Genomic DNA, 57,671 nt, shown 5'->3' on the forward strand with positions numbered 1-57,671 from the left:
TGTTATCGTCATTAGTTTGGCCTTTTTAACGCCTATACTGTTGCATCGGTTTAAACTCAACATTATACCTGTAGTCGTAGCTGAAATTATTATGGGATTAATTATAGGGAAAAGTGGTTTTGACCTTGTGGAGCAGGATATGTGGCTTGAAACACTTTCCACTCTAGGCTTTATCTTTTTGATGTTTTTAAGTGGTTTAGAAATTGATTTTTCTGCTTTTGCTGGAGGAAATTCAAAAGACAAAAAGGCATCAGGAGCGAAGGTGCCAAATGCTTTTTCCATTTCTATACTAGTGTTTGCAGCTATCTTTGCGGTTTCACTATTTTTGTCCTATATTTTTGTATGGACCGGTTTTATTGATAATGCTTTTTTGATGACGCTTATTATTTCTACCATTTCACTAGGAGTAGTAGTGCCGACCTTAAAAGATGCACAGATTATGAAAAAGCCGATTGGACAAACCATTTTATTGATTGCGGTTATTGCGGACTTAGTCACGATGATTTTACTAGCCGTATTTGCTTCTGTCTATGATAAATCAGGAAATAGCAATACATGGTTGATTTTAATTTTATTTGGAGTAGGAGTGATTTTATACTTCATAGGGAAGCAGTTTAAAAACCGATCGTTTCTTGAGACAATGTCCAAAGGTACAATTCAAATCGACACGCGCGCGGTATTTGCACTCATTATTATTCTGGTGGGTCTTTCGGAGTCAATTGGTGTTGAAAACATTTTAGGCGCTTTTTTAGCGGGGTCACTCGTTTCTCTTCTAGCTCCTAACAAAAACTTAGTTCATAAATTAGATTCGTTTGGCTATGGATTTTTAATTCCTATCTTTTTTGTGATGGTAGGAGTGAAGCTTGACGTTTGGTCATTGTTCAGTGATAAAAAAGTGCTGATTTTAATGCCTTTATTATTCATTGCATTATTAATATCCAAGCTAGTCCCAGCGTTAATCTTAAGAAAATGGTATGATATGAAAACCGTTTTAGCATCGGGTTTTCTTTTAACATCGACTCTATCACTTGTTATTGCAGCAGCAACGGTTGGTGAAAATATTGGTGTTATTGATTCACAAATGTCCGGTGCGCTGATTTTGGTGGCGATTATTACATGTATTATTACACCTATTATCTTTAGAAAGCTGTTTCCAAAGCCAGAAATCAGTGACAGAAAGCTGAAGGTTAATATGCTCGGTGCAAATCAATTTACACTCCCGGTTATTCGAGAAATGGATCTTGATTTATATGATGTTACGATTTATCATCCTACTCAGGACAAAATTGAAAACCGTACGTCGGATTCCATTTTTAATATCGTCGACATCGATGGATATAGTAAGGAAACTTTAATACGTATGGGGATTTTAGATGCGGATGTATTAGTTGTAACAACAGGGGAAGAAGAAAGAAATAGCGATATTGCTCTATTTGCAAAAGAATACGGTACAGAACGGGTTATTGCCCGCGTAGAAAGTCCTGTATTAGATGAAAAGATGAAAGAAAATAACATTGAAGTTTTTTCTGTGCTGTTATCTACGACTGCATTGCTAAAAGCTTTAATCGAATCGCCAAATATTTTAAATATCTTAACGAATCAAGAAACAGCACTTTATCAAATTAATATGCGTAACCCTAAATACGAGGGGGTAGAGCTTCGTAAGTTTCCATTTACAGGAGATGTGATTTTTGTTCGAATCTTTAGAGGCAAAGATTCTATTGTACCTCATGGCGATACAGAGCTTGAATTTGATGATCGTTTAATTGTAACGGGATCTCGCTCGTATGTGAATGAATTGCGTATGCTTCTTGAGTATAAAATTAGATAAAGGTATCTAGATAGGTTTAGTTTTCTATCTTATTGAATGAGAGAAAGAGGCTGGAACAAAAGTATTTTAGCTCAAGTAAAAAACGAACCACTGATCAAAATGTTTGATTAGTGGTTCGTTTTTTTTTTGTTGTTTTGAAAATAAGTTTCATCTGTTTAGCTCTTTCTAGCAGTTGATTGGAGGGCAAGACGAAGACTCCTGCGGGAAAAGCGGAACAGATGAGACCCCGCAGGAGCGCAAGCGACGAGGAGGCTCATTGGCCGCCCGCGGAAAGCGAAGTCTTGCACGGAAATCAACTGCGGTGTAACAAGCGGTTCAGCTCATGTGTCCCATTTGTGCGTCTTTAGATTGAATTAATTTCGTTATGTCTCAACCTCTTTTATTGTGTTTTCTCAAATGCTGGAAATAAAAGTACAGCGCTGCTTTTGGTGTTAAAAAGGCTACAGCAAAAAAATAAACAAGTTTTTCCGTGTTCAAGCATACATTTTTAAAAGAACGATAACAAGCAATTGGAGGTATGCTTCATGACTAACTCAAAATCTAAGTCAGAAGAAAACGAGCCGCTAATGTACATTGTCCAGCCAAACGCTACGCAAAATCAGCGTTCTATGCAATATTATTTTAGTTCAAAACACCAAGACAATAAAGGAATAGAGAAAGAGCACGTGTTAAAAGAAGAGCCCAGCTTTTCTTCCATTCAAGAAGTCAGAGAGCCTGACGTAGAAAAAGTGGAAGAGATTAAGCAAGAAAAAGAGGAAGAGCGTTCAATTGTTCCCGTAGATATACCACAATCAGAGACTAAAAAGCCAAATAAAATGTTTCAGTCTATGACGATTAAAGAAAAAGTTGAATTTCTATGCAGCTTCCCGCCTCATATGTCTCAGCCAATTTGTGAAATTACGTGTCAAAACCAAAAATATATAGGGACAATTTTAGAATTAAAAGAAGGAAGTTTATACGTAAGCGTTCCTCCTAATAAAGAGAAAACAGTATTGACATTTCATGATATTCAGACTATATCTATCGTTAAAATTTAAGTAACTCTAAAAGCTAACAGTGAAGAAGCACGTTAGCTTTTATTTTCATAAGTTTGTGAATGCACGGAGGAATGAAGATGACATGGATTTACCTAACATTATTTGTCTTTGCGACGTTTCGACTTACTCGTCTAATTGTTTTTGATAAAATTACAGCGTTTATTCGTAAACCGTTTCATAAAATCGTAGAGGATCAAGATGAACAAGGAAATACCGTAACTTATTTAGAGATAAAAGGGAAGGGACTGCAAAAATGGATTGGAGAGCTGCTCAGCTGTTATTGGTGTACGGGCATATGGTGTGCGGTAGGGATTTATTTTAGTTATGTAGCGTTCCCGCATATTGCTATTCCTATCATTACAATCTTAGCTATTGCAGGATGTGCAGGAATTATAGAATCGTTTATGAAATAAATGGACGAGTTAAAAGACATATTGAACATCAATATGTCTTTTAATAATTAAGGGAAATTTAGCACTACTTTATTAAAAAAAGGAATGCCTTCTTGCCACTCTTCGCTATAAAAAAAGCCTTCTAGAATAAATGAACTCGTATCGGAGGACAGCGGAATGACTACTTGAAAAGAGTCAAATAGTAATTTTTCTTTCGGCTTTAATACGGTTTGCTTAATAGGTTTGATCCAATATTCACCGTCATTTTGAATTTTTTCGTTCCATTTTGGATGAGCATAGCGCCATTCTAAAGAAGAAGAGGGGATACTGGAAACTTCAATGTCTTTTTCATCAATGATCTTCCCGCTTAATATAGCCGAAGCAGTGGGTTTCATTTTTAAGCAAAGCACCGGAGAGCGTAAAGTACTGCTCGTTTGATTTTGAATAATTACGTTGCCGAATATCATCAGCTCGCTTTCATCTTGTTCCGGCAGCAGTATAGAATGTTGAAAGAAACAGAGGATATCACTCTTTTCGAACCTTTCCACAGGTTTTTCCACAATTTTTTCGATTACTTTTTCCACAATCTTTTCTTCAATAACGGGCTGTTTTCTCGAGGCTTTTTCCCGAAATGCTTCTGCAATAATTTTTTGTTCAGAAAGCTCGTTTCTTAGTAAATCCAGCTCTTTTTCTAATCCTTCAATTTCTACTTCTTTTTCAGATGTAGAAAGCGTCTCAGCGTGTTTTTTCTTCCAAAACGATGTATTTTCTTTTTCTCGTTCTAAAGCTCGTTCATAGCTTTTTAATTGGTTTTGTACGTGCCGAATTTCCGATTTATAGTGAATGAGCTTTTGTTTTAATTGAGTTAAATCATCTTTAGGGGAAGGGGAGTTACGACTCATCTAGTAGTCTCCTTTCCTGCTGAGCTATGAATTAAGTTTGTAAACCTGAGCTGCCCACAGCAGTTTTATTTATATGTATGCACAAAGCTTGTAAACGATGAAAAAAGAGGAGAAATATTCTCCTCTGATAGAGTATTTAATTAATCGAAATCTGTTTCAAAGGAACTTTCATAGCTTCTTTCATCACATTCATCGTGATGATGTTTTCCAGGGAAGATAGCTTCACATTGAGGTGGATATTCGACAGGTAAGCAACCAACGTTGGATGGATCGATGATTTCAGGTCGAGGGTAGCAGAAGCTGCCTTCCACTTCAATTTTCACGTCTTTTTCAATTTGTACACTTAAACATAATACGATGTCGAAGCTTAGCAGTTGTAAACGTCCGTGTGATAATCTTATAGAACCGCTTGTTCCTTCAAAAGAATCTAGGTGTACAACTGGGTCAGTGCCTTCAGGAGCACAAAGATAAAACGTTTGATGTGTTTTCCATGGAATATTGCAAGAAGTAAATTCATGATGTTTTTGATGGTTACCTAAATCAATTAACTTAATCTTGTAAAAGCCACTGATTGATAATTTAACTTCATGAAGAACAACACTTTCTCCATCGGGTAAAATAATTGTTCGAGGGCGGCGACCTCCGTGCGGCACAAGTTCAATTACTTTATCCAGTGCGTTTTCATCTGAAGGATCCACAGGATTACCATGGCAATCTGTTAAAATGATTTCAACTTCTACGTCATCTCCTAAACCTTTAAGCACATGTTCATTAAATAACGAAGTGTCATGGGTAAAAATTTGTGGTAAAACGACTTGACGTCTAACCCAGTCGTACACTTTAGGTACGCGGATACACAATGATTCAAAAAGTTCTCCCATTTTTAAACCTCCTAATTGTAATTGTCCTTCCTTTACGCTTTTCGTTACTAGGTATCGGACTACTATAGTGTATGAATGACCTGCTTTTATGTTCCTTAGTAAAAGCGGAATTTATCGGAATAAATTCTAGGTGAAGCGAGCATAAAAAATGAAGGAAATAATAAACTCAATTACAGCATATTCATGTTAATAAAAAGTGTTATTCATCTTTAACTGATTTTTTAGAAGTAGTGGGTTATTTATAATGGAGGAGTGAAGGGCATGAGTGAGGAAAAAACAAAACAATATATTGCTTCATTGAAGTCAGAACTGGCTTTTTATAAAGAAGAATATCAAAAATTCAAGCATCAAGAATTTGAATATGAAGATATTAAGGAAGAGTTAGCGGAATTAAAGCAAAAGCATGAAGAAGAAAAAAAGAAGCTAGAGGAAAAAATAGATTGGCTTAAAGCATGCGTCAATGAACAAAAACCAAAAATCGAACAGTCCATTGTACAGTACAATCATGAAGCACAAGGAACCATTCAAGAGCTGCAAAAACGGCTGCGTGAAGTGACAGAGCAAAAGGGAGGAGAAAGATCAAGAGTAAGAAAGCCAAAAAACAGCACGGATTTATTTTTGTCCATGCAGCGCAAAATGGACAAATAAGATAGAACGTCTTTCTTTAGTCCTGAATATAATGTTATAGATAGGATGCTGTGAAAAGGAGGGAAAACATGATGTATTATCATTATAATTATAATCCTAATCAATACCCTCAGCCCCTGCCTTATCATCCACAACCAATGACAAAACAATCGGTAAAGAAAGGGCAGTCTATTCCTAAGCCAGTCCAGTACCCTTCTCCAAAACAAGGTGGTTGCGGCTGTGGTTCAAAGTTACCAAAGCGATAAGCAATAGAAGCATTGTCACTCGGACAATGCTTTTTTACATAGAGTGGAGAGAGGTGTAGAGATGCCGGATTTTTTCGATGAATTTGAACGTTTTTTTGAACAGCATATGATGGGAGAACATCGAAAGAGAATGAAAGAAGTAGAAAACGAAGAAAAGCAGATGGAACAGCAAGAGAGGAAACTGCAGCAAAATGTAAAAAGACTTGATGAGCAAGATGCTGAAGATCCGTTTGGACAATGAAATTTAATGTACACAGTTGAAAAGCCCATACAAAATCATTTGAGTGAACATACAGTATAGAGAGTAAAACAGAGGGGGTGTAATATTATGGGCTGCGGATTTGGCTACGGTGGTTGTGGTTACGGTGGTGGCTACGGCGGTGGTTTTGCGTTAATCGTTGTATTATTCATTCTATTAATTATTGTTGGTTGTGTTTGTTTTTACAATTAATCCCTTCTATGAATAAGGCACCGAAAAGTGCGGGTGAAGTTTCACTCGCACTTTATTTTTTTATTAAATGTAAAGGGCACCATCTAGGCACATGGTGCATACGATGAAGTATAAATAAAGGAGGTCATGCAAAATGGATAATAATATGTTTAAAAATATAGAAAAGAAAACAGGCGTTAATATGAAGGATATTTTTGAACTTGCGAATTCTGTACAAAATGCTAATTTTAAAGATGAGCAAACGGTGCGTAATATTGTGAAGCGAGTAGCACAAATTGCGAATAAACCAATTTCAAAACAAAAAGAAGAACAAATTGTTAAGGCGATTGCAAACAATAATCAATCCATTGATTTTGCGACCATCGCTAAAATGCTAAATGAGAAAAAATAATTTAATGTTTTTATATAAAGCCCTGACGTGTCAGGGCTTTTTTCTATTTATGCAATTTCATTTGTTTGAAATGCGTTAGAATCAAGATCAAACAGTTCCGGATGCTGTGCTAAGTAATTAATTTCTTTAATACGATGAGCGAGAGGGGGATGAGTTGAAGTAGCTTGAGTCAACCACATAAAAAAACCTTTTTCCTGTGAGTGCGTATGAACAAATTCCTCCTGATTTACTTTTTTATTTAGACAATGACCAACCGCAAGTATAGTGAGTGCTTGAGTGGCAGCTTTTGCATCACCAATCGCAACGGAAGCTATGCGATCACACGTATATTCACAGGCCCTAGAGTAAGCTTTTCCTAAAAAAGGAACCCAAAGAGCAGGTAGAATAAGTGAGTGGTAGAATGTATGCTTACGTTTGATATGAACTAATTCGTGGGCAATAATAAAAGAAAGTTCTTTTTCTTGATTATCTTCAATCATTTCAACAATGTCGGAGTATAAAACGACAAAGTGACGTCCAAAAAAACGTGTAGCAAACGCGTTTAACAAGCCGCCTGATTGAACAATATAAATATCGGGCAGCTCTAAATCCAGCTCTGAAGATAAATGTTTTGCCTGATGATAAGTGTGCGGGAACTGCTTCTCTGTCAATCTAACTCCATTATTGCGAATTTGAGCAATAGAGAAACCGTGGAGTATAAATGTAATTAAAAAACCGATTACAAGATAAATAATACCAACGAGTGAAATAATTAAAAAGAAATAGGTTAATAAGCTGATAACCATACACAGAATGAAAAAAATCTTTTCATTTTCATGAATAAGCTTTGCGTTCAATAATGGAGCCCCCTAAAATATAGTAGTACAGTACATAACGTAGTGTAACGCATCCACTTATGAATATCTACCTCTTAGTGGAATATTTGGTTAATAATAGATGGTGAGAATATTAGTTATGGACGCTAGCATGAAGTAAGAAAAAGAGGTTGAAACATAACTACAGGAATCCAATTTAAAGACGAACAATCTGGATACATGATCTGGACTGCTTGCTCGACCGCTGTTGCTTTTCGTGCAAGGCTTCGCTTTCCGCGGGCGGCAGATAAACCTCCTCGTCGCTTGCGGTCTGCAGGGTCTCATCTGTCCCGCTGTTCCCGCAGGAGTCTTCGCCTTGCCCTCCAACCAACAGCTAGAAGCACCTGCGTTCACCATGATTATAAAAAAACGAACTATTTATCCGTTTTTGATAGATAGTTCGTTTTTCATTTTAATGAAACTACTTTTGTCCCAGCTTCTTCCTTCAACTCAAATATTTTTGTTTCAGCCTGTTTTTCCTTTACACTTTTTTTATAAATGACTTCAGGAATCTTGAAGGATAAGCGGTTTTACCTCTTCTAGTTTGCGGAACAGATAAATAAAGTGAATTCTGTGCACGCGTCATTGCTACATATAAAAGACGGCGTTCTTCTTGAAGCGGCACATCATCTCCCCCTCGATAAGCTTCGAGTGCATAATCATGAGGCAAACCGCCATCTACGCTGCTCAGTACGTATACATGCTTATATTCAAGACCCTTTGCTCGGTGAATTGTGGTTAGCTGAATACTTTCATTAAATTGCTTGCTTAAAGCTTTCATCTCTGTGTTCATGGCAATCATATGATCCACATGCTCTAAGAGTTCAGGTACGGTTTTAAATTTACGTGCTACAACTTTTAAATCCCGCACGTCATCTGAACCTTTTTCCATCGTATTTCCTTCATTTCCGCGTTTTTTGACAAAATCATCGAATCCCATATCTTTAGAAATTGTCTCAAGTGCCAAAGAAGGAGACATTGATTTTAGCGATTTGAATAAAGGAATTACTTTCTTGAGCTTTTTTTGCTGAAACGGTTTTAAATCTTGAAGATATTCAAGCGCATCAATAAATGTACCATCATGAAGAATACTTGCTGCTTTTAAGTCATTGACTGCTGTTTTCTTTAAAAAGAGTGCGTTTACTAAATCTTGCAGCGAACTTGCGTCATTTGGATTCACGCTCAAGCGTAGAAATGAAAGTAAACTTCGAACCATGCGTCTTTTATAAAACGAATCCGCATCTTGTTCGATTGAAAATGGCAGGTTTGACTGCGATAAACGTTCAAAGATGGCGCGTGAAGAAGCGTGAGTTCGGTACAAAACCGCAAATTCAGTTGGAGAAGCCCCTTGCTTAATCTTTTCTTTCATATCCGTTACAATCATTGTTGCTTCTTCTTCTTCGTCGTATGGAAAGAAGAAGGTAGGTCGCAACTCATTATCAAACTGGGCAGCCATTTCTTTTTGTCGGCGCGCTGTATTTCGTGCAATGACTTTATTAGCGGAAGAAACGATGGCGTGAGCTGAACGATAATTTTGGTTTAACGTAATAACAGTTGTATTAGCAAAATCTTTTTCAAAGTTTAAAATGAACGAAGGGTCGCTTCCGCGGAAAGCGTAAATTGATTGATCATCATCTCCTACGACACACAAGTTTTTAGAGTCTTCACTTAGCATTTTCATAATTTTATATTGAACTTTATTGATATCTTGAAATTCGTCAATTAAAAAATAGCGAAACCTTTTTTGATAACGAGTTAGTAAATCGGGATTTTGCTTTAGCATTTCATAACATCCATACAGCATATCATCAAAATCGAATAGCTGTTTTTGCTTTTTGACTTCTTCATAGCGACGATATAAAAAGTGCACATCTTGTTCCCATTTGTCTTTTGGGCGAACATCTTGCACCCCAACAAGTGTGTTTTTCCAATAGCCGATTTGCTGAAGTGCCTGGTCAAAAGGAAAATCTTTTTCATCCACGTGGAGCTCTCTTGCTGCTTCTTTCACAATCTGTTCTTTTTGCCAATCCCATTTTAGCAGGCGATCCATTTGCCACGCTTGAGGATTGTGATGAACAATCATACGTAAGAAAATGCTGTGAAAAGTTCCAACTAGCATTTGACGAAGATGTAAGCCGGACATCTTTGGATATGTAGCCAATCGTTCTTTCATTTCTTTAGCTGATTTAGCCGTGAAAGTCACCAGCATAATGGATTTTGGATCAATTTGTTTTTCTTGTATCATATATGCGGTGCGAGCTGTTAACACACGCGTTTTTCCGCTTCCCGCACCGGCTAGAATAAGAAGAGGTCCTTCTGAATGTGTAACAGCTTTCCATTGGTTCGAATCTAATTCAATACCGCTCTCTTTAAATTCATTTAAATAAGGAGAGTCAGAGTGTTTAGGAACAGGTAGTTTTGAGCGAAAAGCAGGAACACTTGAAAAAGGTACGGAAGACCTCCATGTCGCTTTCTCTTTTACAGTTGAATTTTTCTCCCCAATAGCTCGTCCTTTAGGAATACGAAATCCATTGGTTTCTCTGTATTCAGCCGGAGTTTCTTTTATTTGTTGTACAGCTGTTGTTTCTGATAGTGTGTCTGAACACTCTTCTCTTTCATGGGGAACTTGAGCATGATAAAAGTAAGGAGAATGCTCAATCCCCAGATATAATTTAACTGGTTCTCCGCAGTGAGCACACGTCATTTCTCCTCTGAGACTAGCTTCATATAAATATTGAAATCGGTCTCTAGCCGTTATAGCAAGATTAAGTATCTGATTTTGATAAAGTGCACGTTGCAAAAAACATGGCCTCCTTTGTAAAACATGAACAATCAATAGTAAATAAGAGGGAGTTAAAGCAAGAAGCCGCTCTCGTTCTACATCGATATAGATGTGTATATACGCACAGTTTTTATTTTATAATCAAAGTCTATCATATCAAAATCATCTTTTTTTAAAAAGAGCACGGATATTTTTGAAGGGATAGGATGTAAAAAAGGGTATATATTGAGTAAGAGATCACATATGTTCAAAAAAAGGCGGTATAGATACAAAGTGCCATCTGTTTTGAACAAGTCTAGAAGAGGGCGTAAGTGAGCTGTTTCAATGTGGATACTTCTTGCGAAAAATACTGAGGTCTGGGAGTAGAAGGTATCTTGAAAAAGAGGAGGGTTCATATGGGATATATCCTGCCCGTCACACCTTATCAATCTATTCAATATGCAAATCGCCTTCAAAAAAATAATGCTTCTTTTTCAAATCGTATTTGGCCTATTGAGAAAAAAAGCTTTGACGAAGGGTTTGAATCGCGTTCTCACTCACTGGAATTGACGCCAAGTTCAGTACAAAAGCGAAAAAAACCTCAAGCAGCAGAGCGTGTATACAGCAAGCTAACAAATAAGGGCCTAGTGATTAATACACGTGTCTAATAGTAAAAATCGTGAACGCAGCAGAATGAATGCGCTCACGATTTTTTAATAAAAGTAATGAACACGTAAAAAACATTTTAGTAAGATTCAATAAAAAGAGTACTGCCCTGCTGCCATTCAGCATAAAGCACCTGTTTATAATCGGTAAATCCCTGTTTTTTCAATTGTGTCTTTAACCATTCTTCATCAAAGCCTGACTGAATTAAGTTTTTCAAAAGCAAACGTCCATCACTGACGAAGGCGATAGATAAAACAGGCTCAGAAGGAGGCAGCTGTAGATCGCTTCTTGTTGGCTTAGCATAATCAGATTTTGGCAATACGCTTAGTGATCCATCTGTTTCTAAAATCGCATATTCAACTTCACGAATGGAAAATATGTCTTTTGAACGAAGCATATGAAGAAGCTGATCGATATCCAATCGATTTTTGCTAAGTTCTTTGTACGAAATTTTCCCTTTTCGAATAATAATAGATGGCCGTCCTTCTAAAAACAAGCGCAGGCGAATATTTTTTTGAGTAATAACTTCGGTGACATAAATAAGCGCTCCCCAAAAGATAACAGCAAATAAAATTTTTCCTATTCCTACTTCTGAGTCATATAGTGCATTTCCTACTAACTCTCCTAATACAAGAGCAGAGATAAAATCAAAAGTGGTAAGCTGAGTGATCGTCGCTCTGCCTAAAAATTTAGTTAAAATAAACAAGCAGATAAATCCGATAAAGAGTTCTAATGCGATTCCGATAAGTTCATCCATATTTTCACCTAATTCACATGATTAGGTATTAGTATAAGCAAAGCGAAGGTTCTTATCCTTTAAAAAAGCAAAAACACTAGGTTCAATTCCTAGTGTTTTTTACTTAGTTTCTTTACCATCTCTACATGTGGAATTCCAGCATCCATAAATTCACCTGAAACCGTTACGTAGCCTAGCTTTTTATAAAATCCTTCCGCATGCGTTTGAGCATGCAGCTTAATCTTTTCAATCTCATGCTCTGCTGCGAGCTCTTCTAACTTATCCATCAAAAGCTTTCCTACACCGTCTTTTCGATAAGAAGAAAGAACGCAGATTCGTTCAGCTTTTCCATAGTCCTCTACCATACGGAAGCGCCCTGCCCCAATTGGCGCAGTTCCTTTGTATACAACTAAATGCAGGGCTTCGGAATCGTATTCATCGATTTCTTGCTCTACATCAACCTGCTGTTCTTCTACAAATACTTTTTGACGTACGAAGTAAGCATCAGAATGATCTTGTTTGTTCGTTAGTACTTTGATGTTCACGTATCTTATCCCTTTCCAAGACGAAATGTTTCAAACACAGTCCATGTTTCATTTTCAAGCTGGTACATTAAATGAAAGCGATCCACTGTTTCTTCATGAGCGACATCTACAAGCTTCAACTGGCTATACACATCTAAGTGCTCATCATCTGAAAGGCGTTGACCAATTGTAATATGCGGAATAAATGAATACTCAGTTGGCTGTTCGAGATTGCCTTCATGAAGTTTATTGTAAAGTGACGTTAGTTCTGGCTTTTGTTCCACTTTTAAGTAAATAACGTTATTGGCTGGTGAAAATGAGCTTACTTTCGTTACATTTAATGTAAATGGATTTGTTTCTTCGGCAATTTTACGCAAGTTAGCCGCAATTTCATCAATTTGGTCTTCTGTAGCTTCAAAGACTTCTTTTAATGTAAGATGAGGCGGAATTAATGAATAGTGAGAATCATAGCGCTTTCGATAAGAATTCGCTACATCTTGCAATTTTTTAGATGGAAAAAGTACAACGCCAAATTTCATAAAAAATCCCTCCAAAGTAAGATCATAAAATATGTATAAAGCGAGCTTATTATAACAAATTTTCAAAAAATATGATATCTTTCTACTTCAACATATATTGAAGCGACCGCTTTACGTCTTTTTGCCAGTATTTCCACGTATGATTTCCATTAAATTCTTCGTAGAAAACAGAATATCCACGCTGCTTCATTTGTTCGTGCAACAGGCGGTTAGGCTCAATAAAGTTCAATATACCGTCTTGTGTTGTTTTGACATCCGTTTCTTCCGTTCCAATAACATGATACAAATCAAGAAGTGAAGGAGAAGCAAATGAGTTGACCGTTTGTAATACAGCATCGTTCACGAAAGGAGAATGCATAATTACTTTCCCGAACGTGTGAGGGTACGCAATGGCCGTCAGCAGTGAAACTGTAGCAGCAAGTGAATCACCAATTAGAACACGTGATTTTCCCATTTGATATGTAGGATATGTTTTATCCAAAAATGGCACAAGTTCATGTGCTAAAAAGCGAATGTAAGCATCTACCTGCTTTCCTTCTGGATGATACTTATCGCGTCTGTCTTCCACGCTTTTATATGGAATTCCAACAAAAATAGTACGATCGATTTCTGACTCGTTCATTAAATCATCGATTAAACGAGGTGTACGTCCGTACATAACATAATCTTTTCCGTCTTGGGCAATAAGTAAGGAATACTTATAGAGCGTAGAATAGTTTGACGGCAAATAGACTAGTAACGTGACATCTTCTTGCAGTGCGTCACTATAAAAAGAAATTTCTTCTAACTTCCGCTTACTTTCTGACATGAATAATCGACTCCTATGCATTTGAATGAAAGCGTTACCTTTATTGTAACACATTTTCTAATAACCGTTCTTTATTTTATTGTAACGAATTTTTTAGCGAATGACGAGAAAGAGGCATACGTTGCTAAAAAAGAAGCTGGGACATAACGAAATGACTTTCATCTAAACACGAACAATCTGGATATAGAATCTGGACAGCTTGCTCGACCGCAGTTGATTTCCGTGCAAGACTCCGCTTTCCGCGGGCGGCCGGTGAGCCTCCTCGTCGCTTGCGCTCCTGCGGGGTCTCACCTGTTCCGCTGTTTCCGCAGGAGTCTTCGCCTTGCCCTCCAATCAACTGCTAGAAGGAACGAAAGAGATAAAATCTGCGTCTACTTTAACAAAAAAACGAACCACTAATCAAACAGTTTGATTAATGATTCGTTTTTCACTTCGGCTCCACTACTTTTGTCCAAGCCTCTTTTCGTTAATCTAATTTTTTCATTTTTTTAAACATAGCTTTTTCTGCTTGGCTGGCTTTTTTTAGCGGCTTCTTCGTATATTCTTCTTCTTTTTCATCAATGGAAACCAATTCTGTGTCATTTTTTACATAACTTCGGATATTGCGAGCACCGAAATAGCCGTTTACATCTTCTAAAATAGGCTTGTTTTCTTTTTGATCATAAAGAGTATATGAATTCTCTTCCTTAACGATAGCGTAGTGATTCCCCGCTAGAAGAGCTACGGCTTCTTTTTCGCTTTTTCCAAACGTAGACATAAGGAACAGAACGATTAAGACGATAAAGAAAAGGGCTGTTGCGCCAATGAAAAATAATAATAAGCCTCTGCTAAATTTACTTTGTTTTTCTTCCACAGTAGACAAACCTCCTGATTCGATAATTTTATTATAGCAAGTAAATGTAATGAGCGCCTAAAGAGATATGTGACGAGTTTATGAATTCAGGTGGATGAAACAAAAAAGGTTTTTAGCGCCTTTCATCGAATTTAATATAAAGAGAGACAACAACTTGAAAAGGAGAGAGAGACATGACAGCGAAAAAAATCCCAACGAGCAAAGAAGTAGCAAAGGCAACATTTGATTTGCTGGAAGAGCGTGGCGTAACAGTTTTGGATATTGCTGAAATTGTGTATGATTTACAGCTTCCTTATCATCCGGCTCTAACCATTCAGGAATGCGCTGAAAGCGTAGAAAGAGTACTGCAAAAAAGAGAAATTCAGCATGCGCTTCTAGTTGGAATCGAACTTGATAAGTTAGCTGAGCAAAATAAATTATCAGAACCTCTTCAAAGCATTGTAGAACAAGACGAAGGGTTGTTTGGTGTTGACGAAACGATTGCTTTAGGTGCCGTTTTAACCTATGGCAGTATCGCTGTTACGACCTTTGGCTATTTAGATAAAGTAAAAGTAGGCATTATTGAAAAGCTGGACTGTAAAAAAGAAAAAGGAGTTAATACCTTTTTAGATGATTTAGTAGCGAGCGTAGCTTCTAGTGCGGCAAGTCGTTTAGCTCACCGTCAGCGTGATGAACAAGAACAGCTGCAAGAAGGCAATCCGGCTACGTAATGAACTTCTTTTAGTATGTATATAAGCTGCGTAAATTAACACGTCGAAATGATTTAGTCTTTTATTTGAATAACGGAGACTAGGCACGTATCACCTGCGTGTCTAGTCTCCGTTAATGGAACGATTTATGGCTGTAGTGAAGTAGTCATAAGGTAGCTTAAGTTTTTCAGCCCAAGACTTTCATAGAAAGCACGTGCTTTCTCGTTAAATGCCCATACGGTAAGCTGGAGGTCATTTGCTCCTTTTTGTACAGCCCACTGTTTCGTAGCAGAAAAAAGACTTTTTCCTACACCATAATTTTGAAAGCCTTTCTTAACGCCAAAATATTGGATGTACGCTGTGTAGGAAAGAGGAGCTAATGTAGTGGGAGGGTTATATTTTAATTCAACAACAGACGCCCCAATAATTTGATTTCGATATTGAGCTACAAGAATATCAATGGTTGCATAATAAAGAGTAGCTTGATATTGTTCCGGAGATAAAACAGCCATCTGATTATCAAACATAGAAGGAAGCGCATTTGCGTGGAGTTCTAGTGATTCCCCTAATATTTTATTTACTTCTGTATAATCATCGAGTTTTGCAGTGCGATAGATAATCTCCATACACACTTCACCTACTTTTTAAAAGTTGTGCTTTATCATATGTAGCAACTTAGAAAATGTTAAATGAGAATTAAAACTCGAAAATTTTAAGCGAAGAACTGCACTAAACAGAGCATATATTCTATGCTCTGTTTGGTGTTATAGTTGAGGAATATATAAGAGCGAAACGTTAAATTCTAGTTTCAGCAATGGCATCGCGTACTTTTTCAAGCGAGTGTTTAGAGGCATCTTTATTCGCAATCATTACATTAACGTACAAAGCATCAATGAGGCTTAGCTGTCCAATTCTCGAGGCAAGAGCTTCAGATCGATATTCTGTTTCTTCTGAACTCGTATAAAGAGAAACGTCGACATTTTGGCTTAATGGAGATTTTGGAAAACCCGTAATACCGATCGTTTTGGCACCGTTCGCTTTTGCTGTATTTAAAATGTTCATCGTGTCTTTATTTGTTCCAGAATGAGAAATCACTACCGCTACATCCTGTTTTGTTAATTGAGAAGCGGACATAAGCTGGAAGTGGGAATCAATAAATGCAAACGTTTTAATTCCTGTTCGAACAAATTTATGAAAAGCATCCATAGCCACTACGGAAGAACCACCCGTGCCATAAAACTGAACTTTATCCGCCTTCATAAGAAGTTTGACAGCTTTTTCAATAGCGTTGCTTTCTAGTATTTGTAATGTATTTTCAAGCGTTCGCACATTGGAGCGAAAGATTTTTTCAGCAATCGTTTTTTCATTATCCGTTTCAGCAATTTCCTCGTGAATCTGCTGAATAGGCGTCATAATTTCAGCAGCCAGCGCTATTTTCATCGCTTGATAGCCCTTGAAGCCAATTCGTTTACAAAAGCGAAAGACTGTTGCATCAGCTACATTTAAATCGTCTGCCACTTCGTTAATGGTACTGTGAATAATTTGTTCCGGCTGTTCTAAAATATAATTTGCTATTTTTTTCTCTTTTTCACTGAATCTAGCATAGTGAGAACGAATTTTTCCTAAGCAATTTTGCGTCATAACTGATGTTCCTTTCCACGAATTTAGTAGTAAAAAGAGTATAGCACAAAAATATGAGTGAAAAAAATTTTCTTGTAAACGATTGCAAAATGAAAAATAATTCGTATAATGGAGGTAATGTGAAATTTTTTTTCAAAGGGAGTTTGTAAAATGAAAATTGGATTAATCGGTTTAGGAAAAATGGGATATAATTTATCATTAAATTTAATGGACAACCATCATGAAGTAGTAGCTTATGATGTAAATAAAGAAGCGGTAGAAAAACTTTCAAATGAAGGAGCAACTGGCGCCTTTACTGTTGAAGCGTTAGTCAATGAACTTCCTCCTTCACCTAAAGTTGTATGGATTATGGTTCCGGCTGGAGAAGTAACGGAAAATGTTATTACAGAACTAAAAGAACTTCTGTCAGAAGGAGATATTATAATAGATGGAGGAAACTCTAATTATAAAGAATCCATTCGACGTGCTCAGGATCTTCAGGAAAAAGGTATTTACTTCTTTGATGTAGGGACAAGCGGCGGAATGGAAGGCGCAAGAAACGGAGCGTGTACAATGATCGGTGGAGATGCGGAAGTATTCCGTACAATTGAACCGGTTTTTAATGATATTTGCGTAGAAAATGGATTTATGTACGCAGGTAAAAGTGGAAGCGGTCACTTTTTAAAAATGGTTCACAATGGTGTAGAATATGGAATGATGCAATCCATTGCTGAAGGATTTGAAGTTCTGGAAAAAAGTCAGTTTGATTTCGACTATGAAGCCGTAGCGCGCGTTTGGAATAACGGATCTGTTGTTCGTTCTTGGTTGATGGAACTAACAGAAAATGCGTTTTCAAAAGATCCTAAACTAGACAGTATTAAAGGGATCATGCAGTCTTCTGGCGAAGGGAAATGGACCGTAGAGACTGCTCTTGATCTTCAAACAGCAACTCCTGTTATTGCTTTATCGTTAATGATGCGCTATCGTTCATTAGAGGAAGATACATTTACAGGAAAAGTTGTAGCAGCACTTCGAAATGAATTCGGCGGCCACGGTGTTGTAAATAAGTAAAGTAGTAAAGTAGGGGGACAGCAGCATGAGCAAAAAATATGCAATAGGTGTAGATATCGGAACAACGAGTACAAAGTCTGTATTGTTTTCAGTAGACGGTACAGTCATTGCGAATCATGGGATTGAGTATCCATTATACTCGCCGACGCCCGCGATGGCTGAGCAAGATCCTGAAGAAATTTTTCAAGCAGTTGTACGTACCATTCAAACGGTTGTAAAAACGAGCGATGTAAAACCTGAGGATATTTTATGCGTTTCATTCAGCTCAGCTATGCACAGTGTTATTGCCGTTGATCAGCAGGGAAAACCGCTGACAAAATGTATCACGTGGGCGGATAATAGAAGTGCAGAATGGACGGAAAAAATTAAAAATGAATACAATGGTCATGAGATTTATTTGCGTACGGGTACGCCTATTCATCCGATGTCGCCTCTTTCCAAACTAACATGGCTTTCTAATGAACAGCCTGAATTAGTGAAGGGAACACATAAGTTCATTTCGATTAAAGAGTATGTATTCTTTAAGTTGTTTAACGAATATGTTATCGACTATTCGATTGCATCAGCAACGGGTTTGTTTAATCTGAAAAATCTTGCGTGGGATGAAGAAGCACTTAAAGTAGCAGGTGTTACAACCGATCAGCTATCCACTCCTGTTTCAACTATGCATCAAGTGAAAGGGCTAAACCCAGAGCTTGCACTTGAGATGCACTTACTGCCGGATACGCCCTTTATTGTAGGTGCAAGTGATGGCGTATTATCAAACTTAGGTGTAAATGCGATTGAACCAGGCGTTGTTGCTGTGACGATCGGGACAAGCGGAGCGATTCGAGCAGTGACTGACAAGCCAGTAGTTGATCCCAAAGGTCGTATTTTCTGTTATGCGTTGACAGAAGACCACTGGGTAATTGGCGGCCCTGTAAATAACGGAGGCATGATTTTTAGATGGGCTCGCGATCAGTTTGGAGCGTCCGAAGTAGAAACAGCTAAACGCCTTGGAAAAGATCCGTATGAAGTATTAACGGATATTGCGGCTTTAGTGAAACCGGGAGCAGACGGCTTATTGTTTCACCCATACCTTTCAGGAGAGCGTGCGCCGCTTTGGGATGCAAATGCGAAAGGTTCATTTTTCGGCCTAGGTTTGCATCATAAAAAAGAACACATGATTCGTGCCGTATTAGAAGGCGTTATTTTTAACTTGTATACGGTATTATTGGCACTTGAAGAGTTAATTGGAGAGCCTACAAAGATTCAGGCAACAGGCGGATTTGCACGTTCCGCACTTTGGCGTCAAATGATGGCAGATATCTTTAACCAAGAAGTATCCGTGCCGGAAAGTTTTGAAAGTTCATGTCTAGGAGCAGTTATCCTTGGCTTATATAGCCTTGGCGAAGTTGACTCATTAAACGTTGTTTCTGATATGGTTGGAGCGACTAATCATCATTATCCAATCAAAGAAAACAGTGAAGTATATAAAGAGTTAACGGCTATCTATATTCGTTTGGCTCGCTTATTTAAAGAAGAATACGAAAGCATTACGGCTTTTCAAAAAAAATACGTACATTAAGTTCAAAAATCATCGCTTGAAGTTTTCAAGCGATGATTTTTTGTGTGTTAGGTTATCTAACAATCAAAAGAGTTGACACTACACAATATATAAAAGTTCCTTCAAATAATGTTACAATTTGTCCAGTGTATCCCCGTTTCGCATTAAATATAATAAGGGATAACGTTAGTATTTATCACATACTAGAAGGAATCGTCACAAACGCCTTTATATTTCAGAAAATTCAAATAAAATTTGTTTTTTGGAATGAACTTATTTTATGAAAAGGGGTTTTATGAATGAAAACACAAATTGAGCAAGATGGAATTGTGACGCTCACAGATGAGACGCACAATCAGCTGAGCGGCAGTGACCTTTGGAATGAGGATTTACGTCCGACTACGATGAAAGAGCATTCTTGGAAAGGAGTTAACTTTGCCACGCTTTGGATTGGGATGTGTCTGTGTATTCCAGCTTACACAATGGCGAGCGGAATGATGACGCTTGGAATGAACTGGTGGCAAGCAATTGGTACAATCTTTTTAGGAAATGTTATTGTTCTTATTCCTATTTTGCTTAATTCTCACGCTGGAACCAAGTTTGGCATTCCTTATCCAGTATTTGCCCGCCTGTGGTTTGGAGATAAAGGAGCACATATCCCAGCACTGGCTAGGGCCATTGTGGCTGCTGGGTGGTTTGGAATTAATACATGGATTGGAACGGAAGCAATTGATACACTGCTAAGCGCTTCGTTTTCGTCTTGGAATGGGTTAGCTGGTCATACAGCCATTGTATTTGCTCTTTTTTGGCTTTTAAATGTAGGAGTGGCATATAAAGGACCGCAAGCGATTAAAGTATTAGGAGCGATTGCGGCTCCTGTTATTGGTATTTCAGCTATTATTCTTTTCATATGGGCTTATACAAACTCGGGAGGGTGGGGCCCCATTTTATCTACGCCTTCTAAATTTACATCAACCAGAGAATTTCTAGCCGTATTTTTCCCAGCTTTAACAGGAGTTATTGCCTTTTGGGCGACGCTCGCTTTGAACATTCCGGATTTTTGTCGATATGCTAGAAGTCAGAAATCTCAAATGGTTGCGCAAACCTTTTCCTTGCCATTGACGATGAGTATTTTTTCATTTATTGGAATTGCCGTTACTTCAGCAACAATCGTTATATTTGGAGAAGCTATTTGGGATCCAGTGGCGTTAGTAGCTAAATTCCCTCCGTTTATCATTTTCTTAGGAACAATCGTTATCGTGCTTTCTTCTTTAACGATTAATGTGGGAGCAAATATTGTTGCGCCAGCCCGTGCAATTGAGAATCTGAATCCAAAGAAAATCACGTTTGCGATGGGGGCGCTAGTGACCGGTATTTTTGCTATTTTACTTCAGCCATGGTACATCATGTCTAATTTCGGGAACTATATTTTCGGCTGGCTTGGAACATACGGAGCGCTGCTTGGCCCTATAGACGGCATCGCTATTGCTGACTACTGGCTTGTAAGAAGGAGACAGATGGCATTAAAGGATTTATACGAGGTAAACGGTCGCTATAGTTATTCAACTGGTTTTAATAAAAACGGTATTTATGCATTAGTAATTGGCGTGGCCATACCTGTTTTAGGCTTACTGATTCCTGGACTGCGCTTTTTATGGGATAATGCCTGGACATTTGGTCTATTTATTTCTATCATCGCCTATACGTATCTCATGAGAGGAGATAAAAGTGTATTAGCGCCGGGGGAATATGAAGAAATAACGTTAAAAACAAGCGAAAAACCAATTATCGACAGTCAAACGGCTGATCCAACCATCACCAAATAAATAAGATAAATCCAATCATTAACATGATTGGATTTTTTTATGTGTTGAAACTCTATGGAAGAAAATTGATAAAATTTTTTTGAGTTTTTTTATTGATTTAAGAATTTTTTTTTCATATAATTTAAGTAATAAAAAAATGAAATCGTTTTCTAAAATAATTAATGTAAACGATTTCGATGATTTGAACTTATTTTTTTAAATTTACAGGGTGTAGAGCTTTTTTGCTACATAGAGAAAGCGTTTACTTAAGGGGAAGGTGGAAAGCAAGATGGATGCATACTTATTAGCTATTACAGTTGCCGCAATTGTTATTGTTATTGTAGGTGTTTCAGTTTTTAAATGGCATGCGTTTATTAGTTTAACGGTTGCAAGTTTGTTTTTAGCGATTGCTTCTGGATTATCGATGGATAAAATTGTTGCCGCTTACGAAACGGGAGTGGGCGGTGTTTTAGGCCACTTAGTAGGAATTTTAGCGCTGGGAACAATTTTAGGTAAGTTGATGGCCGATTCAGGTGCCGGCATGCAGGTAGCGGATTATTTCGTAAGAATATTCGGTGTGAAAAGACTGCCATGGGCGATGCTAGTAGCAGGTTTCATTATTGGTATTCCTGTTTTCTTCGAAGTAGGAATTTTAATTCTACTGCCTTTAGTTATTTCCATTCATAAAACGACAAAACAAAATATATTATTGATTGCTCTGCCGGTTATTGCGGGATTATCAATTGTTCACGGTCTCGTTCCTCCCCATCCAGGAGCGATGGCAGCTATTAGTATTTACGGAGCAAATACGGGGAAAGTGCTTTTATACGCATTAATCATTTCAATTCCAGCTGCAGTCATTGCTGGACCAGTTTTTGCAAAATGGGTTCACAAACGAGTGATTCCAGAAGGAGAACCTGATCTAATTCGTATTACGACAACATCAAAAGATCTTCCTGGTACAGGCGTTTCATTTTTTGTCATTTTACTGCCCGTTCTATTAATGGTCTTAGCAGCTATAGCACCTGTTATTAACGGATTGCCAAGCGGCGTAGTGAAGTTTGTAGAATTAATAGGAAGTCCATTAATTGCACTTTTAATTGCTTGTTTTGCAGCGTTTTACCTGCTTGGAAAACGTCAAGGTATGACAAAAGATGTGATTAAAAAACTAACGGAAGAATGTTTGCTTCCTGTAGGATCCATTGTCTTAATTATTGGCGCAGGCGGTGGTTTCAAACAAGTATTAATCGATAGCGGAGTAGGTACAACGATTGGTCAAATGTCTGAACATCTATCTCTATCGCCACTTGTACTTGCATTTTTAATTGCTGGATTAATCCGTATTGCTACAGGTTCAGCAACAGTTGCATTAACAACAGCGGCTGGTATTGTCTCACCAATCATTGAGCACATGTCCGGTGTTAACTTAGAACTGCTTGTTATCGTTACGGGTGCAGGTTCACTAATGTTCTCTCACGTTAATGATGCTGGCTTCTGGATGGTGAAGGAGTATTTAGGATTAACAGTGAAAGAAACGTTCAAAACATGGACCGTTCTGGAAACGCTTCTATCCTTTATTGCTTTTGCAGGAGCACTTATCCTAAATGCATTAATTTAAAAATAAGACTCTTTTACTCTATGTAAAAGAGTCTTATTTTTTTATGAAAGAAAAGAATTTACAAGAAAAATAATCAAAATATTTTCTTTATTCGTTAAATTATGGCAAAATAGAAATAGAAGAATAATAGCTTCTAAGAAGGGAATGACAGAGAGTGAGTAATCAACTAGTATTTTTCACAAACTTTTCAGAAGGAAAATTAGATTCAGACGTTTCTTGGTATTGTCCACCAGCTCAATTTCAAATTGATACAGAAACGAATCGATTAGTGATTAAAACGGACGCTAAAACAGATTTTTGGCAGCGTACTCATTATGGCTTTGAAGCGGACAATGGACACTTTCTTTACCGTGAAGTAGAAGGCGACTTTGAAATCATGACAAAGGTGCATACATATCCAGTTAATCGCTACGATCAAGCAGGTCTCATGATTCGTGTATCAAAAGATACGTGGATCAAAACGTCAGTTGAATACAATCCCGATGGTCCTAACCAATTAGGAGCAGTCGTAACCAACCAGGGCTTCTCAGATTGGTCCAGTCAAAATTTTACCCAAAACAAATCAGCGCTTTATTTTAAAATTCAGCGCAAAAACGATGATTACACCGTTTGTTATTCAAGTGATGGAGATTCTTGGACTCAGCTCCGACTCGCTCACTTAATGAACTCAACCAAAGAATCTGTTCAAGTGGGTATTTATGCTTGTAGTCCTCAAGGAGAAGGGTATGAAGCCCAATTTGATTTTATAAAAGTAGAAAAAATGTAAATAAAAACCACGATTTAGCCACAGCTAAATCGTGGTTTTTATTTAGAAAGCGCATTATCTAAAGGCTGTGTGGCAGAAGCGGATGTCGGTTGATTGCGTAAAGCAATTTTTTGCTTGAAGTAGCTGATGACAAAACCTGTAATCGCAATGGATATAACAGAGAAAATTCCTTTTGAAAGTCCAATTGAATACATGCTCGACAGCACGACAAGAAAATCAAATGAAAAATTCACTTTTCCAGGATCCCAGCCGAATTTTCGCTGTGCGAATAACGCTAGAATATTAGCACCGCCGAGAGAAGCTCCGTTCATAAATAAAATGGATAAGCCAAGGCCGGCAATTAGTCCGCCGGTAACAGCACCCATCAGGCTAGGAAGTGTAAAAGAAGGAAGCAAGTGATCGAGTGAAGTGAGAAGCGATAGCAAAGACACTGATCCTATAGTTGTAGCGGTAAATTTCCATCCCATTTGAAAGAAGGAAAAGAGATAAAAAGGAATATTAATGAGAAAAAAGATCACCGCAAACGACAAGGGAAGGGCATACGACAAGCTGAGAGACAGACCAGCTGTTCCCCCCGTCACTACGTGAGAGTGCCGCAAGATAAGAACACCAATACTTGCAATCGTACAACCAAGAATAATCCATAAAACTTTTCGCATAAATAAACCCCTCTGTTTGTTTTTTCGGAATTTTCATTTTCAATTATCTACTTTAATGATAGGATATTAAATAAAGAAAACACATGTATAAATGAAGGAAATAATACTTGTTCTGTTATCAACTTGAATAAAGATTTTATTTATTATATTCATTTTGAAAGGAAAGGTTTGGATGGATCAAATTGATGCACAACTATTGTCTATTTTGCAAAGGGACGGACGTATGACGATTAGTGATTTATCAAAAAAGCTGGCTCTTAGCCGTCCAAGCGTATCAGAAAGACTGCAGCGTCTTCAGGAACGAGGAGTGATCCAGCGTTTCAGCGCTACGGTGTCTCCGAAAGCTTTAGGAAGAGATACACAGCTATTTATTCAAGTAAGCGAATTAAAAAGAAAACCAGAGGAGTTTGAAGACTTTATTGAGCAAAATGAAGACGTGCTTGAATGTCATCGCGTAACGGGGCCGGTTTCTTACTTTATCAAAGCAGCCGTGTCCGGAATGGATGGACTTCGAATGCTGGTGGATGAACTGATTCCTTATGGAAATGTAAATACTTCAATTATTTTAAAGTCGCCTGTAGAAAACAGGATGATTACTCCTGTACAAAAACCGGCCCCATAAGAGGCCGGTTTTTCGTATAAAGACATATTAATAAAATCCTTTAATAATATAAAAATGATTTTGTAAAATATCAGGTATTTCTTCTTCTGAAACGTTCCTTTTCGTCTTTTTTTCACCATCTGTTACAGTCAGCGTTTCACCGGAGAGGGTAATGCGCCCTGTAAGTGTTGCGATCGTAACAAGACGTTTGTGTACAAACGGAGAATCAGCTGACGTTTGATTGAACTCACACATAGGAGTAAAGTCAGTCAGTTTCTTAGGAAGCGTAGACACACGGTAGAGTGTTTTCCATACATTATCTTCCCATCGCTGCAACTCATACATATGCTCAGCAACGTTTGTCATACGATAAGAGCCGCTTACATCTCTTACTACTTCGCCATTTAAAGGCATTGGTTTGCGCACAGAATCTCCAAATCCAACGTCTACGATGTAAGACTGATTCTCAATCGTTACAAGGTTTGTAGCGTGACTTCCTTCAATGGTCCACGTGCCGTCGGGTTTTTTGACGGTAGCTGAAACGTAAGAGACTTCATATCCGCTTTCTTTTAACAGCCAGCCAAATAGACCGTTTAATTCGTAGCAAAACCCTCCACGCAAATTTACAATTACTTTTTGAAAAATTCGTTCTAAATCAATGATAATAGGGGTTTGAGACAAAACGTCTAAGTTCTCAAACGGAATATGAAGCATATGCTTGTTCTGTAAAGCGGCTAAGCTTTCATAGGTTGGACTATCTGGTCTCTTAGCTAAAAACCGGCTAAAATAGTAATTAATATTCATCAAATACACCTCTTAGTAAATCATTTCTCTCTGTCTTCAGGCCTAGAAGAATGTTCATGTAACAGCGTTTTTTCAATTGTCTTTTTGGAAGCGAATCCTTGAAGTACACGGCTGCCAATTTTTAAAGTTGGTACTTTCATCCCGTCACGCTCCTTTATGGCATGTTTTTATTTTATCAAAAGTAACGGCGGTCCTTCCAACTTCGGAACTATGGAAAAATAGTTGACAAAATTGGATAACTCTTTCTATAATATAGTCAATACATATCACGAGCGATTAGTTCAGTGGGAGAATACATCCTTGACAGGGATGGGGTCGGGGGTTCGAATCCCTCATCGCTCATACCAAAGCCGTTTTCTTATTAATAAGAGAGCGGTTTTTCTCTTTTGTTTGACAAATCAATGCTATATTAAATCTTGAGCGCGTATAGAAGAATTAAAGTATAATGAAACATAGTGCATCAGGTCATGATAAAGATAATCACTAATTTAAAATAAATGAGGGTACAAAATGAATCAAAGAAGTTTTAGTCAATATGGTCTTAGTGACAAGGTAGCTAAGGCGCTTTCTAGCCTGCAATACAATCATCCTACGGAAGTACAAAGCAAGGTGCTTCCTATCGCGCTAGAAGAAAGAGATGTTGTCGTGAAGTCTCAAACAGGAAGTGGAAAAACGGCTTCCTTTGGCATTCCACTGTGTGAATTAGTTAACTGGGAAGAAAATAAGCCCCAGGCCTTAGTGTTAACACCTACACGAGAGCTGGCTGCGCAGGTAAAAGAAGATATTACAAATATCGGCCGTTTTAAGCGAATTAAAGCAGCAGCTGTCTACGGAAAATCACCGTTTGCCAAGCAAAAAGTAGAATTAAAGCAAAAAACACATATTGTTGTAGGTACGCCTGGACGAGTGCTTGATCATATAGAAAAAGAAACGCTTGCATTAGAAAAAATTCGTTATTTGGTTATTGATGAAGCAGATGAAATGCTAAATATGGGTTTTATTGACCAAGTAGAAGCAATTATTCAACATCTTCCTAGTGAGCGTGTAACGATGCTTTTCTCCGCTACGCTTCCTGAAGATATTGAAGAGCTTTCTCGCAAGTATATGAAAAAACCGGTTGATATTGAAATCAAAGCAAACGGATTAACGACAAGTACGATTGACCATTCTGTTATATCAGTAGAAAACGAACGTAAATTTGAACTGCTGAAAGACGTAACCACAGTAGAAAATCCGGACAGCTGCATCATTTTTTGCCGCACGCAAGAGCAGGTAAATACGCTGTTAGACGATTTAGATGATCTTGGATATCCTTGTGATAAAATTCACGGGGCAATGGTGCAAGAAGACCGTTTTGAGGTTATGAATGATTTCAAAAAAGGTAAATTTCGCTATTTAGTGGCGACAGATGTAGCTGCGAGAGGCATTGATATTGATAATATCACACACGTTATTAACTACGACCTTCCGTTAGAAAAAGAAAGCTACGTTCACCGTACAGGAAGAACGGGACGTGCCGGTAAAAACGGGAAAGCCATCACATTTGTAACGCCTTATGAAGAGAGAATGCTATCGGAAATTGAAGAATATATCGGTTTTTCAATTCCAACATCTACCCCTCCTTCTAAAGAAGAAGTACAGCAGGCAGCATCCGCTTTTACTGAAAAAATCAATGAGCGTCCAGAAGTTAAAAAAGATAAAAGCGAGTCATTAAATAAAAACATTATGAAGCTGTATTTTAACGGAGGAAAGAAAAAGAAAATTAGAGCGGTTGATTTTGTGGGAACAATTGCAAAGTTAGACGGAGTAACCGCAGACGATATTGGAATTATTACGATCCAAGAAAATGTCTCTTATGTAGAGATTTTGAATGGAAAAGGTCCAAAAGTGTTACAAGCAATGAAAAACAAAACGATTAAAGGAAAGAAACTAAAAGTTCATAAGGCAATTAAATAGCAGAAGGAAGTCCATCTTTTTAAAGATGGGCTTTATTTATAGAGACAATAAAGGAGTTGAGAGTATGAAGTACATAAAATAAGCGTGTGTAGAAGGGTATGAGCAGGCAAAAAAAGCAGAAAAGCTAGGAGCAGACCGCATTGAATTATGTGACAATCTCAGTCAAGGAGGCACTACGCCAAGTTACGGCACCATTCAATATGCAAGCGAACATCTTGATACAGATATCAACGTGATTATTCGTCCAAGAATTGGTGGTTTTGTATATTCTGAAGCAGAATATCAAATTATGAAAAAAGACGTTAAAACATGTAAAGACCTTGGAGTAAACGGAGTAGTATTCGGCATTTTAACAGAAGAAGCTGAAATCGATTGCGGACGCACTAAAGAGTTAATAGCAGAAGCTCGTCCTTTAAGCATTACATTTCATATGGCATTTGATGAGATTAAAGATAAATACAAAGCCATTGATATACTCATCGAATTGGGAGCAGACCGTATTTTGACCAAAGGAGGGAAAGGATCTGCTTTGCAAAATCTGCATATGCTCCGAGAATTGATCACATATGCTAATGAACGTATTATTATTTTGCCCGGCGGAGGAATTCATGAAGGCAACGCAGAGCGGGTTATGAAAGAAACAAAAGCAGCTGAATTACACGGAACAAAAATTGTAGGAGATTTATCTCGTTAAATAAAAAAGCTGTTCCAAAAGGAACAGCTTTTTTATTTTGATGTATTTTCTTTTGCTGCTAAGCCGCTCGTCATTTTGGTACGCTGAAAGAAAAAAGAACCTACGACGAGTACAGCAATTAAAAGAGTTAAGAAGAACTGAGAACGTAATGAATCAATAAATGCCATAGCAATAAAAATACTCGTGATGGCAAGGATTGTAGCGTAAGTTAAGTAAGGAAATAACCACATTTTAATTTTTAATGCTTCGGGATTTTCTTTTTCATATTTTTTTCTCATTTTAATCTGTGAAAATGCAATAACAAGATAGACAAGAAGCGCTACGCCGCCTGATGCATTCACTAAAAACAAAAAGATTTTGTCCGGTGAAATGTAGTTAAAGATAACGCTAACGTACGAGATAACTGTACATGCTAATATCGCACTAACCGGCACGCCTTTTTTGTTTAATTTTGAAAAGCTTCTTGGCGCATCACCGTTTTGAGACATGGAAAACAGCATGCGAGAACTTGTATACAGACCAGAATTCAGACAGGAAAGAACGGCTGTTAAAATAATAAAGTTCATAATTTGAGCTGCGGCCGGTACATTCACTAATTCAAGAATAGAGACAAATGGGCTTTTCATTAGGCTTGATGAATTCCACGGAAGAACGGTTACTAAAATAAAGATAGATCCTAAATAGAAAAATAAAATACGATAAATAACGGTATTGGTCGCGATGGTAATGGCTTTTTCAGGTTGAGAAGATTCACCTGCCGCGGTTGCAACAATTTCTGTTCCCATAAAGGAGAACATGACAAGGGCAATTCCTAAAAATACAGAGCTAATTCCATTCGGTAAAAAGCCGCCTTTGTGCAAAAGGTTGGAAGTGCCGGGAGAATCAATTCCTGGAATGAATCCACAAATAATAGCTATACCTAAAAGTAAAAAAAGAACGATACTGACGACTTTAATGAGGGAAAACCAATATTCAAATTCTCCGAAAGATTTAACGGAGTACAGATTGGTCATCGTTAATAAAAAAGTAAGAGCCAAGCTTACTCCCCAAGACGGCAAAGACGGGAACCAGTATTGAATAATATTTGCACCTGCAATGGCTTCAACAGCAATAACGATAACCCAGAAAAACCAATAGAGCCAGCCAATCGTGTAGCCGGCCCAAGGGCCTAATGCCTCTTTTGCATAAGTGGAAAAAGAACCGCTGGAAGGATTTGCAGTAGACATTTCGCCAAGCATTCGCATGACTAAAATAACGAGCAAGCCAGCAAATGCGTACGAAAAAATAGATCCCGGTCCAGCGGTGTTAATGAGTGATCCGCTTCCGATAAACAATCCAGCCCCGATAATTCCTCCAAGAGAAATCATGGTGATATGCCGGATCTTTAACTCTTTTTTTAACTGTGGCTGTGGATGGCTGTTCATTTGTAACCTCCTATATAATCTGAATTTTTAGTTAATATGAAGAATTATAGTATGTTGTAAGACGTATGGACAGGATGTTGTTAGAAGTTCTTTCATACAAAAAGCGGATATGAATGGTTGCATTCATACCCGGCTTACTCTGACACAGACATTCATTATGCGTATAAAGTACCTGATTAGTGTCTTTTTTCTTTATTATAATAAGTAATGCAGATGAATTTTTTATGAATGGTAGCTGAAAATAAGCTGAATGATTGTTTTAGATACGTTAATCAAAAGAGGTATACATCCTATTAAAGAATAATGTGGAATAATATTCAAACTCTCTGTAAAGCGCTAAATGCGGGTTTTCCTTTCTGAAAACGGGTATATATAGTAGTAAGAAGTTTATTCTTTTGCTAAGTATAAAAGAAAGATGTGCGATAGAAACAGGAGGTTATAAATAATGAAACATGTTGAAGTAGTAGAAAAAGGAGCAAACATTAACGAAGCAGTTAATCAATTTGCAGATAAAGGTTTTGAGAAAAATGAAGTATACGTGTTTACCTATGACAAGGAAAACTCTAAAAATTTAACAGAAGTAACGGACACAAATATTATTCGACTGTCTGAAGAAGGTCCTTTGCATTCAGCAGCGAGTTTATTTTTAACAAGAGAAGATGAGCTTCGAACAAAAATGGCTTCACTAGGCTTATCAAAAGACGAAACAAAAAAATATGAAGAAGAGTTAAAGAAAGGCAGTGCGATTGTAGTGGCTGCTACTGGGGAAAGAAAAGACGTTTAAGTTTAATAGAGGCTATGAAAAAAGTAGTTTAGTTAAAGGAAGATCCGAACGCGTTTGATTCTTGATAGAGAATCAAACGCGTTCGGATTTTTTTGTGGGGACGGTGTAACAAGTGATCTATACGAGCTTCTTTATCCCATTTGTTCGTCTTTAGATTTAAATGATTTCGTTATGTCTCACACTTTTTTGTTTTTTCCAATATATGATTGATAAAACTAATGATATTAGTTAAAATTAAAACTAATACCATTAGTTTTAATTTTGATAATAGGGGATGAGGAAATGAGAATAGTTCGTGAGAAAATGTTGTATCAACTGACGTTTTTGCCTCGCTTTTTTCCAGTGAATTGTTATTTAGTCGAAGAGAAAGACAGTCTTACATTAATTGATGCAGCTCTTCCTTACAGCGCGTCGGGTATTTTGAAAGCTGCAGATCAAATTGGAAAACCGATTACTCGAATTGTTTTTACACATACTCATGAAGATCACATCGGAGCGATTGATAATTTGAAAAAAAGTTTGCCGAATGCTTCTGTTTATATGTCGCAAAGAGATTATCGATTATTTTCAGGAGATTTCACACTCGATTCTGAAGAACCTCAAAATCCAATCCGTGGAGGAATACCAAAACTAGGAAAGGTTTCAACTAAAATTGATCATTTCATCGAAGAAGATTCTTATATAGGCTCACTTGCTCCTATTTTTACACCTGGACATACACCTGGATCTATGTCTTTTTTAGACCAGAGAACGAACGCATTAATTGCCGGAGATTCGTTCCAAGTGCGAGGAGGAATTGCGGTATCAGGTCAGTTAAAACCGCTGTTTCCGTTTCCTGCCTTTGGAACGTGGAGCAAAGAGCTAGCGCTTAAAAGTGCAGAAAAGCTACATGAACTAAACCCGTCACTTCTTGCTGTTGGACACGGAAAAATTCTTTCTCAGCCGCTAAAATTGATGGAAAAAGCAATACAACAAGCGAAAGTAAAAATAGAAAAAAGGAGATGAAGGGATGTCGCCACGACAAGGACTAGATTTCAAAAAGGTTATTCAAACAGGTGAAAATTTGGCCAATCGTGAAGGATTTTATGCTGTTACAATTGCTTCATTAGCAAAAGAACTAAATGTTCGTCCACCGTCTTTATATAACCATATAAAAGGATTAGAAGAGCTGCGCAAAGAACTGGCTTTAAGTGGACTGCAGCAGCTATATCATCTTTTAAAAAGTACTGTTGAACATGCTTCCGCAGAAGACGCTGTTTATCATCTAAGTAAAGCGTACGTTTCATTTGTAAGAAAGTCTCCGGGAATATACGAAGCAACGGCAACGGTAGCACCAAGGATACAGGATGAAGAAGTACAAAAAGCATCTGATAACATTTTGTTTTTAGTGCTAGATGTGTTGAAACCGTATCAGCTTCCGGAAAATGAAGCCCTTCATGCTGTTAGAAGTCTTCGTAGTATTTTACATGGGTTTTCTTCTTTGGAGCAGAAAAGGGGATTTGGAATGTCATTAAGCACTGATGAGACGCTAGACTTTTTAATCCGTACGTTTGCATTGGGGCTACACCGGTATAAACAGACCACATAAATTTCATTAATGCCACTAAGCCTAATGCTTTAGTTGAAATTGAAAAAAAAGAGAAAGAATGATAGATTACAAATAAAGACATTTATTCCTATTGTTTTAGGGTTGTTACTGATGAAGCAGGCAAAACCTAAGCTGCAAGGACAGAAAAAGGTAGTTTCTGTTTGTTGCTGTTTAGGTATTTTTTGTTTTTGTTTAAAATAACCAGCCCTTTTCATTTATTTTATAAGGGAGAAATCTTCTGAGAATGGAGAGAAGCAAACATGCTTAATTCAAGAATGATCGTCATATTAAGAGAACTAATGTCCGTACAGTCTACACTATCAACCGTTACGAGTGAATATTTAGCAACAGTAAATCAAGTATCTTCTCGAACTATTCGAACGGATATAAAACAGCTAGATGACATTTTGTCTCAGTACGGAGCTAAAATTAAATCAGCTCGTGGGACAGGATATGAACTTAGCGTTTTAGATGAAAAACAGTTCCATCATCTATTAAAAGAACTTTCGGCTAATCAATTATTTGATGCAACTTCTATTCCAACCGTTCCTGATGACCGCGTGCATTATTTAATCAAAAGGTTGCTGCTAGCAGACGAATATTTGAAGCTCGAAGATTTAGCAGACGAGTTGTATATTAGCAAGTCAACGGTTCAAAACGATTTAAGAGATGTTAAAAAACAGCTGTGTAAATATGATATTCTTTTAGAAAAACGTCCTAACTATGGCTTGAAAGCTAAAGGAGACGAAATGAAAATGAGATTCTGTATGTCTGAGTACATATTCAACCGAAAAGATAAAGAAATAGATATGGTATACAATAAAATATCTATCCTGCCCCAAGAATCAATCTTAACGATTAAAGCCCACATTTTAAATCAAATAAAACGATACAATATTATGGTTTCAGACATTGGATTAAACAACTTAATCATTCATTTAGCGATAGCTTGTAAGCGAATACAAGAAGAAAATTTTATCTCTTTGTATTCAGAAGATCTACTTGAGATTATGGAGCATAAAGAATATGAAGTGGCAGCTGAAATTGTGCGAGAGATTGAAAATGCATTCAAGATTCGTTTTCCGAAGTCAGAAACGGCATATATCGCCATTCATTTGTTAGGTACAAAAATGCTCAACAATAGTAATCATGAAGAAAAAGAAGTGAAGCAGTTTATTGACACAAATATCTATGAATTAACTGCAGCTATATTAGAAGCAATTGAAAAAGAGCTTCATTTAGGAATTAGTGAAGATTCAGAGCTGATCCTTGGCATGAGCTTGCATTTGAAACCGGCTATCAATCGCTATAAATATGGAATGAATCTGCGAAACCCGATGCTTGAAGGAATTAAGAGTCATTATCCTCTGGCTTTTGAAGCTGGGATTATAGCTGGGAAGGTTTTGAAAAATCGCCTTGAAATCGACATGCATGAAACGGAAATTGGCTATTTAGCTTTACATATTGGAGGGGCCATTGAACGTCGGAAAATTATCAATCAACCTAAGCGCTGTTTGATTGTATGCGCATCGGGAGTAGGGAGTGCCAAGCTATTATCATATAAGCTGCAGGCTACTTTTGGATTAAATCTGACTATTTTAGGAACAACGCAGTATTATAAGCTTCACCAAATGTCGCTGCACTCTATAGATTTTATTGTTAGTACCATTCCAATTCCAGATCATCTTCCTGTTCCTGTAGTACAAGTAAGTACGATTCTAGGAAACAGTGATTTTAAAAAAATTGATTGTTTAATGAAGAACAAACAGCAGCCTTCCTTAGAATACACAAAAAAAGAATTAGTATATTTGCAGCAAGAATTTCAAACGAGAGAAGAAGTACTTCATTTTTTAGGAGAGAAATTAACTCATCTAGGACTAGTTCCTTCTCAATTTATAGAATCTGTTTTTGAAAGAGAAGCTGCATCACCAACAAGTTTTGGCAATCTCGTTGCGATTCCTCATCCTATGGTTCCTCAAACGGATACGACGTTTTGGGCCATTTGCACGTTGAAAAAACCGATTATGTGGGAAGGAAACCTCGTACAATTTATTTGCCTTTTAAGTGTAAAAGCGAATAATCAAGGCGATTTGCAGAAGATGTACAGTTTGTTAGTCCGCGTTGTAGATGATAAGCAGGTCGTGCAGCGCTTAGTAAAGTGCAAGGATTATGAGGAATTTGTCGAGGTGTTTATGAAAAATATTAGATAAAAAAGAAGTCTGAGAGAGGGACTTCTTTTTTATCTGAATGTTCAAACATAATTTTTCCGTTAGTAGCGGAAAAAGGTTGTGTATAAATGTAAGCGCTTTTATTTTAAGATAAAACTATCAACAAAACAGATAGCAAAATAAAAAAACGGGGGAATGACAAATGAATATTCTATTATGTTGTGCAGCTGGAATGTCTACAAGTTTACTAGTAACAAAAATGGAAAAGAGCGCTCAGGAGCAAAGCACGGAGTATAAAATTTGGGCGGTTCCTGGTGACTCTGTTCGCAACCATATTGATCAAGCGGATGTACTTTTATTAGGACCTCAAGTGCGCTACTTATTGCCGCAGCTTAAGAAGCTAGGTGAAGAAAAAGGAGTGCCAGTTGACGTTATAAATCCTGTTCACTACGGAACGTGTAATGGAGAACAAGTGTTAAAATTTGCAGTTCAACTAGTTTCAAAATAGGAGTGTGGACTACATGAGCAAATTTAATAGTATGCTTGAAAGCAAAGTAATGCCTATCGCGGGGAAAATGGCGGGTCAACGCCATTTACAAGCACTTCGAGACGGTATTGTTCTGACAATGCCGCTCATTATTATCGGTTCAGTATTTTTAATACTGTCGAATTTACCGATACCAGGCTACAACGACTTTATGGCAGGGATTTTCGGAAAAGAATGGGCAACGAAAATGGCCTATCCAGTTGGAGCTACATTCGATATTATGGCGTTGCTTGCTTGTTTTGGAATAGCCTATCGGCTAGCTGAAAAATACGGAGTAGATGCTTTGTCCGCAGGGGCTATTTCACTTGCTGCTTTTTTACTTGCTACTCCGTATAAAGTGTCCTTTCTCCCAAGTGGAGCCAAAGAAGCTATTTTAGTAGACGGCGGAATTCCAACCGCTTTAATGGGAAGTAAAGGGCTTTTTGTAGCGATGATTGTTGCGATTCTCTCTACCGAGATCTACAGATGGTTTATTCAAAAAGACATTATCATCAAGATGCCTGATGGAGTTCCTCCTGCTGTTGGAAAATCGTTTGCTGCTCTTATTCCTGGGTTTACGGTAATAGCATTTATTTGGATTTTACGTTTGTTAGTAGAACAAACTCATTTTGGAAGTCTTCACAATATTGTTGGAGAATTGCTTGGAAAGCCTTTAGGTGTGCTAGGCGGCAGTTTAGGTGGTACGCTAGTTGCCGAGCTTATTATTATGCTCATGTGGTCATGTGGACTTCATGGAGCGAATATTGTGGGTGGAATTATGGCTCCCATTTGGTATGGAGCTATGGATGAAAACCGAATTGCTTTTGCTAACCATGAAGCATTACCAAATATTTTTACACAGCAGTTCTTTGATATTTGGATTAATATCGGAGGCAGCGGAGCAACGTTAGCTTTAGTCGTTGCGATGATTTTAAAAGCGCGCAGTCAACAAATGAAGCAGCTTGGTAAATTAGGAATAGGGCCAGCTCTTTTTAATATCAATGAGCCAATCATCTTTGGACTTCCGATGGTGATGAATCCAATGATGCTTATTCCGTTTATTATTACCCCTCTTGTGACGGTAGTAGCAACCTATATTGCCATGTCGACAGGACTGGTAGCAAAACCAGCAGGTATTGCCGTTCCTTGGACTATGCCTCCGATTATTTCTGGCTATCTGGCAACAGGAGGGAAATTATCGGGTGCAGTTATGCAAGCTATTAACATTGGAATCTCTGTTTGCATCTACTATCCTTTCTTTAGAATGTGGGATAAACAAAAATTCACTGAAGAAAACGGTATACAGCCTGCAGCTGAAGGGGTACCAAGTGATACAAAGAAAGATATTGTGTGAGGAGGGATAAAGGATGGAAAGCATTCAAGAATATATTTTTAAATTAATCTTACACGGTGGAAACGGCAGAAGTTCAGCAATGGAAGCGATAGCGGCTGCCAAAAGCGGAAATTTTTCAGAAGCGCGTGAAAAGCTTACACAGGCTGCAGAAGAATTAAATGCTGCTCATCATATCCAAACGTCGTTAATTCAAGGAGAAATTAGAGGGGATAGCACAGAAATTTCTCTGCTCATGATTCATGCTCAAGATCATTTAATGAATGCGATGACGGTAAAAGAAATGGCTACTGAATTTGTAGATTTATATGAAGCAATCAAAATTTCTGGGGGGATTACATTATGACAAAAGGTATTAAAATTGTAACGATTGGCGGAGGTTCAAGCTATACGCCTGAACTAATAGAAGGTTTTATTAAACGATATGATGAACTTCCAGTTCGAGAACTGTGGCTAGTAGACGTGGAAGAAGGAAAAGAAAAATTAGAGATTGTTGGAAATTTAGCGAAGAGAATGGTGAAAAAATCAGGTTTGCCAATCGAGGTTCATTTAACGTTAAATCGAAGAGAAGCACTAAAAGATGCGGATTTCGTAACAACTCAATTTCGCGTTGGCTTGTTAGATGCACGAGCGAAAGATGAAAGAATCCCGCTTAAATACGGGGTGCTTGGTCAAGAAACAAACGGACCGGGAGGATTATTTAAAGGACTTCGCACCATTCCCGTTATTTTAGATATCTGCCGTGACATTGAAGAGTTATGTCCAGAAGCTTGGCTGATTAACTTCACAAATCCTGCTGGCATGGTAACAGAAGCTGTGCTTCGCTATAGTAACATTAAAAAGATTGTAGGACTTTGTAATGTGCCAATCGGAATGGAAATGGGGATTGCTAAGCTGCTTGATGTAGACCACTCTCGCATTCGAATTGATTTTGCTGGTTTAAATCACATGGTCTACGGATTAGATGTATATGTAGATGGTGTAAGTGTCAAAGATCAAGTTATTGATTTATTGAGTGATCCAACTAACAGCAGCTTTGTGAAAAATGTAGCAGGACTTGGATGGGAGCCAGAATTCACAAAAGCGCTAAATGCGTTAACGTGTCCATATCACATGTACTATTACAAAACGCGTGAAATGGTAGAAAAAGAGCTTGTTAATTATGAAAAAGGTGAAACGAGAGCAGAAGTCGTAAAACAGTTGGAAAAAGAGCTGTTCGAACTGTATAAAGATCCTAATCTAGACATTAAACCTCCTCAATTAGAACAGCGCGGCGGCGCTTATTATAGTGATGCAGCCGTTCGACTGATTACATCCATTTACACGGATAAAGGTGATATTCAGCCTGTAAATACTATCAATAATGGTGCTATAGCAAGCATTCCAGCTGATTCTGCCGTAGAAGTAAGCTGTATCATTACAAAAGATGGTCCAAAACCAATTTCAGTCGGCGACCTTCCTGTACCTGTCAGAGGTCTTGTTCAAACAATTAAGTCATTTGAACGGATTGCTGCTGAAGCAGCAGTGACAGGAGATTATGACAAAGCTATTTTAGCATTAACTATTAATCCTCTTGTGGCTTCTGATAAACTAGCTAAGCAAATTGTCGATGAGATGCTAGAAGCTCATAAAGATTACTTGCCTCAATTTTTTAAAACGGTTCAAGCTTAAAGTCAAGCTGTTCGAATACAGTACGTATTCGAACAGCTTTTTTATATGTGTAAAGCTAGATTTCTGCCACCATCAGTGTAACAATATAAAATAGAAACAGACAGCAAAGGGTGGCTAAAAATGATTCACTTATTAATTATGATGGTAGAACGAGTCGGAGTTATTGTCATTTTAGGTTTTTTGCTGGCACATACAAAAGTTTTTCGGCAATTTCTCCGCAAACAGCAAGGGTATAAAGGAAAAGCTGTACTTATTTTTATTTTTTCTCTTTTTAGCATTATTAGCAACTACACGGGAATTGAAATTCAAGGAACCATTATTCGAAATGAAGACTTATTATTAAAAGTAGATCCATCAAGCTCGATTGCAAATACGCGAATTATGGGTGTAGAAATGGGCGGTCTGCTTGGCGGTCCTTTTGTCGGTTTAGGAGTAGGACTACTTGCTGGTGTTCATCGCTTTATGTTAGGAGGGAGTACGGCATTTAGCTGTGCAGTTTCGTCCGTTTTAGCAGGAGTGTTAACTGGATATATCGGCTATGCCTACCGGAAAAAACATCGAACGATTACACCGCGCTTTGCTGCACTTGTAGGCATAGCGATGGAAACGCTTCAGATGCTGATTATTTTATTATTTGCTAAACCGTTTGATTCGGCATGGACACTAGTGAGTATTATTGCTATTCCAATGATTATTGTAAATGGAACGGGAAGCTATATTTTCTTATCTATTATTCAGTCCATTTTACGGCAAGAGGAACAAATGAGAGCGCTTCAGACACACAAAGTATTATTAATCGCGGATCAAACGCTTCCACATTTTCGTCAAGGTCTTACTAGTGAATCATGTGAAAATGTTGCAAATATTATTCATCGCTTCACAGGTACGGATGCTGTTTCGCTAACTGATACGCACAAAATTTTAGCTCATGTAGGGGAAGGAATTGATCATCACGTTCCTTCGCATAGTTTAATTACCGGGCTGTCTCACGAAGTACTGAAGACAGGAAAAATTATGAAAGCAAAATCGAGAGAACAAATTGATTGTCAGCATAAAGACTGCCCGCTTCATGCTGCCATTGTGATGCCGCTCACTTCTCACGGTACCACAATCGGAACATTAAAAATGTATTTTAAAGATGCAAGCGGGTTAAGTCGGGTAGAGGAAGAGCTGGCAGAAGGACTGGCTAAACTATTTTCAACTCAGCTGGAGCTCGGCGAAGCGGAGCTTCGAAGTAAATTACTAAAAGATGCGGAGATTAAAGCTTTACAGGCACAGGTGAATCCTCACTTTTTATTTAATGCCATTAATACGATATCGGCGCTGTGCAGACAGGACGTAGAAAAAGCCAGAAAGCTGCTTTTGCAGCTAAGCGTTTATTTTCGTTCTAATTTGCAAGGTGCAAGGCAGCTGTTGATTCCGTTATCAAAAGAGCTTGATCATGTTCACGCATACTTATCGCTTGAACAAGCCAGGTTCCCTAATAAATACGAAATTGACATGTATATTGAAGAAGGACTAGATGATGTCTTGCTTCCCCCGTTTATTCTTCAAGTGCTTGTGGAAAATGCCATTCGTCACGCATTTCCGCGTAAACAAAAGCACTGTCGTGTAGAAGTTTATATTGAGACAAAAGATAAATATGTATACGTAAAGGTAAAAGACAACGGACAAGGTATAGACGCAAAACGATTGCAAATGCTTGGCAATCAGCCCGTTTTTTCAGAAAAAGGAACGGGGACGGCTCTTTACAATATTAAACAACGTTTGCATGGATTGTTTGGAAAAGAAACAAAGCTGGAGTTTGACGTAACAGAAGGAACAGCGGTTTCGTTTGTTATACCAATTGAATTAAAAAGCGAGGGTATGTAATATGCTGCGGGTACTAATAGTAGATGATGAAATGTTAGCGCGAGATGAATTAAAATATTTATTACATCGAACGAAAGAAGTAGACTTAATTGAAGAAGCTGAAAGTATCGAAGAGGCGTTGGATAAAATGATGGATGAAAAGCCGGATTTATTATTTTTAGATATACAATTGTCAGATGACAGCGGTTTTGATATTGCTAAAAGGCTTAAAAAAATGAAAAATCCGCCAGCTATTATATTTGCAACTGCGTACGATCAGTACGCTTTACAAGCCTTTGAAGTAGATGCAATTGATTACATTTTGAAGCCTTTTGATGAAGAAAGAGTGGTGCAGGCCATTCATAAATATAAAAAAATGCGTGTTCCTCATCCTGCTTTGAAAGAAGAAGAATTGATAGGAGAGTCTTCTTCTCAAACTGGAAAGTTAGCGATTTCTGTAGACGATTCGATTGTGTTAGTAAATATAGAGGACATCTTGTTTGTAGGGTTAATAGAAGGAGAAGTCACCATTCAGACTATAACCGAATCCTATCATACTGCTGATACGCTGGCTATGCTAGAAAAAAAGCTCCCTTCTCAGTCGTTTATTCGTGTGCACCGTGGTTATATCGTCAACGTACATCATATTTCCGAGGTACAGCCATGGTTTAATTCTACATATAATTTAGTGATGAAAAACGATGAGCGAGTTCCTGTCAGCCGTACATATGCTAAAGAATTGAAGAAGCGTTTAGGAATTTAAGGAAAAAGCAGCTTGCGTATGCATTTTAGCAGGCTGTTTTTTGCATTTCAAGGCTCGATTTTTGTAAGTGAGCACAAATATTCGACTCTTTGATTTGAAAACGCTTTCTAATGTGTTTTCATTTTATATAATGAAGTCAACAAACAGAGAGAGGTGAAAGAAATGAGTGCTAAAAAAGTGTATGGCTTTTTAACACAAGCATTTATTTTTTCCGTAATTATGTTGATTTCAGATTTTATTGCAGAGCATTTGCCTTTTCCAATGCCTGCTTCAGTCATTGGGCTTGTGCTGTTATTTCTTGCACTCTGCTTGAAGATTATTAAACTAGAGCAAGTTGAATCACTGGGAACGGCTTTAACTTCTTTGATCGGATTTTTATTTGTACCAGCAGGTATTTCTGTTATGAATTCATTAGGTGTTATGCAGCAGTACGGCATTCAAATTTGTTTAGTTATCATCGTGGCAACGATTATTTTGTTAGGCGTTACAGGCTTATTTTCACAGCTTATACTTGGCATGACAAAAGATAATAAAGCAAAAGAAGAAATAAAAGATGTAGATATGAGTGAAAAAACAAAAAAACAGGGCATTGCTTAATATTAATTATAAAGAGACAAGGTGGTTGGAAAGATGAATCCGTATTTTGGAATCGTGGTTTCTTTAGCTGCGTACGGTATTGGAACGTATTTATTTAAAAAGTCAAAAGGGTTTTTCTTATTTACTCCTTTATTTGTGGCAATGGTACTCGGGATTGCTTTTTTGAAAATTGGACACTTTTCTTATGAGGAATACAGTAGCGGCGGAAAAATTATCAGCTTCTTTTTAGAACCAGCAACGATTGCTTTTGCCATCCCTTTATATAAACAAGCTGATAAATTAAAAAAGTACTGGTGGCAAATCCTTTCTTCTATTGCGGTAGGATCAATTTGTTCAGTGGCGATTATTTTTGCGATTGCGAAAGGTATTCATATGGATGAAGTCGTGATGAAATCAATGCTTCCACAAGCAGCTACAACAGCGATTGCGCTGCCATTGTCTCAAGATATTGGAGGTATTCCTGCTATTACTTCCTTTGCTGTTATTTTTAATGCAGTCATCGTATATGCGCTGGGCGCTTTATTTTTAAAAGTATTCAAGGTGAAGAATCCAATTTCAAAAGGATTAGCTCTTGGAACTTCTGGACATGCGCTAGGAGTAGCCGTAGGGATTGAAATGGGAGAAGTAGAGGCAGCCATGGCAAGTATTGCAGTTGTTATTGTAGGCGTCGTCACAGTTGCCGTTATTCCACTTTTTGTTCAGCTAGTCATGTAACAAAAGCCTGAAGGAGTCAGAGATTTTCTGACTCCTTCAGGCTTTTGTTTGTTAATTAATACACCACTCCAAAATGTCGTGATGCGCAGTTTTGACAGGTTGTATGGTCAAAAAGACTCTCAGGAATGATAAATTCAAAACAAAATTGACATTGTTTGAATTGACTTTGTCTATAAAACATTGTCTCTAAGAAAATAGCTGTAATATGTTCAGTTATTTTCTTGTGGGAACGTTGTTCTAAAGTGGACCATGGAATAGACTGATGCTCTATGTAAATCGGAAAGGAAGTATAGGGTGTATCCCATTGAATGGCTTGATATCCAAACGTAAGGCCATGATGAGCTGCTGATGTAAATATGATCAGGTTTTGATGGAATTCTGGCAGAGGTAGTTCTAGTTTTTGATCTTTAAGCGATCTCGTTTTGGAATGAAGGTTATACAATTTAATTTGAAAATGAATCCACTGAGTGGCGTGAACGGTTATTGACATGTTTTAAACCTCCAATTCAGACTCTTTCTTTTATCATACTTTTATCATAATTGATTTCAAAATAAATAAATAGTAGGCAAAAAGAAGATAACAAAATTTTATATAGATTACTTATAAGGCGTAGGGAAAGGTGATATAAGCACAGCATCCTTTTTTCTACCCATTTTTAAAGCATATTAATCTTCTATATAAAAGCTTGCTTTCAACGAATGCTATCGGCGTACTCCTACGCTTTAAACAGATTTTAATGTTAGAAGTTATAACAAGGTTCATTTCTTTTAGAGAAGTTTATGAAATAATAAAAAATGTATATTTTACGGTCTGAATCTATGTGTTGGAGGTTTTTATATGACGAAACAAAAGCTGATATTAATTGGAAATGGAATGGCGGGAATGCGCTGTATCGAAGAAATTCTTATTCATTCTCCAGATTGTTTTGATATTACTGTTTTTGGAAGTGAGCCTCACGTTAACTATAATCGAATTTTATTATCAACCGTTTTACAAGGCAGTACAAAGCTTGAAGATATCAATATTCATTCTTTGGCATGGTACAAGGAAAATAATATCACTTTATTTAAAGGAGAAAGCGTTACGCACATAGACACCAAGAGAAAAATAATAAAAACAGATAAAAACAGAGAGACGAGGTACGACAAGCTTATTATTGCTACTGGTTCGAGCCCGTATATGCTCCCCGTTAAAGGGCTTGAAAAAGAAGGTGTTCTCGGTTTTCGTACCATTGAAGACTGTCAAAAAATGATTGAAATTTCCAAACAGTATAAAAAAGCAGCGGTTATTGGAGGCGGCCTGTTAGGACTGGAAGCTGCTAGAGGGCTATTGAATTTAGGAATGGATGTTCAAGTTATTCACCATTCGGGTTTCTTAATGGAACGACAGTTAGACAAAGCAGCATCTAATATGTTAAGAGAAGAATTGGAACAGCAAGGCATGAGTTTTCTATTAAACAAACGTACGGATGAGGTTATAGGGGAAAGCCGAGTAGGAGGCATCCGGTTTGATGATAACAGTAAAATTGCAGCTGATTTAGTTGTAATGGCTACAGGGGTAAGGCCCAATGTTAATTTAGCTAAAAAAAGCGGAATAGAAACAAATAGAGCAATTATCGTAAACGATTATTTGGAAACGAGCATTCCAGATATCTATGCAGTAGGTGAATGCGCTGAACATCGAGGGATGACATACGGTCTTGTTGCGCCTCTTTACGAACAAGGAAAAGTTTTAGCCCGCACCCTTTGCCAAATAAAAAGCGAAGGTTATCAAGGTTCTGTTCTTTCCACTCAGCTGAAAATATCAGGAATAGACGTGTACTCAGTCGGAGAGTTTAAGGAAAATCAAGGTGCAAAAGCTATTACGGTTTCGAATATGCTAGATGGCATATACAAAAAAGTAGTTTTTCGCGAAGGGAAAATAGTGGGAGCTGTTCTTTTTGGAGATACCAGTGATGCTGTAAAGCTATCAAAAATGATTAGTGAAAAAAAGGATTTATCGCAAGCAGAAAAAGTACAGTTATTTCCTTCTCAACATGAAAAAGAAAATGCAGTAGCTTCCATGTCACTTCCAGATATCGTATGCAACTGTAACGGTGTAACAAAAGGAGCTATTATTGAAGCTGTCCAGAAAAATGATTTAACGACAGTAGATGAAATAAAAAATTGTACAAAAGCTTCAGGTTCATGTGGAGGATGCAAACCTCTTGTAACAGATCTTTTAACATATATTCAAAGCGATGAGTTTGATGAAGTTATTGAAGAAAAGACTTTTTGTGCGTGTACACACTTATCAGAAGATGAGCTGGTAAGAGAGATGCAGCGATATCAATTTGAAACGGTTCAGCAAGTGAGAGAAGTGTTAAAATTTGAAGACATAAAAGGCTGCTCGTTATGTGAAGGCGGTCTTCATTACTATTTAGAAATGATGAATCCTCATCATGAAAACGATCCACATTCTTTATTTATTACCGAGAATGAACAGGCCGTTCTGCTTCATGACGGGACTTACTCAGTGGTACCGCAAATTCACGGTGGTCTGACAAATGTACAGGAATTAAGAAACCTAGCAAATGTAGCTGAAAAGTACAACATCTCTACTATTCGTTTAACAAATGATCAGCGCATTCAATTCATTGGAGTGAAAAAAGAATATCTTCCGTTGGTAAGGGAGGAAATAGATAGAGGACTTCAGCAGCTATATGAACGTACAGTTAAAAATGTATCTGTTTATATAGGAAAAGGAACGTGTATTTGTCAGTATGAACCTGCTCTTGCTTTATCAAATGAATTAGATAAACAGCTTGAATATGTAAAGACTCCATGTGATATCAAAATCAGCATTGCTTCGTGTTCGCACATTGCAGAGAGCGTAACAACAAGTGATATAGGATTAAGAAGAATAGACAGAGGATGGGAAATATATGCTGGCGGAAGCAGCGCAGAAGCTAGAAGCGGCGAGCTGTTTTATGTGGCCGAAACAAACGAAGAAGCAGTAGAAATCAGCTGTTCTTTGATTCAATATTACCGTGAAACGGGGAACTATTTAGAAACTGTCGGGACCTGGATCGAACGAGTGGGAATTGTTCATGTCAGAGAAGTTTTGTTTGAGGTAGACAATCGAGAGTATTTAATGAAGCAGCTCAGCTCAGAACGCTCTCGTGCAATCACATATTTATTATAGGAAAGAAGGGTGATCTAAGTTGACTGAGATGCTATTGAAATATTTTCGTGAGCAGCAAAAGCAAGTTGAAACCGAGCGTATCTATGATACTCAGTGTCCTTACTGCAGCATGCAGTGCAAAATGCAGTTAGTTGAACAAACACATGTAAAAAGGAAAACGTATAAAACAATTGGAACAGACAACCCTACTTCTCAAGGAAGGTTATGTATCAAAGGAATGAATGCGCATCAGCATCCTTTGCATAAAGATCGGATTCAATATCCTTTATTAAAAGTAAACGGAGAGTTTGTAAAGATTTCTTGGAAAGAAGCTCTTCACTATATTAAAGAAAACGTTACAGAGATTCAAGAGAAGAATGGAGCAGATGCGCTAGGTGTTTATGGAAGTGCCTCTATTACAAATGAAGAAGCTTATTTATTAGGGAAATTTGCTCGAGTTGCGTTAAAAACAAAGTATATCGATTACAATGGACGCTTATGTATGTCGGCTGCTGCTTCTGCTGCTAGTAAAACATTTGGCATGGACCGAGGATTTACGAATAGCTTGCAAGAGATTCCGTTTACTGAATGTATTATGTTAGCTGGAACAAATATTGCGGAATGTCAGCCAACGATTATGCCTTATTTTGAGAAAGCAAAAGAAAACGGAGCTTTTATTATTGCAATTGATCCAAGAGAAACAGCTACAACTAAACTAGCTGATTTACACTTGAAACTTAAGCCGGGGAGCGACGCGGCATTAGCCAATGGAATCTTGAAGGTCCTTATCGAAGAAAATTATCTAGATGAACGATTTCTACAAGAACGTGTCAATGGATTTGAAGAAGTAATTCAATATGTGGCGTCTCTAGAATTTAATATCATTGAAGAAATAACGGGAGTGCCACTTGAAGAGATGTGCCAAGCTGCCCGTATGTTTGGTCAAAGCAAAACAGGAATGATTTTTACTGCTAGAGGGGTAGAGCAGCAAACAGACGGAAGTGCTGCGGTGCGAAATTTTTTGAATATTCTACTTTCTGTTGGGAAAATCGGTAAACCTCGCTGCGGATATGGGGCCATTACCGGTCAAGGAAATGGGCAAGGAGCCCGAGAGCATGGTCAAAAAGCGGATCAGCTTCCAGGCTACCGTTCAATCGAAAATCATGAGCACCGGATGCATATAGCAGATGTGTGGAACATAGAGGAGAAAGATCTTCCTAGAAAAGGTGTTTCTGCATATGAGATGATTGAAAAAATTCATGATGGTGAGATTAAAGGGCTGTTTTTGATGTGTTCAAATCCAACAGTTTCAAATCCAAACGCTAATTTTGTTAAGAAGGCTTTTGAAAAGCTTGAATTTCTAGTGGTAGCAGATATGTTTGAATCAGAAACAGCAAAATTAGCAAACTTGATCTTACCAGCATCTTCCTATTTGGAAGATGAAGGAACCATGACAAATGTAGAGGGAAGAGTTACATTACGCGAAGCTAGCTTTCCATGCCGCGGCGAAATCAAACACGACTGGGAAATACTATGTGAAATTGCTAAAGTTTTAGGGAAAGAGGAATATTTTTCGTTTTCATCAGCTGAAGAAATATTCAATGAACTGCGAATGGCAAGTAAAGGAGGGATCGCTGATTACTCCGGTATTACGTACGAACGATTACGAGAGGAAAAAGGGATTTTATGGCCATGTAGAAGCTTAACAGATAAAGGAACCGAGCGCCTGTTTGAAACGCGTTTTGCTCATAGTGATGGAAAAGCGATGATGGTCCCTGTCTCGAATCAAGCTATTGTTCCTAAAGCAAAAATAACCGAAAAATATCCTCTCTATTTAACAACGGGAAGAGTGATGTCGCACTATTTAACGGGTGTACAAACGCGAAAAAGTGCGTCTTTATCTGCTAGAAATTTCGAATCTTTTATGGAAATCCACCCTTCAACAGCGAAAAAATATGAAATTTCGAATCAAGAATTAGTACAAATTGAATCTTCATATGGAAGGATTGTGGTAAGAAGCAAATTTTCAGAGGGCATTCGGCCAGATACCGTATTTGTTCCTTTTCACTGGGCGGATTCTCAAAATGTTAATAACCTTGTCTCTGAGAAATTAGATCCCGCCTGTAAGATGCCGGGGTTTAAAGTAAGCGCTGTGAAGATTAGCCCTTCTGTAAAAAGAAGCACCTATTAAAAATGCTGATGCAAAAAGCCTCTTGAAAAAAGAGGCTTTTTACATGGAATCAGGCAAGGTGCTTTTGGTTAATACGTACATCTTGTTTTTTGAATCCAGAATAATTCAGTAAGAGACAGAATAGGGCAAAAAGCGCTAGTAAGGAAAAACCCACAACGTAATCTCCGCTTGTATCTTTTATAAAGCCTAGCACAATAGGGGGAAAGAAGCCGCCTACTCCTCCGAATGCACCTACGATCCCGGTAACAGCTCCAATATTTCCTGTTGAAACAGATGGAACCATTTTAAAAACAGCTCCATTTCCGATACCAAGAGTAATGGCTGCAAGTAAGCAACCTACGCTAAATAGGGAGAAGGCAGTGATGGTAAATGCAATAAATAACCCTATTAGTAGCATTCCGGTAAAGACGAAGGTAAGTACTTTTTTTGCTCCGAATACATCCGATAAATATCCTCCAAGAGGCCGTACAAACGTTGCTAATACAACAAAAATAGCTGTTTTCAGCCCGCTGTCTACGGTTGATGCATTAAATTGATCGTGCAAAATGGTAGGGAGATAGATGCTGAATGTGACAAATCCACCGAATGTTAAAAAATAGAAAACGGACAAAAACCACGTTTCTCTAAATTTTAATACCGATAAAGATTCCTGCAGCGTTTTAGGAGAAGCAGCAGAAGGGTGGTCTGAAGTTCCTACCCATAATAAAAGAGCCATTAAAGCTACCGCAATTGCTAAACTCCAAAATACCCAAGGCAAGCCAAAAGAAGAAAAGATAAGTGGAATACTAAAGCTTGCTACCGCTGATCCTAAGTTGCCCATCCCGGCAATTCCTAAAATAAAACCTTGCTTTTGAGGTGAATACCATTTAGAGACATATGTAATGGAAATAGCAAATGTTGTTCCAGCCATGCCGATAAAAAATGCCCAAAAGAGCAGCATGGAGTAAGAATGAGTAAAGCCTGCACAAATGGTAGGGAGTAAAAGAGCAAGCATTGTTAACGAATACACTTTTCTTCCGCCGAAGCGATCTGTTAAAATTCCCATCGGAATCCGCATGAGTGAACCTAATAAGACGGGAGTGGCAATTAAGATACTTTTTTCAGCATTGGTTAATGAATACATCACTTGAATATCTGCGGCGATAGGCGCGAAGACAGACCATACTGAAAAAGCAATAATCATAGATAAAGTCGAGATAAGAAGTACAGATAAGGGCCGTTTAGAAAACATTGCTTAAAAACCTCCTTTTTTATATACAGCGTAAAGCTGTTGCAATATGGTAATTATGATACTACGCTTTCTTTGTTATGTATCATTTTATGTTAGGTTTTCTTCCGTACTTTTGCTGAAGAACGGACGCAGATAAAAGTGGAGAAATAACTTAGACTTACACTCTATCTAAGTACTGATGAAGAGACGGTTAAAAAGCTTTAAAAGAACAGTAAGTAGAAATATTATCGAAAGAATGGAAGAAAAATTGAAATTAGAAGAGATTAATAGAGTCAGCACCTATAAATTTGTGCTATCGAATTATAGCCAAATCAAAAAAAATTCATATTTTATATAGAACACAAATTTTTGAAATAGAAGGTGAAAAAAGTGACAGAAAAGCATCCTCTTTCAGGTTATAAAAAGGATGATTATGGAGTTCTCTGGATATGGAGTTATGTTGGACAGGCTAGAGTGAAAATGGGGTATAAAGTAAAAAGTCTGCTTCACTATGAGCAATCTTCCTATCAACAAATCAGTATTGTGGATACAAAATGGTATGGGAAGATGTTGGTGCTAGACGGTACTCCACAAATTTCAACAGGCGAAGGATTTATTTATAATGAAATGATTAGCCATGTTCCGATTATAACGCATTCAAATCCTAAAAAAGTTGCGATGATTGGCGGAGGAGATTGTGGTCCTGCACGAGAGGCAATGAAGTATGACGGGATTCAACAAATCGATGTAGTCGAAATCGATCCAAAAGTTACAGAAATCTGCCGCACATGGCTAACTCCGGCTTCTTGTTATGACGGTGAAACGAGGCTCAATATGATACATCGCGATGGAATAGAGTGGATTCAAGAACAAAAGGGAGTTTATGATGTTCTTATCATTGACCGACCTGACCCTGTTGGACCTGGAAAAAAATTATTTCAACCTGATTTTTATCAATATGTCTACAACAGCCTTAAAGATGATGGCGTGGTTGTTTTTCAATCAGGATCTCCTTATTACAATACTTCCACGTTACAAAGCACAGTTAAAAATTTAAAGGAGCTGTTTCCAATTGTCCGCACATATTTAGTGACGATACCTCTTTTCCCTTGCGGCATTTGGAGTTTTACGATTGCTTCTAAAAAAATGGATCCTCTTCAGGCCGATTTGACGAAGCTGCAGCATACACATACTCAATATGTTGACCCTGAAATTTTCCGCGCATCATTTGTTTTACCTAAATATATAAAAGAAATAGTAGACGGAAAAGATTCCTAAAAACTAAGTAGCGACGAATGTTTGTTGAAAGTCGTGAATAATCTCGGAAAATATATTTGTTATAGCAGGTCTATGTTTGCTGCGCAGAGTTCGGGATAATTCAATTTGAAACGTATTAAAATTATGGCTGTAACCTGTATAGTTCCTATTGTCACCTTGTCTGTGAAAAGCAATTGATTCGTTTCCAATAAATTTATTATCAAATACTACATGGATTTTTGGAAACGAATTTTCGGATTTTTTAGTCAGCGCTTGTTGAAACCAATCCTTAACTTCCTTTGAGCAAGATTGTCCATATAAGGTTCCTACTTCAATTGCATAAGGCCCGTAATGTGTATCCTTCATTCCATGAAAAGATAAATGCAGATAGGGTGTTAGAAGGCAATTATTACTATCTATTATCTTTAAAGATTTGATAATTTCTTGGATTGTGCTTCTATATTCTTGTATCCCCTCATAGTTCGTTTTATTTAGATTTCTATTTAAATCTGCTACGGTTCTGGAAACCGTGCTAATAATTCCAGCACATCCTGTGTTCTTTACTACATTCTCTACGATTTTATCCGTAAATAAATCAGCAGCGGGTGGTTCTGCATGAAGTGCGTCTACATGACAGCTTATAAAACCAGTTCCTTTGTTATATTTTAAGTAGTTTCCATGAATGAATTTTAATGTCATTGATTATTTCTCCTTTTATATCGTTTGAAATCTATCCTTTCTATAATAAATGCAGTAAAAATAAAATCGGTGAATTATTACACGTGTTAAATACATACATAAAAAGTTTTTAGAGATGGTGGAGATAAATAGATAAATGTACAGGATTATTTTGGATAGTTACATACTATATGAGTAGCTGATTGTTGTTATAAGGCATTAAAGTAGCAAAATACGATAGAAAGTTCTAATTAGGAGGCTTTAAAATGGATCCAATGAGAGAAGAGTTAGGGATATTATCTGATAAAGAAATGACGTTGCAAACTCTTAATCTGAATAATATACCGTCTGTTGAATTAGTTGACCCCAAAACCTGTTCATATCCAGTGATAGGGAGGAAGTATGGTCACCATAGCGGAAGAGATATTGTTATCGTAAATACAAAGGATCAAGCAATGTATGAAGGATATGACTATTTTACGAAAATATATGCAATAGACAAAGAATATTGTCTAGAAGTAGAAGGACTGAGCGTAAAAACAGTACAAGTAGTGACCAGTGAACATGTTGTATTTAATGAAATACCCATTCGAACGCAAGCCTTCGGCTGGAAATTAGAACAGGTAAACACTATGGATGTACCGGAAATGCTGATGAACGTAGCCATTCGAGCGCTCTACGTAACGGGAGCTAAAAGCGGCTTTGTCAAAATGGGGGTATTAGAAAATGGAGAGTGTATCGTCACAGATATTAACTCATCAGAAAGTGAATGGATAGAAAATCCATTAAAGCCTAGTGTTCCTTTTAGCATGGGTGCTGACGTTGAGTTTATGTTAAGCTGTGACGGAGAGCTTCTACCAGCTTCTACTTTTTTTTCTGTTGAAGGTCCGGTAGGCTGTGATGAAAGACAAATAGAGCAAGATAGCGGTGAGTATGCATTAGTAGAAGTTAGGCCTGAAAAAGCAAATTCATCAACAGAACTATTTGAGAATATCCAAAAGTTAATAGAAAAAGCATCTGCACAGGTACCATATGAAAATATTCATTTTCGGGCAGGCAGCATGCCGTTTTCAGGGTATCAATGTGGAGGACATATTCATTTTGGTATTCCGCTTTCTTTATCCTTATTAAGAGCTCTTGACCACTACCTTGCTATTCCAGTAGCGCTGATAGAAGAATCTAAGACCGCTAAACTCAGACGGAAAACGAACCATGGAGGTCTTGGACGCTATCGTGAGAAACCGTATGGATTTGAGTATTTAACTTTAAGCTCTTGGATTATCGACCCTAGAATTACTCTCTCCACTTTAGCTCTTGCTCAGCTAGTTGCTACCCATCATCATGAATTAAAAAGCGAATTTTTATTTCATCCACTTATGCAGCGTGCCTACTATCAAGGGAATAAAATCTTTCTTAAACGAATGTGGAAAAATATCAAGGCCAACCTTATGAAAACGTCCAGCTATCCACACTATCAAAATGAACTATCTTTTCTATTTGAAATGATAGAAAAAGAAATTCCTTGTGATGAATTAAATGATATTCGCAGAAATTGGAATGTAAAGATTTCTAAAGAAATCTATGACCGTGGTCATATTATCCAAATCCCCAAAAAGCTCCGTTTAAAATACGGCCTCAAAGAGGGGCAGTCTACGATTGTTAGTGCAGGAAAGGCAATATCAACTGCAACTGTGCATTCTTATCCTTTTTCATTTCGCCATCCAAATATGGTTCAACTCTCTAAATCTCTCCGTGATAAACTATCTCTCCCAAAAGATTGGTGCCCCAAGCTATCAGCTTCAGAAGGCATCATAACTTTAGGTCCTATCATTGGCATTCTTGCTAACCGTCCTTTTGAAAGACAAACAACCTATTTCCACCACCTATGTCGCTTAGCAAATGAAAAGCGAATGCTTGTATATGTGTTTGAACCTGAAGATATTGATTGGGAGAAAAAATTGGTTAAAGGAACAACCATTAACGGTGAAGGGCTCTTTCCTTTTCCTGCTGTTATTTATGACCGTTATTTCATAGATGGCAGAAAAAATATTTTAATAGATGAAATAAGGGCAAAACTTCAGGCGATTTATAAAATTCCTTTTGTTAATTCTTCAAACTTGTTTCAGCTTACGGGAGATAAGTGGGCAACATATGAACTTCTTATGAAAGAATATGAAGAATTTCTTCCAGAGTCACGTCTCGTACAAAATCCTGCTGACATTGCAGAAATGCTCGATAGCTACGGAGAAGTTTATTTAAAACCGCTTGGCGGGGCCTTAAGTAAAGGAGTCATGCGCATCGTTCGCCGACCAACAGGCATCTTTTGGTTTGATCTTAATAAAAAAGAGCTGCATCAATTCAGTAATATGGAAGAATTATTTACTTTGCTCGCTCCTTTGATGAAAAACAATCCTTATCTTGTTCAAGAAGGAATTCGCAGAAAACAGCATAAAGATAAAAATTTAGAAATACGGGTTTATATGCAAAAAAATGAAAAGCAAATTTGGCTTCGAACGGGTATGGTTGCGCGTCTCACCGGTGAAGATGTGCTAACGGAAGATTCAGAAACGAATATGCGCCTCAGTAAAATATTTAATAGTTTATACCCTGATCCAACAGACAGAAGGCTAGTTATAAACCAATTAGCTAAAATATCTAAAAATATTGTGGCAACAGTAGAAGAGAAAGTAGGGTCTTTTGGGGAGCTGGCGGTAGATTTATGTATAGATCAGTACGGTTCCATAAAGTTGCTTGAAATAAATGCAAAACCAGATAGTCTGTTCTCACAAATTAGAGCCTATAAGCTGCGTACTTTGGCGGGGATTCGTCTGCTTAATTATGCGTCTTCACTGGCTGGTTACGAAGAAGAAAAGGAGGATTTAACATGAAGCACTTCACATTAAATGAAATCCTTAAACAAACGGGGGGAGACCTTTGTTATGGATCAGGAAATCCTGTTATTAAACATGCTATAAACTACGCTAAAAAGGATATAGAGGATCATACACTCATCTTTCATTTAGATAGAGAACCGATTAGAGGGAAGTATTGGAAAGGAAATCATTCAATTGTCGTTATAACAGATCACCCTGAGCTGTGCACGAACTTAGAGGGAGATATTATTCTTGTTAAAACAGCTCAATTAGAAGAGGCTTATTGGAAATTTATCCAATACTACCGAGGGCTTTTTGATCTTCCTGTTATTGGAGTTACAGGAACTTGTGGAAAAACGACCACGAAAGAGATGATCCGACAAATATTAATTGAAGACTATAAAGTGAAAGCTACGTGGATGAGTATGAATTCTATGTCTGTAAATCTACGTTATTTAACAGGTATTGATGATACGACAGAAGTAGCAGTTTTTGAGATGCCGGTCGCTTATCCAGGTTATTTAAAAGTTGCGTGCCGCTACTTTCAGCCACAAATACGAATTTTATTAAATATAGGCGTACACCATCTCGCTGATTGTGAAACGCCTGAAGAATACATGAAAGCAAAAGCTGAAATTGTAGAAGGCTTAGATCCAAATAGCGGCATTTTGATTTTAAACGCAGATGACGAAAATATTAAGAAAGTACTTGATGTGAGTCCTTTTAAAGGTGTTGTATATATAGGTAAAAATGATGGTTCCCAATTTCAAGCAAAAGATATTAAATATGCTAACGGAGGAATGGCCTTTACCTTAAAACACAAAAACAAAGAGTACAATGCCTTTATCCCTGGATATGGTGAACATAATGTGTATAATGCACTGGCTGCCATTGCTGCAGTATTTTATGTGGGCGTTGATATTTCCGTTGCCATACAAAGACTTAGCTTATTTGAACAAGTAGAAGAACATTTGGAATTTAAAAGAGGAATGAATGAGTGTACGGTAATTAATGATACATGGAACTCTTCACCTTTATCGATGGCTACAGCTCTTGGAGTTCTCAGTGATATGTCAAAAGAGAAACAGTCTATCGCTTTATTAGGTTACATGCCTCAGCTAGGAGAAGGACCTTATGCAATTAAACAATATGAAGATATGGGAAAAAAAGCAGCGGAATCAAAGATTGATGTTTTAGTGGTAGTAGGAGAAGAAGCGAAAGCTATTAGGACAGGAGCTTTAAAATGTGGAATGGATCCTAATAAAGTCTATTTTTGTAAGACTGGTGATGAAGTATACAATGTGCTAGCGCCATATTTAAATGAAAATACAATAATTTTATTAAAAGTAACGCACCGTGTTATGACAAAACCTACTTTTAAAGAATTAAGAAATAAACTTATTCCAGACAACGAAGAGTAAAAGGAGGATAGACATGAAGAAGACTAAACAGCTAAGAGAGTTGATAGAAAGTAAACAGCTAGAGTTTATTATGGAGGCTCACAGTGCGCTATCTGCAAAGATTGTAGAAGAAGCAGGATTCAAAGGGATATGGGCTAGCGGCCTGTCTTTATCCGCAGCACTGGGTGTAAGAGATAATAACGAGGCTTCATGGACACAGGTATTAGACATCTTAGAGTTTATGAGTGACGCAACGTCCGTTCCAATTCTTCTTGATGGTGATACAGGGTATGGGAATTTTAATAATGCAAGAAGATTAGTTAAGAAATTGGAGCAGCGAGACATTCCAGGCGTATGTATTGAAGATAAATTGTTTCCAAAAACAAACTCATTTATTAAAGGTGAAGCACAGCCGCTTGCAGATATTAATGAATTTTGCGGCAAAATTAAGGCAATGAAAGATAGCCAAAATGACGAAGATTTTGTAGTGGTATCGCGTGTAGAAGCTTTTATTGCAGGGTGGGGGCTGAAGGAAGCTTTAAAGCGTGCAGAAGCTTATCGCCAAGCAGGAACCGACGCCGTTTTGATTCATAGTAAAAGGTCAGATATGACAGAGATTGAAGCTTTTATGAAAGAGTGGGGAAACAGGCTTCCGGTTATTATTGTTCCAACCAAATATTATTCGGTTCCAACTGATAAATTTAGTGATTTAGGAATTAGCTTGAGCATTTGGGCCAACCATAACTTAAGATCTTCCATTACAGCTATGCAGAAAACGTCCGCTCAGATTTATTGCGATAAAAGTTTGATTAATGTAGAAAAAAATGTCTCTCCGCTTGAGGAAGTTTTCCGTCTTCAAAAAGCTGAAGAGCTCGATATGGCAGAGAAACTTTATTTAAGCTCTGCCAATCATAGCACGAACGCTATGATCCTGGTAAAAGAATCAGCAAATGAAGCTTTGATAACTGAGCAGATAAATCAGTTAAAAAAAGTCGGCGTGACAAATAGTATAAAAGCAGGTTCCGATAAAGCTATGGAAGATAAGGCATTTCCTAATAAAGGAGAATTATATCATCTCTATGCTGCAAGAGATAAGCTAGGAACGGCTACTTTAATAAGCGATAGTAACATCGTATATAAAACACATGTTTTTGAGGAGTTAATTCATGAAAGTGGCGATATCACTATCGTAGCAGGAGCTGATTATGAGTTAAAAGGGAATCAAACATCTTATGTAACTGCTAAACTTCCCTATTCCAAGCAGCTGTATTCTAAAACAGTAGACTTGATTCAAATGTCGTGCAATCCAAACTCTAACAACATTCATGGTGAATTCATTGGTCTTTGGAAAGTTTCTGGAAAAGGCACTGAGGTTGTAAAAAAAGCTTTGGAAGAATTGGCACAAAGAAAAGATTTTGCTCAGCTCACGTTTTCTGATTTCTTTAATTATATTAATCTAATTCACCCAGTTGCTGTTAAATATACGATGGGGTCATGGATAGATACCGAAACGTATACGAAGATTCAAAAAGATGGTGGGAAAAATGATTAGTACGTCCGTATTTGGAACTCAATTAAAAAAACTAGGTTTTCAATTTTATAGCGGGGTTCCTTGTTCCTATCTTAAACATCTCATTAACTACGCTATCAACGAATGTGAATATGTTGCAGCAGCAAACGAAGGAGAAGCGGTAGCGATTGCTGCTGGAGCATCAATTGCTGGCAACAAAGCGGTTGTTTTAATGCAGAACTCCGGATTAGCAAATGCTGTTTCCCCTTTAACCTCTCTTATTCATCCGTTTAAAATTCCTGTCCTTGGATTTGTCAGTTTTCGCGGAGAACCTGGATGTCCAGATGAACCGCAGCATGAATTAATGGGAGAAATTACTCCTGCCCTACTAAATACGATGAAAATAAAATGGGAATATTTATCTTTTGATTTTGCGGAAGTTAAAAAACAATTACAGCGGGCTAATCAAGCTGTTGAAAATAATGAAAGCTACTTCTTTATTGTAAAAAAAGGAACGTTTGAGCCAGTTAAGCTCTTAGAAAAATCAATGAAAAACGTTACTCTTAAAATGAAAAGTGAACAGATAACAACCGACGAGTTACCTTCAAGGTATGAGGCATTACAAGTAGTTAATTCATTAAAAGACAACGATACTATTCAATTGGCCGCTACAGGAAAAACAGGAAGAGAGCTTTACGAAATAGAAGACGCAAGAAATAATTTTTATATGGTTGGATCTATGGGGTGCGTTAGTTCCATTGGTTTAGGCTTAGCTTTGAGCAGAAAGGAAAAGAACATCATTACAATTGATGGAGACGGAGCGTTGCTTATGCGCATGGGAAATCTAGCAACCAACGGATACTATTGTCCGGAAAATTTATTACACATTCTTTTAGACAACCACACCCATGATTCTACTGGGGGACAACATACGGTCTCTCATCACATTAATTTTGTAGATATTGCTTCTTCCTGTGGGTATCAAAATTCCATTCATGTTCATAACTTAAATGAGTTAGAGACGTATATCAAACAGTGGAAAAATGATAAAAAATTAACATTTTTATATCTTAAAATAGCGAAAGGATCTAAAAAGAACCTGGGGCGTCCTGAAATGAAGCCTTATGAAGTCAGAGAAAGAATGCAGGTGTTTTTAGATGATTAAAACAGCTGTTATTCTAGCTGCGGGGATGGGGAGCAGGATTCGTAAAAGAGCTGGAAACCGTCCCAAGGGTTTTTTGATGATTGATGAAAAATCGATTATTGAACATTCCATTTCAAAGTTAATAGAAGCAGGAGTTAAGACGATTTTTATTGGAACAGGTTATATGAAAGAAGAATATGAAAAGCTAATGGTTAGATATCCTCAAATAAAATGTGTTTATAATTCTAGATACGAAACAACGGGAAGTCTGTTTACGCTGTATCAATTTAAAAATTATATTAAAGAAGATTTTTTACTATTGGAATCGGATGTAATTTATGAAAAGAATGCGTTGGAAACATTAGTAAATCATTCGAGATCAGATGTCATACTAGCGAGTAAATTGAACGGTGCTGGCGACGAAGTTTATATTGAAGCTGATAAAGATAATAACCTTAAG

General features: G+C 37.5%; 57 protein-coding genes, 1 tRNA gene and 1 pseudogene (2 of these 59 cut by a window edge). 40 read left to right on the plus strand and 19 right to left on the minus strand.

Annotated elements, in window-relative coordinates; genetic code table 11:
* The 4 genes from MMB69_RS17475 to MMB69_RS17490 all read left to right on the plus strand — a co-directional run.
* Positions 1-1,831, plus strand: partial view of a monovalent cation:proton antiporter family protein gene (locus MMB69_RS17475; RefSeq protein ID WP_277448102.1) — the 3' portion only. 29 nt of this gene lie to the left of the window's left edge; only the last 1,831 of its 1,860 coding nucleotides appear in the window; the start codon falls outside the window, past its left edge; its stop codon occupies positions 1,829-1,831.
* A gap of 172 nt (positions 1,832-2,003) precedes the next feature.
* The gene (locus MMB69_RS17480; protein WP_255219837.1) at positions 2,004-2,138 is read left to right on the plus strand and encodes a hypothetical protein; all 135 of its coding nucleotides are present in this window, start codon (positions 2,004-2,006) and stop codon (positions 2,136-2,138) included.
* Positions 2,139-2,355: 217 nt separating this feature from the next.
* Entirely contained in the window at positions 2,356-2,868 is a 513-nt protein-coding gene (locus tag MMB69_RS17485) for a CotO family spore coat protein (protein WP_221812995.1), read from the plus strand.
* 77 nt (positions 2,869-2,945) lie between these two features.
* Entirely contained in the window at positions 2,946-3,281 is a 336-nt protein-coding gene (locus MMB69_RS17490; RefSeq protein WP_035334808.1) for a DUF1360 domain-containing protein, read from the plus strand.
* Between the two features lie 47 nt (positions 3,282-3,328).
* On the opposite strand, the gene MMB69_RS17495 is transcribed toward MMB69_RS17490, so the two are convergent.
* Complete coding sequence (locus MMB69_RS17495; RefSeq protein ID WP_221785510.1) at positions 3,329-4,162, minus strand: OmpH family outer membrane protein; 834 nt, start codon at positions 4,160-4,162, stop codon at positions 3,329-3,331.
* Between the two features lie 140 nt (positions 4,163-4,302).
* On the minus strand, positions 4,303-5,043 hold the full coding sequence (locus tag MMB69_RS17500) for a BMQ_0737 family morphogenetic spore coat protein (protein WP_221785509.1): 741 nt from the start codon (positions 5,041-5,043) through the stop codon (positions 4,303-4,305).
* Positions 5,044-5,304: 261 nt separating this feature from the next.
* Here MMB69_RS17500 and MMB69_RS17505 point away from each other — a divergent pair, with 261 nt between their 5' ends.
* The 5 genes from MMB69_RS17505 to spoVIF all read left to right on the plus strand — a co-directional run bounded on the left by MMB69_RS17505 (position 5,305) and on the right by spoVIF (position 6,778).
* The gene (locus MMB69_RS17505) at positions 5,305-5,691 is read left to right on the plus strand and encodes a hypothetical protein (RefSeq protein ID WP_221785508.1); all 387 of its coding nucleotides are present in this window, start codon (positions 5,305-5,307) and stop codon (positions 5,689-5,691) included.
* A gap of 68 nt (positions 5,692-5,759) precedes the next feature.
* Positions 5,760-5,936, plus strand: a complete 177-nt coding sequence (locus tag MMB69_RS17510) for a hypothetical protein (protein WP_164797097.1) — start codon at positions 5,760-5,762, stop codon at positions 5,934-5,936.
* 61 nt (positions 5,937-5,997) lie between these two features.
* Positions 5,998-6,177 (plus strand): hypothetical protein, encoded by a 180-nt coding sequence (locus MMB69_RS17515; protein ID WP_221785507.1) that lies wholly within the window; start codon positions 5,998-6,000, stop codon positions 6,175-6,177.
* An 87-nt stretch (positions 6,178-6,264) separates the two neighbouring features.
* Positions 6,265-6,387 carry a YjcZ family sporulation protein gene (locus MMB69_RS17520; protein ID WP_013055448.1) on the plus strand — a complete coding sequence of 41 codons (123 nt, stop codon included), beginning with the start codon at positions 6,265-6,267 and terminating at the stop codon, positions 6,385-6,387.
* Between the two features lie 133 nt (positions 6,388-6,520).
* Entirely contained in the window at positions 6,521-6,778 is a 258-nt protein-coding gene (spoVIF, locus tag MMB69_RS17525) for a sporulation-specific transcription regulator SpoVIF (RefSeq protein WP_013055449.1), read from the plus strand.
* Positions 6,779-6,825: 47 nt separating this feature from the next.
* Here the strand turns inward: spoVIF and MMB69_RS17530 are convergent, their stop codons facing one another.
* From MMB69_RS17530 to MMB69_RS17540, 3 genes are all read right to left on the minus strand, one after another.
* On the minus strand, positions 6,826-7,614 hold the full coding sequence (locus MMB69_RS17530) for a M48 family metallopeptidase (RefSeq protein WP_260506938.1): 789 nt from the start codon (positions 7,612-7,614) through the stop codon (positions 6,826-6,828).
* Positions 7,615-7,789: 175 nt separating this feature from the next.
* Complete coding sequence (locus MMB69_RS17535) at positions 7,790-7,963, minus strand: hypothetical protein (RefSeq protein ID WP_260506937.1); 174 nt, start codon at positions 7,961-7,963, stop codon at positions 7,790-7,792.
* Between the two features lie 150 nt (positions 7,964-8,113).
* The gene (locus MMB69_RS17540; protein ID WP_277448104.1) at positions 8,114-10,432 is read right to left on the minus strand and encodes an ATP-dependent helicase; all 2,319 of its coding nucleotides are present in this window, start codon (positions 10,430-10,432) and stop codon (positions 8,114-8,116) included.
* A 377-nt stretch (positions 10,433-10,809) separates the two neighbouring features.
* On the opposite strand from MMB69_RS17540, the gene MMB69_RS17545 reads away from it, so the two are divergent.
* A complete protein-coding gene (locus MMB69_RS17545) occupies positions 10,810-11,061 on the plus strand; it encodes a hypothetical protein (protein WP_221785505.1) in 252 nt (83 codons plus the stop codon).
* Positions 11,062-11,138: 77 nt separating this feature from the next.
* Here MMB69_RS17545 and MMB69_RS17550 read toward each other — a convergent pair whose 3' ends face one another.
* The 6 genes from MMB69_RS17550 to MMB69_RS17575 all read right to left on the minus strand — a co-directional run bounded on the left by MMB69_RS17550 (position 11,139) and on the right by MMB69_RS17575 (position 14,519).
* The gene (locus tag MMB69_RS17550) at positions 11,139-11,816 is read right to left on the minus strand and encodes a DUF421 domain-containing protein (protein WP_221785504.1); all 678 of its coding nucleotides are present in this window, start codon (positions 11,814-11,816) and stop codon (positions 11,139-11,141) included.
* Between the two features lie 89 nt (positions 11,817-11,905).
* Positions 11,906-12,340 carry a GNAT family N-acetyltransferase gene (locus MMB69_RS17555; RefSeq protein ID WP_013055454.1) on the minus strand — a complete coding sequence of 145 codons (435 nt, stop codon included), beginning with the start codon at positions 12,338-12,340 and terminating at the stop codon, positions 11,906-11,908.
* 5 nt (positions 12,341-12,345) lie between these two features.
* Complete coding sequence (locus tag MMB69_RS17560; protein WP_013055455.1) at positions 12,346-12,858, minus strand: YjcG family protein; 513 nt, start codon at positions 12,856-12,858, stop codon at positions 12,346-12,348.
* 82 nt (positions 12,859-12,940) lie between these two features.
* Complete coding sequence (locus tag MMB69_RS17565) at positions 12,941-13,666, minus strand: alpha/beta hydrolase (protein WP_028412337.1); 726 nt, start codon at positions 13,664-13,666, stop codon at positions 12,941-12,943.
* A gap of 124 nt (positions 13,667-13,790) precedes the next feature.
* Positions 13,791-14,003: a hypothetical protein gene (locus MMB69_RS17570; protein ID WP_269870457.1), complete on the minus strand. Its 213-nt coding sequence runs from the start codon at positions 14,001-14,003 to the stop codon at positions 13,791-13,793.
* Positions 14,004-14,132: 129 nt separating this feature from the next.
* Positions 14,133-14,519 carry a hypothetical protein gene (locus tag MMB69_RS17575; protein ID WP_144631704.1) on the minus strand — a complete coding sequence of 129 codons (387 nt, stop codon included), beginning with the start codon at positions 14,517-14,519 and terminating at the stop codon, positions 14,133-14,135.
* Between the two features lie 173 nt (positions 14,520-14,692).
* Between MMB69_RS17575 and MMB69_RS17580 the strand changes: the two genes are divergently transcribed.
* Positions 14,693-15,229: a phosphatidylglycerophosphatase A family protein gene (locus MMB69_RS17580; protein ID WP_013055458.1), complete on the plus strand. Its 537-nt coding sequence runs from the start codon at positions 14,693-14,695 to the stop codon at positions 15,227-15,229.
* A gap of 125 nt (positions 15,230-15,354) precedes the next feature.
* On the opposite strand, the gene MMB69_RS17585 is transcribed toward MMB69_RS17580, so the two are convergent.
* Both MMB69_RS17585 and MMB69_RS17590 read right to left on the minus strand, forming a co-directional pair.
* Positions 15,355-15,834, minus strand: coding sequence for a GNAT family N-acetyltransferase (locus MMB69_RS17585; protein ID WP_025749861.1), 480 nt, complete (start codon positions 15,832-15,834; stop codon positions 15,355-15,357).
* A 169-nt stretch (positions 15,835-16,003) separates the two neighbouring features.
* Positions 16,004-16,849 carry a MurR/RpiR family transcriptional regulator gene (locus tag MMB69_RS17590; RefSeq protein WP_013055460.1) on the minus strand — a complete coding sequence of 282 codons (846 nt, stop codon included), beginning with the start codon at positions 16,847-16,849 and terminating at the stop codon, positions 16,004-16,006.
* 150 nt (positions 16,850-16,999) lie between these two features.
* Here MMB69_RS17590 and gnd point away from each other — a divergent pair, with 150 nt between their 5' ends.
* From gnd to MMB69_RS17615, 5 genes are all read left to right on the plus strand, one after another.
* Positions 17,000-17,899 (plus strand): phosphogluconate dehydrogenase (NAD(+)-dependent, decarboxylating), encoded by a 900-nt coding sequence (gene gnd, locus MMB69_RS17595; RefSeq protein ID WP_277448108.1) that lies wholly within the window; start codon positions 17,000-17,002, stop codon positions 17,897-17,899.
* A gap of 25 nt (positions 17,900-17,924) precedes the next feature.
* Positions 17,925-19,466 (plus strand): gluconokinase, encoded by a 1,542-nt coding sequence (gntK, locus tag MMB69_RS17600; RefSeq protein ID WP_277448109.1) that lies wholly within the window; start codon positions 17,925-17,927, stop codon positions 19,464-19,466.
* A gap of 278 nt (positions 19,467-19,744) precedes the next feature.
* Positions 19,745-21,271 carry an NCS1 family nucleobase:cation symporter-1 gene (locus MMB69_RS17605; protein ID WP_057239434.1) on the plus strand — a complete coding sequence of 509 codons (1,527 nt, stop codon included), beginning with the start codon at positions 19,745-19,747 and terminating at the stop codon, positions 21,269-21,271.
* Between the two features lie 268 nt (positions 21,272-21,539).
* The gene (locus MMB69_RS17610) at positions 21,540-22,868 is read left to right on the plus strand and encodes a GntT/GntP/DsdX family permease (protein ID WP_116076673.1); all 1,329 of its coding nucleotides are present in this window, start codon (positions 21,540-21,542) and stop codon (positions 22,866-22,868) included.
* Between the two features lie 154 nt (positions 22,869-23,022).
* A complete protein-coding gene (locus MMB69_RS17615; protein ID WP_221812983.1) occupies positions 23,023-23,634 on the plus strand; it encodes a DUF1349 domain-containing protein in 612 nt (203 codons plus the stop codon).
* 38 nt (positions 23,635-23,672) lie between these two features.
* Here the strand turns inward: MMB69_RS17615 and MMB69_RS17620 are convergent, their stop codons facing one another.
* Complete coding sequence (locus MMB69_RS17620) at positions 23,673-24,293, minus strand: YitT family protein (protein ID WP_221812982.1); 621 nt, start codon at positions 24,291-24,293, stop codon at positions 23,673-23,675.
* A gap of 172 nt (positions 24,294-24,465) precedes the next feature.
* Between MMB69_RS17620 and MMB69_RS17625 the strand changes: the two genes are divergently transcribed.
* Entirely contained in the window at positions 24,466-24,915 is a 450-nt protein-coding gene (locus MMB69_RS17625; protein WP_013055467.1) for an Lrp/AsnC family transcriptional regulator, read from the plus strand.
* Between the two features lie 27 nt (positions 24,916-24,942).
* Here the strand turns inward: MMB69_RS17625 and MMB69_RS17630 are convergent, their stop codons facing one another.
* Positions 24,943-25,698: an arylamine N-acetyltransferase family protein gene (locus MMB69_RS17630; RefSeq protein ID WP_221785496.1), complete on the minus strand. Its 756-nt coding sequence runs from the start codon at positions 25,696-25,698 to the stop codon at positions 24,943-24,945.
* 270 nt (positions 25,699-25,968) lie between these two features.
* On the opposite strand from MMB69_RS17630, the gene MMB69_RS17635 reads away from it, so the two are divergent.
* From MMB69_RS17635 to MMB69_RS17645, 3 genes and pseudogenes are all read left to right on the plus strand, one after another.
* Positions 25,969-26,040, plus strand: a tRNA-Val gene (locus tag MMB69_RS17635).
* Between the two features lie 168 nt (positions 26,041-26,208).
* The gene (locus MMB69_RS17640; protein ID WP_221785495.1) at positions 26,209-27,654 is read left to right on the plus strand and encodes a DEAD/DEAH box helicase; all 1,446 of its coding nucleotides are present in this window, start codon (positions 26,209-26,211) and stop codon (positions 27,652-27,654) included.
* 97 nt (positions 27,655-27,751) lie between these two features.
* Positions 27,752-28,348 (plus strand): annotated as a pseudogene (locus tag MMB69_RS17645) (copper homeostasis protein CutC); the annotation flags it as partial.
* 32 nt (positions 28,349-28,380) lie between these two features.
* Here the strand turns inward: MMB69_RS17645 and MMB69_RS17650 are convergent.
* Positions 28,381-29,772 carry an amino acid permease gene (locus MMB69_RS17650; RefSeq protein ID WP_221785493.1) on the minus strand — a complete coding sequence of 464 codons (1,392 nt, stop codon included), beginning with the start codon at positions 29,770-29,772 and terminating at the stop codon, positions 28,381-28,383.
* 445 nt (positions 29,773-30,217) lie between these two features.
* On the opposite strand from MMB69_RS17650, the gene MMB69_RS17655 reads away from it, so the two are divergent.
* The 12 genes from MMB69_RS17655 to lrgB all read left to right on the plus strand — a co-directional run bounded on the left by MMB69_RS17655 (position 30,218) and on the right by lrgB (position 41,785).
* Positions 30,218-30,556 (plus strand): YflT domain-containing protein, encoded by a 339-nt coding sequence (locus MMB69_RS17655; protein ID WP_045291863.1) that lies wholly within the window; start codon positions 30,218-30,220, stop codon positions 30,554-30,556.
* 282 nt (positions 30,557-30,838) lie between these two features.
* On the plus strand, positions 30,839-31,561 hold the full coding sequence (locus MMB69_RS17660; RefSeq protein WP_221785492.1) for an MBL fold metallo-hydrolase: 723 nt from the start codon (positions 30,839-30,841) through the stop codon (positions 31,559-31,561).
* 4 nt (positions 31,562-31,565) lie between these two features.
* Entirely contained in the window at positions 31,566-32,144 is a 579-nt protein-coding gene (locus MMB69_RS17665; RefSeq protein WP_221785491.1) for a TetR/AcrR family transcriptional regulator, read from the plus strand.
* Positions 32,145-32,404: 260 nt separating this feature from the next.
* Positions 32,405-34,354, plus strand: a complete 1,950-nt coding sequence (locus tag MMB69_RS17670) for a BglG family transcription antiterminator (protein ID WP_221785490.1) — start codon at positions 32,405-32,407, stop codon at positions 34,352-34,354.
* A 160-nt stretch (positions 34,355-34,514) separates the two neighbouring features.
* Positions 34,515-34,820: a PTS sugar transporter subunit IIB gene (locus MMB69_RS17675; RefSeq protein WP_013055477.1), complete on the plus strand. Its 306-nt coding sequence runs from the start codon at positions 34,515-34,517 to the stop codon at positions 34,818-34,820.
* A gap of 13 nt (positions 34,821-34,833) precedes the next feature.
* A complete protein-coding gene (celB, locus tag MMB69_RS17680) occupies positions 34,834-36,192 on the plus strand; it encodes a PTS cellobiose transporter subunit IIC (protein ID WP_221785489.1) in 1,359 nt (452 codons plus the stop codon).
* Positions 36,193-36,205: 13 nt separating this feature from the next.
* Positions 36,206-36,535 carry a PTS lactose/cellobiose transporter subunit IIA gene (locus MMB69_RS17685; RefSeq protein ID WP_221785488.1) on the plus strand — a complete coding sequence of 110 codons (330 nt, stop codon included), beginning with the start codon at positions 36,206-36,208 and terminating at the stop codon, positions 36,533-36,535.
* A complete protein-coding gene (locus MMB69_RS17690; RefSeq protein WP_221785487.1) occupies positions 36,532-37,860 on the plus strand; it encodes a 6-phospho-beta-glucosidase in 1,329 nt (442 codons plus the stop codon). Before MMB69_RS17685 ends, MMB69_RS17690 begins: the two co-directional genes overlap by 4 nt.
* Before the next feature lie 120 nt (positions 37,861-37,980).
* Positions 37,981-39,732 (plus strand): sensor histidine kinase, encoded by a 1,752-nt coding sequence (locus tag MMB69_RS17695; RefSeq protein ID WP_221785486.1) that lies wholly within the window; start codon positions 37,981-37,983, stop codon positions 39,730-39,732.
* Between the two features lies 1 nt (position 39,733).
* On the plus strand, positions 39,734-40,474 hold the full coding sequence (locus MMB69_RS17700) for a LytR/AlgR family response regulator transcription factor (RefSeq protein ID WP_221785485.1): 741 nt from the start codon (positions 39,734-39,736) through the stop codon (positions 40,472-40,474).
* 162 nt (positions 40,475-40,636) lie between these two features.
* Positions 40,637-41,071, plus strand: coding sequence for an antiholin-like murein hydrolase modulator LrgA (gene lrgA / locus MMB69_RS17705; RefSeq protein ID WP_028412310.1), 435 nt, complete (start codon positions 40,637-40,639; stop codon positions 41,069-41,071).
* A 33-nt stretch (positions 41,072-41,104) separates the two neighbouring features.
* Entirely contained in the window at positions 41,105-41,785 is a 681-nt protein-coding gene (gene lrgB, locus MMB69_RS17710) for an antiholin-like protein LrgB (RefSeq protein ID WP_050689329.1), read from the plus strand.
* 55 nt (positions 41,786-41,840) lie between these two features.
* On the opposite strand, the gene MMB69_RS17715 is transcribed toward lrgB, so the two are convergent.
* Positions 41,841-42,275 (minus strand): hypothetical protein, encoded by a 435-nt coding sequence (locus MMB69_RS17715; protein ID WP_153254193.1) that lies wholly within the window; start codon positions 42,273-42,275, stop codon positions 41,841-41,843.
* 348 nt (positions 42,276-42,623) lie between these two features.
* Here MMB69_RS17715 and nirB point away from each other — a divergent pair, with 348 nt between their 5' ends.
* Both nirB and nasC read left to right on the plus strand, forming a co-directional pair.
* Positions 42,624-44,969 carry a nitrite reductase large subunit NirB gene (gene nirB / locus MMB69_RS17720; protein ID WP_221785484.1) on the plus strand — a complete coding sequence of 782 codons (2,346 nt, stop codon included), beginning with the start codon at positions 42,624-42,626 and terminating at the stop codon, positions 44,967-44,969.
* 19 nt (positions 44,970-44,988) lie between these two features.
* Positions 44,989-47,139: an assimilatory nitrate reductase catalytic subunit NasC gene (gene nasC / locus MMB69_RS17725; RefSeq protein ID WP_221785483.1), complete on the plus strand. Its 2,151-nt coding sequence runs from the start codon at positions 44,989-44,991 to the stop codon at positions 47,137-47,139.
* A 49-nt stretch (positions 47,140-47,188) separates the two neighbouring features.
* Here the strand turns inward: nasC and MMB69_RS17730 are convergent, their stop codons facing one another.
* Entirely contained in the window at positions 47,189-48,370 is a 1,182-nt protein-coding gene (locus MMB69_RS17730; protein ID WP_221785482.1) for an MFS transporter, read from the minus strand.
* Between the two features lie 369 nt (positions 48,371-48,739).
* Here MMB69_RS17730 and speE point away from each other — a divergent pair, with 369 nt between their 5' ends.
* The gene (gene speE, locus MMB69_RS17735) at positions 48,740-49,627 is read left to right on the plus strand and encodes a polyamine aminopropyltransferase (RefSeq protein ID WP_221812962.1); all 888 of its coding nucleotides are present in this window, start codon (positions 48,740-48,742) and stop codon (positions 49,625-49,627) included.
* A 3-nt stretch (positions 49,628-49,630) separates the two neighbouring features.
* Here the strand turns inward: speE and MMB69_RS17740 are convergent, their stop codons facing one another.
* Positions 49,631-50,305 carry a hypothetical protein gene (locus tag MMB69_RS17740; protein WP_221812960.1) on the minus strand — a complete coding sequence of 225 codons (675 nt, stop codon included), beginning with the start codon at positions 50,303-50,305 and terminating at the stop codon, positions 49,631-49,633.
* Between the two features lie 245 nt (positions 50,306-50,550).
* Between MMB69_RS17740 and MMB69_RS17745 the strand changes: the two genes are divergently transcribed.
* The 5 genes in view from MMB69_RS17745 to MMB69_RS17765 are tightly spaced (at most 13 nt apart) and all read left to right on the plus strand, a layout consistent with a single transcriptional unit that may run on beyond the window.
* Complete coding sequence (locus MMB69_RS17745) at positions 50,551-53,172, plus strand: putative amidoligase domain-containing protein (RefSeq protein WP_277448112.1); 2,622 nt, start codon at positions 50,551-50,553, stop codon at positions 53,170-53,172.
* A complete protein-coding gene (locus MMB69_RS17750; RefSeq protein WP_221785479.1) occupies positions 53,169-54,578 on the plus strand; it encodes a Mur ligase family protein in 1,410 nt (469 codons plus the stop codon). Before MMB69_RS17745 ends, MMB69_RS17750 begins: the two co-directional genes overlap by 4 nt.
* A gap of 13 nt (positions 54,579-54,591) precedes the next feature.
* Positions 54,592-56,109 (plus strand): phosphoenolpyruvate mutase, encoded by a 1,518-nt coding sequence (aepX, locus tag MMB69_RS17755; protein WP_221785478.1) that lies wholly within the window; start codon positions 54,592-54,594, stop codon positions 56,107-56,109.
* Positions 56,102-57,232, plus strand: a complete 1,131-nt coding sequence (gene aepY, locus MMB69_RS17760) for a phosphonopyruvate decarboxylase (RefSeq protein ID WP_221785477.1) — start codon at positions 56,102-56,104, stop codon at positions 57,230-57,232. Before aepX ends, aepY begins: the two co-directional genes overlap by 8 nt.
* On the plus strand, positions 57,225-57,671 hold the 5' portion of the coding sequence (locus MMB69_RS17765; protein ID WP_221785476.1) for a 2-aminoethylphosphonate aminotransferase. It continues 1,395 nt past the right edge of the window; the window shows 447 of its 1,842 coding nt (coding positions 1-447); its start codon is at positions 57,225-57,227; its stop codon lies off the right edge, out of view. Before aepY ends, MMB69_RS17765 begins: the two co-directional genes overlap by 8 nt.

It is taken from the genome of Priestia sp. P5 (assembly GCF_029522155.1).
Lineage (GTDB): Bacteria > Bacillota > Bacilli > Bacillales > Bacillaceae_H > Priestia > Priestia megaterium_E.

Bases quoted from the DNA above. Each gene is read 5' to 3' on its own strand.
- MMB69_RS17485 (WP_221812995.1), top strand. From the start codon at position 2,356: ATGACTAACTCAAAATCTAAGTCAGAAGAAAACGAGCCGCTAATGTAC.
- MMB69_RS17490 (WP_035334808.1), top strand. From the start codon at position 2,946: ATGACATGGATTTACCTAACATTATTTGTCTTTGCGACGTTTCGACTT.
- MMB69_RS17495 (WP_221785510.1), bottom strand. From the start codon at position 4,162: ATGAGTCGTAACTCCCCTTCCCCTAAAGATGATTTAACTCAATTAAAA.
- MMB69_RS17500 (WP_221785509.1), bottom strand. From the start codon at position 5,043: ATGGGAGAACTTTTTGAATCATTGTGTATCCGCGTACCTAAAGTGTAC.
- MMB69_RS17505 (WP_221785508.1), top strand. From the start codon at position 5,305: ATGAGTGAGGAAAAAACAAAACAATATATTGCTTCATTGAAGTCAGAA.
- MMB69_RS17510 (WP_164797097.1), top strand. From the start codon at position 5,760: ATGATGTATTATCATTATAATTATAATCCTAATCAATACCCTCAGCCC.
- MMB69_RS17515 (WP_221785507.1), top strand. From the start codon at position 5,998: ATGCCGGATTTTTTCGATGAATTTGAACGTTTTTTTGAACAGCATATG.
- MMB69_RS17520 (WP_013055448.1), top strand. From the start codon at position 6,265: ATGGGCTGCGGATTTGGCTACGGTGGTTGTGGTTACGGTGGTGGCTAC.
- spoVIF (WP_013055449.1), top strand. From the start codon at position 6,521: ATGGATAATAATATGTTTAAAAATATAGAAAAGAAAACAGGCGTTAAT.
- MMB69_RS17545 (WP_221785505.1), top strand. From the start codon at position 10,810: ATGGGATATATCCTGCCCGTCACACCTTATCAATCTATTCAATATGCA.
- MMB69_RS17550 (WP_221785504.1), bottom strand. From the start codon at position 11,816: ATGGATGAACTTATCGGAATCGCATTAGAACTCTTTATCGGATTTATC.
- MMB69_RS17560 (WP_013055455.1), bottom strand. From the start codon at position 12,858: ATGAAATTTGGCGTTGTACTTTTTCCATCTAAAAAATTGCAAGATGTA.
- MMB69_RS17565 (WP_028412337.1), bottom strand. From the start codon at position 13,666: ATGTCAGAAAGTAAGCGGAAGTTAGAAGAAATTTCTTTTTATAGTGAC.
- MMB69_RS17580 (WP_013055458.1), top strand. From the start codon at position 14,693: ATGACAGCGAAAAAAATCCCAACGAGCAAAGAAGTAGCAAAGGCAACA.
- MMB69_RS17585 (WP_025749861.1), bottom strand. From the start codon at position 15,834: ATGGAGATTATCTATCGCACTGCAAAACTCGATGATTATACAGAAGTA.
- MMB69_RS17590 (WP_013055460.1), bottom strand. From the start codon at position 16,849: ATGACGCAAAATTGCTTAGGAAAAATTCGTTCTCACTATGCTAGATTC.
- gnd (WP_277448108.1), top strand. From the start codon at position 17,000: ATGAAAATTGGATTAATCGGTTTAGGAAAAATGGGATATAATTTATCA.
- gntK (WP_277448109.1), top strand. From the start codon at position 17,925: ATGAGCAAAAAATATGCAATAGGTGTAGATATCGGAACAACGAGTACA.
- MMB69_RS17605 (WP_057239434.1), top strand. From the start codon at position 19,745: ATGAAAACACAAATTGAGCAAGATGGAATTGTGACGCTCACAGATGAG.
- MMB69_RS17610 (WP_116076673.1), top strand. From the start codon at position 21,540: ATGGATGCATACTTATTAGCTATTACAGTTGCCGCAATTGTTATTGTT.
- MMB69_RS17620 (WP_221812982.1), bottom strand. From the start codon at position 24,293: ATGCGAAAAGTTTTATGGATTATTCTTGGTTGTACGATTGCAAGTATT.
- MMB69_RS17625 (WP_013055467.1), top strand. From the start codon at position 24,466: ATGGATCAAATTGATGCACAACTATTGTCTATTTTGCAAAGGGACGGA.
- MMB69_RS17630 (WP_221785496.1), bottom strand. From the start codon at position 25,698: ATGAATATTAATTACTATTTTAGCCGGTTTTTAGCTAAGAGACCAGAT.
- MMB69_RS17640 (WP_221785495.1), top strand. From the start codon at position 26,209: ATGAATCAAAGAAGTTTTAGTCAATATGGTCTTAGTGACAAGGTAGCT.
- MMB69_RS17650 (WP_221785493.1), bottom strand. From the start codon at position 29,772: ATGAACAGCCATCCACAGCCACAGTTAAAAAAAGAGTTAAAGATCCGG.
- MMB69_RS17655 (WP_045291863.1), top strand. From the start codon at position 30,218: ATGAAACATGTTGAAGTAGTAGAAAAAGGAGCAAACATTAACGAAGCA.
- MMB69_RS17660 (WP_221785492.1), top strand. From the start codon at position 30,839: ATGAGAATAGTTCGTGAGAAAATGTTGTATCAACTGACGTTTTTGCCT.
- MMB69_RS17665 (WP_221785491.1), top strand. From the start codon at position 31,566: ATGTCGCCACGACAAGGACTAGATTTCAAAAAGGTTATTCAAACAGGT.
- MMB69_RS17670 (WP_221785490.1), top strand. From the start codon at position 32,405: ATGCTTAATTCAAGAATGATCGTCATATTAAGAGAACTAATGTCCGTA.
- MMB69_RS17675 (WP_013055477.1), top strand. From the start codon at position 34,515: ATGAATATTCTATTATGTTGTGCAGCTGGAATGTCTACAAGTTTACTA.
- celB (WP_221785489.1), top strand. From the start codon at position 34,834: ATGAGCAAATTTAATAGTATGCTTGAAAGCAAAGTAATGCCTATCGCG.
- MMB69_RS17685 (WP_221785488.1), top strand. From the start codon at position 36,206: ATGGAAAGCATTCAAGAATATATTTTTAAATTAATCTTACACGGTGGA.
- MMB69_RS17690 (WP_221785487.1), top strand. From the start codon at position 36,532: ATGACAAAAGGTATTAAAATTGTAACGATTGGCGGAGGTTCAAGCTAT.
- MMB69_RS17695 (WP_221785486.1), top strand. From the start codon at position 37,981: ATGATTCACTTATTAATTATGATGGTAGAACGAGTCGGAGTTATTGTC.
- MMB69_RS17700 (WP_221785485.1), top strand. From the start codon at position 39,734: ATGCTGCGGGTACTAATAGTAGATGATGAAATGTTAGCGCGAGATGAA.
- lrgA (WP_028412310.1), top strand. From the start codon at position 40,637: ATGAGTGCTAAAAAAGTGTATGGCTTTTTAACACAAGCATTTATTTTT.
- lrgB (WP_050689329.1), top strand. From the start codon at position 41,105: ATGAATCCGTATTTTGGAATCGTGGTTTCTTTAGCTGCGTACGGTATT.
- MMB69_RS17715 (WP_153254193.1), bottom strand. From the start codon at position 42,275: ATGTCAATAACCGTTCACGCCACTCAGTGGATTCATTTTCAAATTAAA.
- nirB (WP_221785484.1), top strand. From the start codon at position 42,624: ATGACGAAACAAAAGCTGATATTAATTGGAAATGGAATGGCGGGAATG.
- MMB69_RS17730 (WP_221785482.1), bottom strand. From the start codon at position 48,370: ATGTTTTCTAAACGGCCCTTATCTGTACTTCTTATCTCGACTTTATCT.
- MMB69_RS17740 (WP_221812960.1), bottom strand. From the start codon at position 50,305: ATGACATTAAAATTCATTCATGGAAACTACTTAAAATATAACAAAGGA.
- MMB69_RS17745 (WP_277448112.1), top strand. From the start codon at position 50,551: ATGGATCCAATGAGAGAAGAGTTAGGGATATTATCTGATAAAGAAATG.
- MMB69_RS17750 (WP_221785479.1), top strand. From the start codon at position 53,169: ATGAAGCACTTCACATTAAATGAAATCCTTAAACAAACGGGGGGAGAC.
- aepX (WP_221785478.1), top strand. From the start codon at position 54,592: ATGAAGAAGACTAAACAGCTAAGAGAGTTGATAGAAAGTAAACAGCTA.
- aepY (WP_221785477.1), top strand. From the start codon at position 56,102: ATGATTAGTACGTCCGTATTTGGAACTCAATTAAAAAAACTAGGTTTT.